Origin of the sequence: Leifsonia stereocauli, assembly GCF_038432415.1 — a bacterium.
Taxonomy (GTDB): domain Bacteria; phylum Actinomycetota; class Actinomycetes; order Actinomycetales; family Microbacteriaceae; genus Orlajensenia; species Orlajensenia stereocauli.
The window spans coordinates 393,036-449,704 of the sequence record NZ_JBCAUN010000002.1 but is presented as its reverse complement, the minus strand read 5'-3'; the positions used below and the strand labels follow the sequence as shown (position 1 = coordinate 449,704).

The window sequence follows — 56,669 nt, the reverse complement described above, 5'->3', positions numbered from 1 at the left end:
AGGGTTCGATTCCCGGCGTCATCGCCGGCGTGCTGCTCATCGGCACGATCAACTACGCCCTGCGCCTCGGCCGCGTGTCCGACGTCGTCCTCATCATCGTCACCGGCACGCTGCTCATCCTCAGTGTCGTGACGCCGAGCATCTTCGCCTCCGTGCGCCGTTGGCAGCACGATCGGCAGGTTCGAAACAGTCTTCCCCAGGTCACAACCTCGGGATCAACCAGCGCCGAGCACCCGGCGCACTGAGAAAGGAAAGAACGATGGAGTTGTTTCACACTCACGGCACCAGGAGCATGCGCACCCGCCGCATTCTCGGTGTCGCGGCACTGACAGCCAGCATCGCCCTCGTGGCGACGGGATGCGCCGGCGGCGGATCCGACAGCGGCAGCACGAGCGGCTCGGGCGGTGGCGGCGACCAGACGATCACGTTCATCCCGAAGCAGCTCAACAACCCCTACACCGACGTCGTTCTCGGCGGCGGGGAGGAAGGGGCCACGGCAGCCGGATTCTCATCGAGCCAGGTCGTCGGACCCCTCGATGCCAGCGCCTCGAGCCAGGTCTCGTTCATCAATGCCGAGACCCAAGCCGGCACCAACGTCATCGTGATCGCTGCAAACGACCCCGACGCCGTCTGCTCCTCCCTCAAGGAGGCTCGCGACGGCGGCGCCAAGATCGTCGCGTTCGACTCAGACACCAACCCCGACTGCCGCGACGTCTTCATCAGCCAGGTCGTCGCCAAGGACGTCGCGTTGATCCAGACGAAGCTCATCTCGGAGCAGATCGGTGGATCGGGAGAGATCGCCATCCTCTCGGCCACCGCGAACGCCACCAACCAGAACGAGTGGATCAAGTTCATGGAGGAGGATCTGAAGGCCAACTACCCGGACATCGAGCTCGTCGCGACCGTCTACGGCGACGACGACGACACGAAGTCCTTCCAGGAGGCCCAGGGCCTGCTGCAGGCGCACCCGAACCTGAAGGGCATCATCTCGCCCACGACGGTCGGCATCGCCGCCACGGCCCGCTACCTCTCCACCTCGGACTACAAGGGCAAGGTCGCGCTGACCGGCCTGGGTCTCCCGAACGAGATGCGTCCGTTCGTCAAGGACGACACCGTCACGGCCTTCGCCCTCTGGGACCCGGCACAGCTCGGCTACGTCGCGGCCTTCGCCGGCAAGGCGCTCGCTGACGGCACGATCACCGGAGAGGTCGGCGACAAGTTCGACGCCGGCGACCTCGGTGAGAAGGAGGTGATCGACGGCGGCATCGTCATCGTCGGCCCGCCCACCACCTTCACGAAGGACAACATCGACGACTACGACTTCTAGTCGTCACGCGGGGCCGGCCAGCCGGTCGGCCCCGCACTTCCCTCGCTTCGCGCGACCCGACTCGTTCCGGACCCACTCGGGAGACCAGCACCATGACCACGACATCCGTCGCCGATCTTCTGCCGCGCATCACGCGCCGGAAGACCCGCATCGGCCTCATCGCCGGCGGACTCGGCGCCTATTGGCCCCAGTTCCCCACGCTGCTTCCGCAACTGCAGGAGTCGTCGCGCTATGTGAGCGAGCGCTTCCAGGCCCTCGATGCCGACGTGACGGACGTCGGATTCATCTCGGATGCGCAGGAGGCTGCAGCAGCTGCCGAAAGGCTCCGCGCCGCTGATCCCGACCTCATCGTGATCTTCCTCACGACCTACCTGACCTCGTCGATGGTGCTCCCCATCGCGCAGCGCTCCGGCGCGCCGATCCTGATCATCGACCTCCAACCCACCGAGGCCATGGACCACGCGACCTTCGGCACCGGAGAGTGGCTCGCGTACTGCGGGCAGTGCTCGGTGCCCGAGGTCGGCAATCTCTTCCGCCGCGCCGGCATCGACTTCCGGTCCGTCAGCGGTCATCTCCGCGATGAGAACGCCTGGCGACGCATCAACAACTGGATCCAGGCCGCACATGTGCGCGCCCGCCTCCGCCATGCCCGGCACGGCCTCATGGGCCACCTCTACCCGGGGATGCTCGACGTCTCCACCGACCTCACGAGCGTCTCGACCCAGCTCGGCGGACACGTGGAGGTACTCGAGTTCGACGACCTGCGCGTGCGCGTCGACGAGGTGACGGATGCGCAGGCCCGCGAGCGCATCGACCTCGCCCGGCAGGTCTTCGAGATCGACGAGGCGTCGGTCGACGAGGAGGACTTCCTGTGGGGCGCCCGCGTCTCAGTCGGACTCGACAGACTCGTCGAGGACTTCGACCTCGACAGCATGGCCTACTACCACCGCGGGCTCGGCGGCGAACTGCACGAGCGTCTCGGCGCCGGCATGATCCTCGGCTCGTCGCTCCTCACGGCGCGGGGTGTTCCGATCGCCGGGGAGTACGAGCTGCGCAATTCCATCGCCATGCTCATCGGCGACACCCTCGGGGCCGGCGGATCATTCACCGAGATCCAGGCTCTCAACTTCTTCGACGGCGTCGTCGAGATGGGCCACGACGGCCCGGCTCACCTCGCGATCGGTGCACGTCAGCCCATTCTGCGCGGGCTCGGCATCTACCACGGCAAGCGCGGCTACGGCGTGAGCGTCGAGTTCGACGTCAAGTCCGGCGCCGTCACCACGATCGGTCTCGGCCAGAATCGGGATGGCAGCTACGTGCTGGTGACCAGCGAGGGAACAGTCGTTCCCGGTCCGCTCCTCGCCATCGGGAACACGACCTCCCGCGTCGACTTCGGCTGCGACCCGGGCGAATGGGTCGACTCGTGGAGTGCATCCGGAGTCGACCACCACTGGGCACTCGCCACCGGACACCGGGCTGCCGAGGTCAAGGCGGCCGCCAGCCTCATCGGCCTCGAACACCGCCACGTCGACGTGGCCGCCGAGACGGGAATCCGACTGTGAGCGGCGTGCCCTCCGCTGACGACAGGTCGGGAGACCAGGCCGCCATGCAGCGTGTCTGCTTCCAACTCAAGGTGAAGCCGGGGCGTCTCGCCGAATACCGCGAGAGGCACGCAGCGGTGTGGCCCGACATGCTCCGCGCCCTCAAGGACACCGGCTGGAACAACTACTCGCTCTTCGTTCGCGGCGACGGCCTGCTGATCGGCTACTTCGAGACTCCATCGCTCGAAGCGGCTCAGGCAGGCATGGCTGCGACCGACGTCAACGCCCGCTGGCAGGCCGAGATGGGCGACTTCTTCGAAGACCTCGACGTCGCTCCCGACGAGGGCTTCCTGCGTCTCACCGAGATCTTCAACCTCGAGACCCAACTCTCAGCGGCATCCGATGCCGACAGCTCGCTCGAAAGGAACCACTCGTGAGCCTCTCCCCAGACACCCTCGCCCTGCTCGAGCAGCAGGCGATCGAACTGCCGTCGTGGGCGTTCGGCAACTCCGGCACCCGCTTCAAGGTGTTCACGACGCCGGGCACCCCGCGCACGCCCGAGGAGAAGATCGCGGACGCCGCGACGGTCAACCGCTTCACGGCGCTGGCACCGAAGGTGGCGCTGCACATCCCGTGGGACAAGGTCGACGACTACGCCGCCCTGCGCGCCTTCGCCGAGGACCAGGGCGTGTCGCTCGGAACGGTGAACTCCAACACCTTCCAGGACAACGATTACAAGTTCGGCTCGCTCACGCACGTCGACCCGGCCATCCGGCAGAAGGCCATCGACCACCACTTCGACTGCATCGACATCATGCACGCCACGGGCTCGCAGGACTTGAAGATCTGGCTCGCCGACGGCACGAACTACCCCGGCCAGGGCGACCTTCGCGGCCGTCAGGACCGCCTGAACGACTCGCTGCGCCAGATCTACGCCCGCCTCGGCGACGACCACCGCCTCGTGCTCGAGTACAAGTTCTTCGAGCCGGCTTTCTACCACACGGATGTTCCCGACTGGGGAACCAGCTACGCCCAGGTCGCCACCCTCGGCGACAAGGCGATGGTCTGCCTCGACACCGGTCACCATGCACCGGGCACCAACATCGAGTTCATCGTCATGCAGCTTCTGCGCCTCGGCAAGCTCGGATCCTTCGACTTCAACTCGCGCTTCTACGCCGACGACGACCTGATCGTGGGCGCTGCCGATCCGTTCCAGCTGTTCCGCATCCTCTACGAGGTCGTGCGCGGCGGCGGCTACGGACCCGACTCCCCCGTGGCGTTCATGCTCGATCAGTGCCACAACGTCGAGGACAAGATCCCCGGCCAGATCCGCTCGGTGCTGAACGTGCAGGAGATGACGGCGCGTGCGCTCCTCGTCGACAGCGCCGCCCTCACCGCAGCGCAGGAGGCGCACGACGTGCTCGGCGCCAACGGCATCCTGATGGACGCCTTCTACACGGATGTGCGTCCCGACCTCGCTGCCTGGCGTGAGAGCCGCGGTCTCGCGGGCGACCCGATGGCCGCCTACGCGGCATCCGGCTACCAGCAGAGAATCGCGGAGGACCGCGCCGGCGGCACCCAGCTCAGCTGGGGCGCCTGACCCGCGGCCCGGCTCGCCCACCCACACGCCCCACCCGCGCGAATTGCCCACTTCCGCCAGTGGGAGCGCCGCTCCACTAGCCGAAGTGGGCAGATCGCAGCACCAGAACCCCGATCGAGAGATGCGAAGACCATGACGAACGAGACCGCCGCTGCGTTGATCGCGCGCTCCAACCGCCTCGGGTCCGACCCGAAGAACACCAACTACGCCGGGGGCAACACCTCGGCCAAGGGAACCGACGTCGACCCCGTCACGGGCGAGCCCGTCGAGCTGCTCTGGGTCAAGGGCTCTGGCGGCGACCTCGGCACCCTCACCGAGTCGGGCCTGGCCGTGCTGCGCCTGGACCGCATGCGCGCCCTCGTCGACGTCTACCCCGGCCTCGACCGGGAGGACGAGATGGTGGCGGCGTTCGACTACGCCCTGCACGGCAAGGGCGGAGCAGCCCCGTCGATCGACACCGCCATGCACGGACTCGTGGATGCCGCCCACGTCGACCACCTGCACCCCGACTCCGGCATCGCCATCGCCACGGCGGCCGACGGTGAGGAGCTCACCCGGAAGATCTTCGGCGACACCGTGGTGTGGGTGCCGTGGCGTCGCCCCGGCTTCCAGCTCGGGCTCGACATCGCGGCCATCAAGGACGCCAACCCGCAGGCGATCGGATGCATCCTCGGAGGCCACGGCATCACGGCCTGGGGAGACACCTCCGAGGAGTCCGAGGCGAACTCGCTGCAGATCATCGCTGCGGCCGAGGCTTACATCGCCGAGCACGGCCGGCCCGATCCGTTCGGAACCGTCTTGTCCGGTTACGAGGCCCTGGAGCCCTCCGAGCGGTCGGCGAAGGCCGCAGCGCTGGCCGCGACCATCCGCGGACTGGTGTCGACCGACCGCCCGCAGGTCGGCCACTTCTCCGACGCTCCCGAGGTGCTCGACTTCCTGGCGGCATCCGAACACCCGCGTCTCGCGGCCCTCGGAACGAGCTGCCCCGACCACTTCCTGCGCACCAAGGTGAAGCCGCTCGTGCTCGACCTTCCGGCCGACGCGTCGATCGAGGACTCGATCGCCCGCCTGCACGAGCTGCACGATGCCTACCGCGCCGACTACGAGGCGTACTACTCCGCCTACGCGACACCCGGGTCGCCCGCCATGCGCGGCGCCGACCCGGCCATCGTGCTGATCCCGGGCGTCGGCATGTTCAGCTACGGTGCGAACAAGCAGACCGCCCGCGTGGCCGGCGAGTTCTACCGCAACGCCATCAACGTCATGCGCGGCGCCGAGGCACTCTCGACCTACTCGCCCATCTCCGACGAGGAGAAGTTCCGCATCGAGTACTGGGCCCTCGAGGAGGCCAAGCTGCAGCGGATGCCGAAGCCGAAGCCGCTGGCGACCCGCATCGCGCTCGTCACCGGGGCGGCATCCGGAATCGGCAAGGCCATCGCCACCCGCCTCGCCGCAGAAGGAGCCTGCGTCGTCATCGCCGACCTCGACCTCGAGAAGGCGCAGGCCGCTGCAGCCGAGATCGGGTCGACGGATGTCGCTGTCGGCGTGCAGGCCAACGTCGTCGACGAGGCTCAGGTCCAGGCATCCATCGATGCGGCGCTGCTCGCCTTCGGCGGTCTCGACATCGTCGTGAACAACGCCGGACTCTCGCTGTCGAAGTCTCTCCTCGAGACCACCGTCGCCGACTGGGACCTGCAGCACAACGTGATGGCCAAGGGCTCGTTCCTGGTCTCACGTGCGGCTGCCCGTGCCCTCATCGACCAGAAGATGGGCGGCGACATCATCTACATCTCGAGCAAGAACTCGGTGTTCGCCGGCCCGAACAACATCGCCTACTCGGCGACGAAGGCCGACCAGGCGCACCAGGTGCGCCTGCTCGCGGCCGAGCTCGGCGAGCACGGCGTGAAGGTGAACGGCATCAACCCCGACGGCGTCGTACGCGGCTCCGGCATCTTCGCGGGCGGCTGGGGAGCCAAGCGCGCCGCGGTCTACGGCGTACCCGAGGAGGAGCTCGGCGCCTACTACGCCCAGCGCACCCTGCTCAAGCGCGAGGTGCTGCCCGAGAACGTGGCGAACGCCGTGTTCGTGCTGTGTTCGAGCGACCTGTCGCACACCACCGGCCTGCACATCCCGGTCGACGCCGGCGTCGCCGCCGCCTTCCTGCGCTGATGTCGGGCGGCACCACCGGCAGCGTCGCCGCCATCGACCTCGGCGCCACGAGCGGCCGCGTCATCCTCGGAGACGTCGGGCCGAACGAGCTCCGGATGCAGCAGCTGGCGCGCTTCCCGAACGTGCCCATCTCGACCCCGGGTGGACTGCACTGGAACATCGGCGAGCTGTACCGCAGCGCAGTCGAGGGACTCACCACGGCATTCCGGCAGGAGCCACGCCTGGCGAGCATCGGCGTCGACTCCTGGGCCGTGGACTACGCCCTGCTCCACGAGGGCCGCATGCTGAGCGAGCCGTTCCACTACCGCGACTCCCGCACGGCGGCAGGCGTGAAGGCGACCCACGCCATCGTGCCGTTCCCCGAGCTCTACCGTCGCAACGGCCTGCAGTTCCTGCCGTTCAACACGGTCTACCAGCTCATGGCCGAAACCGATTCCGACCACGGCATCGGATGCCTCACCCGCGCCGACAGCATGCTGCTCGTGCCCGACCTGCTCACCTTCTGGCTCACCGGCGAGCGCATCGCCGAGCGCACCAACGCCTCGACGACAGGCCTGCTCGACGTCGTGACCGGCGAGTGGGACATCGACCTGCTCGGCCGGCTGCACCTGCCGCCGGCGCTGCTGCCCGCCCTCGTCGACCCGGGCACTCGCGTCGGGCCCCTGCTGCCCGGGGTGGCGAAGCAGCTCGGCGGCACCGCCGATGTCGTGGCCGTCGGATCCCACGACACGGCTTCGGCCGTCGTCGCCGTCCCGATGGACGCGGCCACCAGCGCATACATCTCGTGCGGCACCTGGGGGCTCGTGGGCGTCGAACTCGAGGAACCCGTGCTGACGGATGCCGCCCGCGAGGCGAACTTCACGAACGAGGGCGGCGTCGACGGCCGCATCCGTTTCCTGCACAACGTGATGGGCCTCTGGCTGCTGAGCGAGTCCGTGCGCAGCTGGGAGGCCGCCGGCGAGACCATCGACCTGCCCGCGTTGCTCGCAGCCGCGGCATCCGTCACCACGCCGGTCCCGGTCTTCGATGCCGACGACCCCCGCTTCCTGACGCCGGGCGACATGCCGGAGCGCATCGCGGAGTACTGCCGCGAGCGAGGCCTGGTCGCGCCGGGCTCGCCGGCGGAGTTCGTGCGCAGCATCATCGAGAGCCTCGCGGACGCATTCTCCGACGCCGTTCGCACGGCGTCGGAGCTCTCGGGACGCACCGTCGAGATCGTGCACATCGTCGGCGGCGGATCGCAGAACGAGCTGCTCTGCCAGCTCACGGCGAACCGTGTGGGGCTGCCCGTGCTCGCCGGGCCGGTGGAGGCGACGGCGATCGGCAACATCCTCGTGCAGGCGCGCCTGCAGGGCTTCGTGGATGGCTCGCTCGAGTCATTGCGCTCCGTGGTCGCCGCCGCCTTCCCGCCGCGACGGTACGATCCGCGCTGAAGACGCTCACCCGCGCCAGAACGCGCTGAGGCGCTCGGCGAGGGCGCGGCCCTGCTCGCTGCCGGCGCGAGCGGCCGGCATCCGCGTCCTCGGATCCATCAGGTTGCCGCCGAACGCGGCGAGGGAGTCCACGTCGGGAAGGACCGTCTCGACCCTGCTGCCGCCCTCCCGGAGCTCGTCGACCTGCACGGAAAGCTGCATTCCCCATTCCGGCGGATACAGCGACCTTCCGCTCAGGGGCGACAGCACCAGCACCCGTCCGGATCCGAGAGCCAGATCGGCGTTCTCGCTGGACCGCCGATAGCCGCCGTCGATGTAGCCCCTTCCGCCGATGCCGTAGGCGGAACCGCCGCCCGATGTGCTCGCGGCCACGGCGTCGACGAGGTCCACCCCGCTGTGCCGGTCGAAGACGACGGGCTCCCCGGTCTGGGCGTCGACGGCCGTGATGAACACGTCTCGCAACGGCCAGTGCCGACCCGGCAGTCGCGAGGCGACGATGGATCGCCACCGCTCCTGCCCGGAACCATCCGAGGCGGCATCCGCCTCGAGTGCCATCGCACCCATCGTTCGGCGCATGTCGGCCGCGTCTTCAGCGTCGGCGATGGTTCTCTGGAATCGCGCCAGATGATCGCTCACCGAACCGGCCGAGGTGCGTGCACCACCGGGTGCTGCCCCGGCGGGTGCTGCCCCACCGGCTCGCTGCTGCGGCACGGCGGAGAGGATGTCGGCCAGCAGCTCGGCGGGGGCAGCGCCGGTGATCTGGGCTGCAGCTGTCGCCCCGGCCGAGGTGCCGATGATCAGGTCGGCGTCGGTCACGTCGAGGCCGGCCTCGAGGAGACCCGCGATGACGCCGATCAGCCAGGCATTGCCGGCCGATCCACCGCCGCCGAGGACCAACGCGCGTGCGTGCTGCGGGTGTCGGGAGTCGGGATCAGACAGGGAGGAATCGAGGGGGGAAGGAGGTGTCGTGCTCATGGGAGTCGCCTTTCGCGATGTGCCTGACGGGGCTCCCGGTGGCGACTACCTCAGTCGCTCGATCGTTCGTTCAGGGGAGCACCCGATGCGGATACTGCGTTCATGGGTCTCACCTCCTGTCGATGGATCACGATCGCCGAGACGCTAACACGAGGACGAAGCTGCGTGCAACAGACCCGAGCCTCAGGCGAAGAGCCTCTGTCGCCGACGGAGGCATGAGAGCAGACTGGTTCGCGTCGATACCCCGAGACGCACCTTCCACCCCACCTGTGCGTCGCGACGCAGAGGAGCCTGCCATGGCGCGCAGCACCGTCGAGATCCGGAACGAGACCACGATCACGCTCGAGCTCGCCGATCAGAAGGGCCAGTGGGCAGCGCCGCCACCCCGATCCATCCGCGCCGGCAGCAACGCGACGATCACCTTGGAAGCCGGTCTGTTCGGCAGTTCGGGTCGCGTCGTCTACACGATCGGTTCTGCGTCTGCCCGCCACCTCGACGTGACGTGGAAGTCGGGCTTCCTCGACCGTGATCGCAGCGATGACGTGACAGTGGATGCCCCGCAGGGGTTCGACGCTTCGATCATCCGCAAGAACGAGCGTTCCGTGGTGCGGGTGCTCGAGTCCGTGCGTCACGCCGTGCCCGGGTTCAGCCCGTCACGGAACGGCTTCCAGTTCACGAACTCCTGGTCCCACGAACTGCCGGTGATGGCCGTCGGAACGATCGTCAACGACCTGATCGATGCCATGCCGGCCGCGCTCGGCTCCGTTCTTCAGATCGCACGCCGTGACCCCGACTGGATGCCGCTGACGCGCGCCGACGCCGGGCTCTGCGGCGGCATGGTCTTCACGGTGCTCGACTACTTCTCGGCGAAGCAGGCCGTGCCCGGCATCCGCACGTCGCCGACGGCATCCGACGACCCCCTCTTCCTCTTCATCAGGGAACGGATGCTGGACTCCCTCGACCTGAAGGGCGGCGGGCATCGCTGGCTGGCCTACTCGGCTCCGCAGTACCCCGACGGTGACGAGGGACTCGCGGGCGCCATCACCCGCGGCCGGCGCCGGGTGACCTTCGACGACACCGTGCCTGCGGTGCGGGCCGACATCGACGCGGGCCGCCTGTCGCCGATCGGCCTCATCCGCAGCATCGACCTCGACATCGGGAAGAACCACCAGGTGATGGCATACGCCTACGAGCAGAAGGGCGCGAAGACGGCGCTGTGGCTCTACGACCCCAACGAGCCGCGCAACGACGACCTGGTGCTGCGCCTCGACGCCGACCAGGCGGAGGGTCCGCTGCGCGTTCTCCGGGAGTCGCGGGGACGACCGGCCGATACCGGACCGATCTACTGCGTCATGGCGTTGCACGGGTACAGGGCGAAGCCCCCGCCGGCACTGATCTGAGCTTCCCTTCGGGAGCGCGGCAGGCGCCCGCCGCTCATCCACCGCCCCGTCACATCCAGTTAATGCCGCGGCGGGCATCGGTTCACCGCCGGCTCATAGCCTCCTCGTGATCCGGGAGCGTCCACAGTGTGCGCCGACTGGCGCTTTCCGCTCCTGGGTGCATCGAGAGAGGAACCCCTGTGCTGCACACCACCCTGCGTCGTCGAGCGGTCGGAGCCATCGCCATCGCCGCCGGCGCCGCCATCGCGCTGAGCGCCTGCTCGGCCCCGGCCGCCGACGCCGACTCCTCGTCGGACGCCAAGACCGCCACGAGCCTCGCCGACTTCGGCACGCTCGCCGACCTCGAGAAGGCCGCCAAGGCCGAGGGCGCCCTGAACGTCATCGCACTTCCCCGTGACTGGGCCAACTATGGCGAGGTGCTCGACGCCTTCACGAAGAAGTACCCCGAGATCTCCATCACCGAGCAGTCCCCCGACGTCTCCAGCGCGGAGGAGATCGAAGCGGCCAAGACCAACGCCGGCCTCGACACCGCGCCAGACGTGTTCGACCTCGGTCTCACCGTGGCACTCGCGAACACCGACGTCTTCGCGCCGTACAAGGTCGCGACCTGGGACGACATCCCCGACGCGTTGAAGGAGTCGAACGGCCTCTTCGTCGGCGACTACGGCGGGTACATGTCCATCGGCTACGACTCCTCCAAGTACGCAGCCCCCGAGGCGCTCGACGACCTGCTCGGCGCAGACTACAAGGGTGCCGTCGCCATCAACGGAGACCCGACCCAGGCCGGTGCCGCATTCGCGGCCGTCGGCCTGAGCACGGTGCAGAGCGGCGGAACGCTCGACGACTTCCAGCCCGGAATCGACTTCTTCAGCGAGCTGCAGAAGGCCGGCAACCTGCTGAAGGTCGACGTGACGACCGCCACCGTCGCCTCGGGAGAGACCCCGGTCGTCTTCGACTGGGACTACCTGAACGCCGCACACACGGCGGACAACGCCGACTGGAAGGTCGTCATCCTTCCCGGCACCGGCTACGCCGGGTACTACAACCAGGCGATCAACAAGGAGGCTCCGCACCCCGCGGCCGCCCGCCTGTGGCAGGAATTCCTGTACAGCGATGACGCGCAGAACCTCTGGCTCAAGGGTGGCGCCCGCCCCGTTCGTGCCGAGGCGATGTCGGCCGCCGGCACCATCGACGAGAAGCTGTTCTCGGCCCTGCCCGCCGCTCCCGACGAGACCGTCGTCCCGACCGAGGAGCAGAGCACGGCTGCCGGCGAGCTCCTCGGCACGGAGTGGGCCGCCGCGGTCCAGTAGGCGTCTGCTCTCCATGGCGATCAACGCCCCCATCGCGCCGAGCGTCGGGTCGAACCTCCAGGGTTCCTCCCGGCGCTCGGCCGTGCGCGTCTCCCTGCCCGCCTTCCTCGGCCTGGTGCCGTTCGCGGCCTATGTGCTGCTGTTCCTCGCGCTCCCCACGCTGCTCGCCGTGCTCAGCGGGTTCTTCACCGAGGACGGCTCCTTCACACTCGACAACCTCGTGGCTCTCACCGACCCCGTGATCGTGCGCACCTTCGTGAACTCCATCGGCCTCTCGGCTCTCACGGCCGTGATCGGAGCCGTCGTCGGCGCACTGGCCTGCTACGCCATGCTCGGCCTTGCGGAGGACAGCCGCATCCGCGGGGTCGTCGACGGTGCCAGCGGCGTGCTCGCCCAGTTCGGCGGGGTCATGCTCGCCTTCGCGTTCATCGCCACCATCGGCGTGCAGGGGCTCATCACCGTGTGGCTGAGCGACACCTTCGGCATCGACATCTTCGCGAACGGCGCGTGGATCTACGACCTCCCCGGGCTCGTGCTCCCCTACATCTACTTCCAGGTGCCACTCATGGTCATCACCTTCATGCCCGCGATGGCAGCCCTCAAGCCGCAGTGGGCGGAGGCGAACCTCACGCTCGGCGGATCGAACCGTGGCTTCTGGATGCACATCGGCTTCCCCGTGCTCGCGCCGTCGTTCGCCGCGAGCGTCCTCCTGCTCTTCGCGAACGCCTTCTCGTCCTACGCGACGGCAGCCGCCCTCGCCAGCCAGGGCTCGCAGATCGTGCCGCTCCAGATCCGCGCGGCGCTCGTCAGCGAGACCGTCCTCGGGCGCGAGAATCTCGCGGGCACCCTCGCACTCGGAATGGTGGTCATCATGGCCATCGTGATGTGGGGCTACTCGCTCATCCAGCGTCGCGCGGCACGGTGGCAGCGATGAGCGCCGCCCTCGGCCCGGGACGTGCGACCCGTTCGGTGATCGGAATCGTCATCGGCGGTCTGTTCGCCATCCCCATCATCGCCATGATCGAGTTCACCCTGCGCGATGGCGACGGGCATTCGTTCGCTCACTGGCTCGGGCTGCTCGACCCGGCGAACGCTCCGCGCTACGCGCCGATCTGGCTCGGCCTCGGCAACTCCCTCGTGCTCGCCGTCGTCTCGATCGGAATCGTGCTGCTCCTGCTCGCACCCACCATGATCCTGATCACCCTGCGTTTCCCGAACCTGCGGCGAGCCTTCGAGTTCGTCGTGCTCCTGCCCATCTCCATCCCGGCCATCGTGCTGGTGGTGGGGCTCGCGCCGATCTACCTGGTGATCGGGCGCACCTTCGGAACCGGCATCTGGTCGCTCGCGTTCGCGTACGGCATCACCGTGCTCCCCTATGCCTACCGAGCCATCCAGGGGAGCATCGATGCGACGGATGTGCGCACGCTGGCCGAAGCGGCCCGGTCGCTCGGTGCCGGGTGGGGTTCTGTACTGACCCGGGTACTGGCGCCGAACCTGCGCCCGGGGCTGCTTGCCGCCTCGCTCATCTCGGTCGCGGTCGTGCTCGGTGAGTTCACGATCGCCTCGCTGCTCGGCCGCCAGAACCTGCAGACGGCGCTCGTGGTCGTGAGCAAGCAGGACACCTACGCCGCCATCATCGTGTCGCTGCTGGCCCTGCTCTTCGCCTTCGTGCTGCTCGTGGTCATCCGGCTCGCCGGACGCCGGACGAGCGCTGGGAGGAAGACAGCCAGCGCCTCGCAGACCGCGCGCCCGGCTCGCGTCGGGCGCCCTGCTCGCACCGCACCCGACTCGTCCCGGAAGGGGACCCTCGCATGAGCATCACCAGAGCATCCGCCAGCCCGGCGGCGATCGCCACCGCCGACAACCTGGTCCTCGCCGGACGCGGCGAGGGGGCGTCCGTCGCCTTCGAGTCGATCGTGAAGGACTACGGGTCGACCCGGGTGCTGCACGGCGTCGACCTCGCCATCGCACCCGGCGAGTTCGTCTCCCTGCTCGGCCCGTCGGGCTGCGGCAAGACGACGGCCCTCCGCGTGCTTGCCGGGCTCGAGCAGTCCAACGGCGGTCGCGTGCTCATCGACGGCGCCGACGTCTCCCGCGTGCCCACCAATCATCGCGACATCGGCATGGTGTTCCAGTCCTACTCGCTGTTCCCACACCTCACCGTGCTCGGCAACGTCATGTTCGGGCTCCGGATGCGCCGGGTCGCCCGTGCCGATGCCCGCCGCCGTGGTGGTGACTCGCTCGCCCTCGTCGGGCTCGAGCACCTCGCTGATCGCTACCCGCATCAACTGTCCGGCGGGCAGCAGCAGCGCGTCGCCCTCGCGCGTGCTCTGGTCACCGAGCCGCGCGTACTGCTGCTCGACGAGCCGCTCTCGGCCCTGGATGCGAAGGTTCGAGTGCAACTGCGCGACGAGATCCGCCGCATCCAGCTGCGACTCGGCATCACCACGGTGTTCGTCACCCACGACCAGGAGGAGGCGCTGGCGATCTCCGATCGCATCGCGGTGATGGACGCGGGCGGCATCGAGCAGGTCGGCACCCCGGAGGAGCTCTACCTGCGACCGGCATCGGCCATCGTCGCCGCGTTCGTCGGCCTCAGCAGCACCGTTCCCGGCATCGTGAAGGGCGATCGGGTGCACGCGCTCGGCGCAGACCTGCCACTCATCGCCGCGCACGCCGACGGACCGGTCGAGGTGTTCATCCGTCCCGAGAGCGTGAGCCTGTCGGACTCGACTGGGCTGCCGGCCGTCGTACAGGAGAGCACCTTCCTCGGCAGCCTGCGACGTACGCTCCTGCTGACAGACGGCGGCGTGGCGCTGCGGATGCAGCACGCGGCCGATGAGCGGCTGGATTTCGGTCAGCGGGTGCACGTGCGGCTCGCCCAGACGCCGGTCGCGGTTCGAGCCGCCGGGCAGGCAGAACGCTAGGCGTGGACGAGCGGCTCGTCAGCGGCGGTCGCGCGAGCGGTACTCGGCGGCCGGGCCGTAAATGATGATTCCCGCGAGTGGAACCAGCAGGAACCACAGCCACGACCAGGCGAAGCTGCCCCAGTAGCCGGCGAGGAAGAACAGCAGCACGGCGACGAACGGCACCAGTGCCATGATCGTGGCGCCGATCGGGCCGCCGAGTGGACGCACTCGTGGCGTTCGAGGCTCTGGGTCGACGGATGCCGGAGCTCCGTGTGCCGCGTCGTACCGGGGTGCGGCGGCCACGGGCAGGTCGGCGAACAGCGGGTCGAGCTCGCCTCGAGTCAATGCGGCACGTGCCGACCTGGCGCGGGCGTCGAACTCCTCGGGAGTCAGGCGTCCCTCGCCGCGGGCGATCGACAATCGCTGCACTGCCTCCTCACGCTCGCGGTCGCTCAGCCGGGCTGACGACCACTGCGGGTCTGCGTAATCCACCATGACCCCATGGTGGCGCAGTTCCGCCGCGACGGGAATGGGCGTGAGGGACGCTTCACTCGTTCGCTTCGGCCGCTGGGGTGCGACCCGGTCTCACCGGGCGATGCGCTTGCATGTGGTCAGACCACAGCGGTACTGTGGTCAGACCACAGAGAGGCGGTGCCGGAATGAGCTCGACCGATGCAGCGACCATCCCCGCCCCCGTCGACGACCTCCGCGCCTGGCAGTCCGTGCTGGCGCACGTCGAGGCGCAGCTGCTCGACGGCACCCTCTCCCCCGGCGATCACCTGCCGCCCGAGCGCACTCTCGCCTCCGATCTCGGTGTCGGTCGCTCGAGCGTGCGCGAGGCGGTGCGCGTGCTCGAGGCCATGGGCCTCATCCGCACCCAGACCGGATCGGGCCCGAACGCCGGCGCCATCATCGTCGCCACCCCGCAGGGCGCCATGAGCGCACTGCTCCGGCTGCAGGTCGCAGCCCAGGGATTCCGGGTGCGCGACGTCGTGAAGACCCGCCTCGTGCTCGAGGCCGCGGTCGTGGCCGACGTCGCCGACTCCGCGAGCCCCGACCTCGAGCAGTCGGAGCGCCTGCTCGACGCGATGGACTCCCCCGAGCTCACCCCGCAGGAGTTCCTGGCGCTCGACGCCGCGTTCCACGTGTCGCTGGCAGCGGCATCCGGCAACGAGGTCGTGACGGCGATGATGGCCGGCCTGCGCTCGTCGATCGAGGGCTACGTTCAGGCCGGCCTCGCCGTCATCGACGACTGGGAGGCGACGGCTGAGCGACTGCGCGAGGAGCACCGGGGCATCCTGGGTGCCATCGCGGCCGGCGACGCCCTCACTGCCCGCGCCCGCGTGCACTCGCACATCACCGGCTACTACACGCAGACGGCCCTCGTCGCCGAGGCCCCGCCGACACCCGAGACGACAGCTGTCGTCGCCGCCCCCACCGGAACCGGGCACATCGCCCTCTCCCGGCGCACAGCAGAACAGTGAGGAACCCCATGGTCCAGCGCCAGATCCCGAAGCCGGCCGAGCTCGCCGAGCTCATGAGATTCAAGACGCCGACGTTCAACCCGACCGATCGCAGGCTCGAGAAGGCGCTCACCATCGCAGACCTGCGCGCCATCGCGAAGCGCCGCACGCCCAAGGCGCCGTTCGACTACACGGAGGGCTCGGCCGAGGGCGAAATCTCGCTGAAGCGAGCGCGGCAGGCGTTCCAGGACATCGAGTTCCACCCGTCGATCCTGCGCAACGTTCCCGTCGTCGACACCACCCGCCAGGTGCTGGGCGGGCCGAGCGCCCTGCCGTTCGGCATCGCGCCGACAGGCTTCACCCGCATGATGCAGACGGAGGGCGAGGTCGCCGGAGCCGGTGCCGCCGGAGCCGCCGGCATCCCGTTCACCCTCTCGACCCTCGGCACGACGTCGATCGAGGACGTGCGCAAGGCCAATCCGGTCGGCCGCAACTGGTTCCAGCTCTACGTGATGCGCGAGCGCGAGATCTCCTACGAGCTCGCCCGCCGCGCTGCCGCCGCCGGCTTCGACACCCTGTTCTTCACCGTCGACACCCCCGTGGCCGGCGCCCGTCACCGCGACAAGCGCAACGGCTTCTCGATCCCGCCGCAGCTCACCCCGGGCACGGTGATCAACGCTCTGCCGCGGCCGGCATGGTGGATCAACTTCCTCACCACGCCCAAGCTCGAGTTCGCCTCGCTGTCGTCAACCGGCGGCACCGTCGGCGAACTGCTCGACTCGGCCATGGACCCCACGATCTCCTTCGACGACCTCGACATCATCCGCGGCATCTGGCCCGGGAAGATCGTGGTGAAGGGCGTGCAGACCGTCGCGGATGCGAAGCTGCTCGCCGACCGCGGAGTCGACGGCATCGTGCTCTCGAACCACGGCGGACGCCAGCTCGACCGCGCACCGATCCCCTTCCACCTGCTGCCGGATGTCGCCCGCGAGGTCGGCTCCGACCTCGAGGTCCACCTCGACACGGGCATCATGTCGGGCGCCGACATCGTCGCCTCGATCGCGCTCGGCGCGCGCTTCACGCTCATCGGACGCGCCTACCTCTACGGACTCATGGCCGGCGGCCGACGCGGCGTCGACAAGACCATCGAGATCCTGCGCACCGAGATCGTGCGCACCATGAAGCTGCTCGAGGTGGCTTCGCTCGACGAGCTCGGCCCCCAGCACGTCACGCAGCTCGCGCGCCTCACGCCGATCGCGCGCGGGGTGACGGATGCCGCTGCCGCTGCGGCCTCCGCGAAGCCCACTGTCGTGCGCACCCCGCGGGCGGCTGCGCCTCGCAAGGCGCCGGTCAAGAAGTAGGGGGCGGTCCCCGCCGCCTCTCCCGTTCGCTGAGGCCCGCGCGCAGCGCGCGGTCGAAGCGCATCGACGGTCGCGCCACCTTGGTTGCGCTTCGGGCGGTCGCTTCGCTCGGCCCTCAACGGGCGGGTCATGAGGACCGAGCGAGCGTGTCCGATCAGCTGGCCGCGTTCGCCGCCGCCAGCAGCTGCCCGATCTGGTCGCGGTCGATGCCCATGCCGGGGAAGCCTGCGAGGCGTCCGATGGGGAACGACTCCATCATCTTGAACATGCCGGGGTCGTCCATCAGGGCGGAGGTGAACCCCTCACCCTGTGATGCCATGGCCTGCATGATGAACTGCGAGGCGACCGGGTGCGCCATCAGCTCTCCGATCGACGAGTTCATGTCGAGGGTCACGCGAACGGCATCGCCCGAGACCTCGACGGACGACGTGCCACGGATGTCGCGGCTCGACGCCCCGACCTCCACCGTGTACGAGCCGCCCTCGACGACCCACTGGTCGACGCGGGTGTCGAAGTAGGCGAGATCCTCGCGGCGCACGGCCACCTCGACGGCCCGGCTCTCACCGGCGGCGAGGGCGACCTTGGTGAATCCCTTGAGCTCGCGCGGGGCACGCACGACGGCCGAGCCGGGCAGCGAGGTGTAGACCTGAACGACCTCGGCGCCGTCACGTCCTCCGGTGTTGGTGAGCGTCAGGCGCACGACCAGGCCGGCGGCATCCGTCGTCACGGAGACGTCGGAGTAGTCGAAGGTCGTGTACGAGAGGCCGTGGCCGTAGGGGAACGACACCTCGATCTCGCGGGCGTCGAACCAGCGGTAGCCCACGAAGAGGCCCTCGCCGTAGCGCACGTGGCCGTGCTCACCCGGGAAGTCGAGATAGGCCGCCGTGTCCTGCAGGCGCACCGGAATGGTCTCCTGCAGGCGTCCCGACGGGTTCACCGCTCCGTAGAGGACGTCGGCGACCGCACCGCCGCCTGCCTGGCCGAGCAGCCAGCCCTCGACGATGGCGGGAACCCTGTCGGCGAATCCCGAGAGGCGCACGACTCCACCGTTCGAGAGCACCACGACGGTGTTGGGGTTGGCCTCGATCACGGCGTCGAGCAGGGCGAGCTGCTCGGCGGGCAGCTCGATGTGTTCGCGGTCGAAGCCCTCGGACTCCTGCTCGGCAGGCACTCCGACGAAGACGACGGCGACGGATGCAGCGGCAGCGGCAGCGACGGCGTCGGCCACGAGCGCCGCGTCCTCGCCGCCATCGGCCGTGTAGCCGGCGGCGAAGGTGACGGTCCCGGCTCCGGATGCCGCGAGCTCGCGGATCTCGTCGAGCGCGTTGTCGAGCTTCGTGGGGTTGATGAGCGAGGAGCCGGCGCCCTGGTAGCGGGGCGTGCGGGCGAGTTCGCCGATCACGGCGACAGCGGCATCCGTCGCCAGAGGCAGCAGGTCGCCGTCGTTCTTCAGCAGCACGATCGATGCGCCGGCGGCCTCGCGGGCGAGGGCGTGGTGGGCGTCGACGTCGTAGGTTACGTCGTCGCGGGCACCGGCGACGGCCTTGAACGCCAGGTCGATGGCCCGGCGGGCGGCGGTGTCGACCACGGACTCGGCGAGAGCCCCCGAGCGCACGGCCTCGACGAGCTGGGCGTCGGTGCGTCCGCTGCTCGACGGCATCTCGAGGTCGAGGCCGGCCTCGACGCCGGCGATGCGATCATTGACGGCGCCCCAGTCCGAGACGACGAGGCCGGTGAAGCCCCACTCGTCACGCAGAACCGTGTTCAGCAGCCAGGGGTCCTCAGAGGTGTAGACGCCGTTGAGTCGGTTGTAGGAGCACATGACGGTCCAGGGCTGCTCGTCCTCGACGACGCGCTGGAAGCCGCGCAGGTAGATCTCCCGCAGCGGACGCTCGTCGATGTCGGCAGAGACGCGCATGCGATCGGCCTCCTGGTTGTTGGCGGCGAAGTGCTTGAGCGATGCGCCGACGCCCTGGCTCTGCAGGCCGCGCACGAGGGCGGAGCCGAGCACGCCCGAGGCGATCGGGTCTTCTGAGAGGTACTCGAAGTTGCGGCCGCCGAGCGGGGAGCGCTTGATGTTGATGCCGGGGCCGAGCAGGACGCCCACGTTCTCGGCGACGGACTCCTCACCGAGGGCGATGCCCACGCGCTCGAGCAGGCTCACGTCCCAGCTGGAGCCGAGCGCCACGGCCGGCGGGAAGCAGGTGGCCGGAACGCTGTCGGTGATGCCCAGGTGGTCGCCGTTCGCACGCTGCTTGCGCACGCCGTGCGGGCCATCCGTCAGCATGATCGACGGCACGCCGGGTGCCGACTTCGTGGTCCAGAAGTCGGCGCCGCTGGTGAGCGACGCCTTCTCCTCCAGGGTGAGGGCCGCGAGGGTCTCGTCGACGGATGCCGTGGACTGCGTCGTGGTCGTGTCGGTCATTCTGCTCCTTCTGGTGCGACAGCGGCGTCGGCAGGTGGGGCTGACGTCACTGTCGTCTCGTATGGCTCGAGGTCGGCTCTACGGTGTGCCGGCGCTAAAACCATACATCGCTCGGTTTTCAATCTCAAGCACTCCGCCCTACGATCGAGGCATGACAGCACGGGGGCAGTACGCGAAGGGCGTGGCGAAACGCGAGGAGATCCTGACGAGCGCCCTCGCGGTGATCGCGCGCAACGGCTACCGCCGCACCTCTGTGCGCGAGCTCGCCGACGAGGTCGGCCTCAGTCAGGCGGGGCTCCTGCACTACTTCTCCTCCAAGGAGGAGCTGTTCCAGGAGATCCTGCGCAAGCGTGACGAGGTCGATCGGGACGCCTTCGACCTCGAGGCGACGGCCCCGATCGATGGACTGATCAATGTCGTCAGGCACAACACCGAGGTGCCGGGACTGGTGCAGCTCTACGCTCAGATCTCCACAGAGGCTGGCGACCCCGAGCATCCGGCGCACGACTTCTTCGTCGAGCGCTACAGGATCTTCCGGGAGAGCTACAGCGCGGCCATCCGCGCCGAACAGGACGCCGGCCGCATCGCCCCCGACGTCGACCCCGACCTCCTGGCCTCCATCGTGCTGGCCGTCACCGACGGCCTCCAGACGCAGTGGATGCTCGACCCCTCGATCGACATGGCAGCTGCGATCCAGCACCTGTGGCAGCTCGTGGCGCCGGCAGCGCCGACGGAATAGCCGCTACCGCACGCCCTTCATGAGCCTCAGGACCGGCTTCGCGAACGCGAGCAGGATCGCGCCCAGCACGATGGCGATGCCCCCCAGCACGCCGAAGTACGGCACCTCGTTGTCGATGTCGTAGAGGGAGGCGAGCTGGCCGGAGATGGCGGAGCCGAGCGCGACCGACAGGAAGAACAGCGCCACCATCTGCGTGGTGAAGGCGCGTGGGGCGAGCTTGGTCGCCACGGAGAGCCCGACGGGTGAGATGAACAGCTCGGCGACTGTGAACACCAGGAGGATCACCACGATCGCCAGCAGCGGCGTCGAGTTCGCTCCTCCCCCGGCGAACGGGAGGAAGAGGAGGAACGCCGCACCCATGATCATGGTTCCCAGGGCGAACTTGACCGGCGTCGACGGCTGGCGGGTGCCGAGCTTCGTCCAGATGGCGGCGAACACTCCCGACAGGATGATGATGAAGATCGGGTTGATCGACTGCACCCACGACACCGGCATCTCCCAGCCGAACAGGCTGCGGTTCAGCTTCTCGTCGGAGTAGATGGTGAGAACGGTGAACTGCTGCTGGTACAGCGACCAGAACGCCACGCTCGCGATGAACAGCGGGATGAAGGCGAAGACCCGCGAACGCTCGGTGGCGTCGATCTTGCTGCTCGCGAGGATCACGACGAAGTAGGCGACGGCGGCCACCACCGTCAGGGAGATCACGATGATGGCGAGGTTCGTCGTCGTGATCAGGCCGGTGAACACGCACACCAGGATGATCGCGATGGCGGCCACGGCGACGCCGATCACGAGCGGTCGCCTGCCGGCCGGAAGGGGGTTCGCGATGCGGTGCGAGGCCGCGGGGAGATTCTTGCGTCCGAAGGCGTACTGCGTCAGGCCGATGGCCATGCCCACCGCCGCCAGGCCGAAGCCCCAGTGGAAGCCGAGGGTCGACTGCAGCAGTCCGGTGAGGATGGGGCCGAGGAACGCGCCCAGGTTGATGCCGAGGTAGAAGATCGAGAAGCCGGCGTCACGGCGCGGGTCATCAGCCTTGTAGAGGGTTCCGACGACGCTCGTTGCGTTGGCCTTCAACCCTCCGGAGCCGACGGCGACGAGGATGAGTCCCACGATCACGCCGGAGAATCCGGGCAGCAGGGCCAGCCCGATGTGGCCGAGCATGATGACGACGGCACTGATGAACAGCACCCGTTCCGAGCCCATCAACCTGTCGGCGACCCATGCTCCGAGGATGGTCGAGAGGTACACGGCACCGCCGTAGGCGCCGACGATGCCGGCCGCGGTCGCCTGCGGCAGGCCGAGGCCGCCCTCCGCCGCGGAGTAGTACAGGTAGATGAGCAGGATGCCCTGCATGCCGTAGAAGCTGAAGCGCTCCCACATCTCGACACCGAAGACCGTGGCGAGGGGTCGTGGCTGACCGAAGAACCCGTGATCGAGCTTCGGGTCCAGCGGCTCCTCGTCGACGACCGGAGATTCGGGAGAGCTGCTCATCGCTCCAGTCTGGCACTGCAGCCGGATGCGGCACAGTCCACGCTCAGAAGCGATTGCCGGCCCGCCCGCAGAAGGGACGGAGTGAAGCGAACGCCGTGAAGGAGGAACCCTGCGCTCAGCTCGCCGGCCGCCCGAACTCGGCAAGCGTGAGGCGCAGCTGTTCGACGGCCCAGTCGAGGTCGTCCTGCGACACGACGAGAGGCGGTGCGAGACGGATGGTCGACCCGTGCGTGTCCTTCGCGAGCACGCCGCGCTCCATGAGCGCCTCGCAGACCTCGCGGCCCGAGGCCAGCGCCGGGTCGATGTCGATTCCGGCCCAGAGCCCGGCTCCGCGCACGGCCACGACTCCCGAGCCGATCAGTCGGGTCAGGGCGGAATGCAGGTGGTCGCCCAGCGCCCGCGCCCGCTCCTGCATCTCGCCGGTGGCCAGCATCCGTACCACTGCGATGCCGACGGATGCGGCCAGCGGGTTGCCGCCGAAGGTCGAGCCGTGCTGCCCCGGGGTGAGAACCCCGAGAACGTCGGCGTTGCCGAGGACGGCCGAGACCGGAACGATGCCGCCGCCGAGCGCCTTGCCCAGCAGATAGAGGTCGGGTACGACGCCCACGAGGTCGCAGGCGAAGGTGGCGCCGGTGCGGCCGAGTCCCGACTGGATCTCGTCGGCGATGAACAGCACGTCGAGCCGGGTGGTGAGCTCGCGCACGGCCGGCAGGAAGTCGGCGGGCGGCACCACGATGCCCGCCTCGCCCTGGATCGGCTCGAGCAGCACGGCCACGGTGTTCTCGTCGATGGCCGCCTCGATGGCGGCGACATCGCCGTAGGGAACGATGCGGAAGCCCGGGGTGTACGGGCCGAAGTCGTCGCGTGCGTCGGCGTCGTCGCTGAAGGAGATGATCGTGGTCGTGCGTCCGTGGAAGTTGCCGGCCATCACGATGATGTTCGCCTGCTCGGGGGCGACGCCCTTGACCCTGTACCCCCACGCGCGGGCGACCTTGATGCCCGATTCGACGGCCTCGGCCCCGGTGTTCATGGGCAGCACCATGTCCTTGCCGGCGAGGGCCGCGAGCTCGGTGACGAAGGGGCCGAGCTGGTCGTTGTGGAAGGCACGGCTGGTCAGGGTGATGCGGCCGAGCTGGGCGCGGGCCGCATCGAGCAGTACAGGGTTGGAGTGCCCGAAGTTCACGGCCGAGTAGGCGGCGAGGCAGTCGAGGTAGCGCTTGCCGTCGACATCCGTGACCCAGGCTCCATCGCCGGACGACACCACGACGGGGAGCGGGTGGTAGTTGTGGGCGGCGTGAGCCTCTTCCTCGGCGATGAGGGCGTTCGTTCGAGTGGCTTGGGCGCTCGTGGGAGTCGCCTCGGCGCTTGTTGAAGTCGGCACGGGGTTCTCCTCCGAAGTCTCCGCCCAAGGATGCCCACCGAACCCCGAGACTTCGGAGGAGAACCCCGTGCCTGCGGAATCGGACGAAGGGCCCTCGACTGCGTCATCGGTTGAGCGGAGGTTGTCGGTGGTGGTCATCGTCGCAGCTCCAGGGTGCAGCACTTGACGCCGCCTCCGCCCAGGAGGAGCTCGGAGAGGTCGACGCCGATGGGGTTGTAGCCGTGCTCGCGCAGCTGGCGCCCGAAGTCGGCAGCGCGGGAGGCGATCACGACGTTGTAGCCGTCGCTGAAGGAGTTGAGGCCGAGCACGGCGGCATCAGTCTCCGTCACGATGACCGCATCCGGATACCGTTCCTCGAGAAGGTCGAGGCTGCGGGCGTCGAAGGCGCTCGGGAGGTAGGCGATGTGCTCCTGGCCCGGCGTCGAATCGAGCACGGCGAGCGCGGTGTCGAGGTGGTAGAAGCTCGGATTGACGAGCCGCAGGGTGAGAACCTCGCGACCGTAGATGGCGGCGAGCTCGCCGTGGCTGAGCGAGTCGCTGCGGAATCCGGTGCCCGCGAGGATCGTGTCGCCGACGAGCAGGAAGTCACCCTCGCCCTCGTTGATCTGCTCGGGCACGCGCACGTCGAGACCGTTCGCGCGGAACCAGTCCATGTAGGCCGGGCCTTCGGGCTGCCGCTCGGGGTGCGTGAAGCTGGCGCCGTAAGCGATGCCGTCGATGACCATGCCGCCATTGGCCGCGTAGACCATGTCGGGCAACCCGGGGATCGGATCGATGAGGTGCACGTCGAAGCCGAGGTCGAGGTAGGTCTGGTGCAGCACGGACCACTGGTCGACCGCGAGGTTCGTGTCCGTGGGCAGGGCCGGATCCATCCACGGGTTGATGCGGTACACCACCGTGAAGAACTCGGGGCTGCACATCAGCACCGAACGCGTGGTGGGTGTGCGGGTGGGGCGGATGCCGCCCGGCTGGGTGATCGTGTCGTCGACGATGTCCGTCATGGCCGTCTCCTCGTGGCTCGAAGTACAATCGCAGGAGTGGCGGACCAGGTCGCTCTGATGAGCCGGCATCCACCGAGATGGACACCAGACGCCACCTCCAGTGTCACACGCAGCTATCTCGAAGTTCTCGTCTTTGAGCGCAGCATGCATGCGTACGCACGCGACATCACGCAAGGATCGCGCTTAGACTTCTCGGATGGACAACATCGACCGCCGAATCCTCGACGAGCTGCGCCAGAACGCCCGAGCAGGCTACGGCGACATCGGGTCGGTGGTCGGACTCTCGGCATCCGCCGTCAAGCGTCGCGTCGACCGCCTCGTGGCCGACGGCGTCATCCGCGGCTTCACCATCCACGTCGACCCTGCCGTCGACGGCACGACCACCGAGGCGTGGGTCGAGGTCTTCTGCCGGGGCACGGTGTCACCCGACGAGCTGCAGCGCATCCTCTCGGCGGTGCCCGAGGTGGTCTACGCCGGCACCGTGACCGGCAGCGCCGACGCCATCGTGCAGATGCGCTCGCGCGACATCGCGAGCCTCGAGGCCGCGCTCGAGAAGGTGCGCCTGGCCGCCAACGTCGACCACACCCGCAGCGCCATCGTGCTCACCCGGCTGGTGCAGCGCGCCCACGAGGACTGATCCGCGTGATCTCCGTCGCGATCGACGCCGCGTCGTCGCAGCCGCCGTACGAGCAGATCCGCACGCAGGTCATCGCCGCCGTCCGCTCCGGAGACCTCGTCGCCGGAGAACGGATGCCGACGGTCCGAGCCCTGGCCGAGCAGCTGGGGCTGGCGGTCAACACCGTCGCGAAGGCGTACAGGGCGCTGGAGTCCGACGCCGTCATCGAGACGCGCGGGCGCGCGGGAACGCTGGTGTCGGCATCCGGCGACGTGACTCATCGGCACGCGCAGACGGCGGCCGCAGCGTACGCTGCGAGGGTCCGCGAGCTGGGTGTCGACGCCGACGAGGCGTTGGCGCTGGTCGAGGCGGCGTTGCGCGCGACCCCTCCCGCTCGCTGAGGCCCGCGCGAAGCGCGCGCGGTCGAAGCGCTTCAGCACCGTGCGTACAGGCCAGCAACGCGCTTCGAACGCGGACTTCGTCCGGTCCTCAGCGAGCGGCTAGTCCGGCAGCGGCTCCTTGGGCAGCTTCCGCACCCTCGCCCGGCGCTTGCGCCGCTCGGGGATCATCGAGCGCATCTCCTCGAGCTTGCCGAAGCAGAGCAGCCTGTCGCCGGCCTCGAGCTCGACGTGGCCGCGGGGGTTCGGCACGACGGAGGTGCCGCGGTGCAGCGTCAGCACGGTGATGTCGCGCTCGGTCAGCCCCGACTCGGCAATGGTCGTGCCCACGAGGTCGGCCCCGGCGTGCACGAGCAGCTCGGCCACACCGTAACCGCGCGAGACCGTGAGGCGCTGACGCACGTCGATCTCGGGGAAGGCGACCTGGTTCGCCATGTAGTCGATGATGGCGCCGGCCACGTCGAGATTGGTGGCGGTCTCGATGCCCTGCAGGCCGGGCGAGGAGTTGACCTCCATGACCAGCGGGCCGTCATTGCCCTCGAGCATGTCGACACCGGCGACCTTGAGGCCCATGATCTGGGCGGAGCGCACGGCGACCTGCTCGTACTCCGGCGAGAGCTCGATGGCCTCGACGCTGCCGCCGCGGTGCACGTTCGAGCGGAACTCGTCGCCGTTCGCCGTGCGGCGCATCGCGGCGACGACCCGATCGCCGACCACGAGCGCACGCACGTCCTTGCCACGGCTCTCGGCCACGAAGCGCTGGATGAGCACGTTCTGATTGGTCGAGTGCAGAGTCTCGATGATGGCCTCGGCGACCTTCACCTGCGGTGCCAGGATCACGCCGATGCCCTGGGTTCCCTCGAGCAGCTTGATGACGACGGGCGCACCGCCGACCTGCTCGATGGCGGGCCGCACGTCGGCGCGGTTGCGCACGAAGGCCGTCGCCGGCATGCCGATGTTGTGCCTCGAGAGGATCTGGCTCGCGCGCAGCTTGTCTCGAGCGTTCGTGATCCCGTTGGCGGTGTTGGGCGTGTAGACGTCCATCTGCTCGAACTGGCGCACCACGGCCGTGCCGAAGTAGGTGATCGAGCTGCCGATGCGCGGCAGGATGGCGTCGTAGTCGGAGAGCCGACGACCGCGATACTGCAGGTCGGGCTCTGCCCCCGAGAGGTCGATCGCGAAGCGCAGGGTATTGAGGACCTTCACCTGATGACCGCGCTGCAGCGCTGCTGCGCGAAGTCTCTGGGTGGAATACGCCTGCGGGGCGCGCGAGAGGATCGCGAGTTTCAACGGGTGCCCCTGACAAGATGGACGGGTGAGCGAACCTGTCCATTCAAGCACCATCGCCGGCTGGCGCGAGTGGGTTGCACTGCCGGCGATCGACGTTCCATGGATCAAGGCCAAACTCGACACCGGCGCCCGCACCAGTTCGCTCCACGCCTTCGACATGGAGGAGTTCGAGCGCGATGGGGAGTCGTTCGTGCGCTTCGGTGTGCAGCCCTGGCAGGGCAGCGACGAAGACGCCGTCACGGTCGAGTGCCCCGTGCTCGACCGTCGCTCGGTGCGCAGCTCTTCGGGGCACAGCGAGGAGCGCATCGTGGTACTGCTCGACATCGTGCTGCTCGGCAAGGCGCTGACGGCCGAGGTCACTCTCACCAATCGGGATTCGATGGGCTTCCGGATGCTGATCGGCCGCGAGGCGCTCGAGCAGGGTTTCGCCGTCGATGCAGCGCAGTCCTTCATCGGAGGTCGCGCGCCGCGCACGGTGCGGCGGCAGAACCGCGGGCGGAACTAGTCCCGCCCGCTCAGTCGCTCGCTGAGGCCCGGACGCACCCCGCCCGCTCGCTGAGGCCTGCTACGAGGTCTGTCCTCGCTCGCTGAGGCCCGGACGAAGTCCGCGGCCGAAGCGCGTCAAGAAGCGCTTCGGGCGGTCACCCGCTCGGCCCTCAGCGAGCGAGGCCGACAGCGAGCGGAAGAGGCGGGAACGAAGCCCTAGATCACGCCGTCCGACAGCGTGCTCGGGTTGCCGAAGCGATGCGCCGTGATCGAGATGGCCTGCTCGTGCAGGAACGGAAGCAGCTCGACCCGCCCAGACTGCGTCACCTCGTGCGCGTACACCGCCACGTCGGGCGTGCCGTCGAGCGCTCCGGCGACAGCCGTCGCGAGCGAGTCACGCGAGCCGGCGGCGACGAGGCGCAGGCGCTTCGGCCCCTGCTCGTCGCGCAGCGTCGAGGTCGACGATGCGAGCCCGGCCAGCCAGGCTGCATCCGTCTCCACTGTCACGGGCACATCGCGGATGTCGAGGAATCCCTGCACTGATGCCGGCAGCGCTGTCGGCATCGACACCGTGAACTCGGACTTCGACAGAGTCGCCGCGATGATGACCCGCAGCGCATCGACGAGCGACGCGTCGTCGGCCACGCGCACGGCGACGGGCACCGGCAGGTAGCGGAACACGTTGCGCTCGAGCACGAGCTGCGACACGTCGCGCACCACCCCGTACTCCTCGCGCCAGGCGATGGCGTCGGAGAGGGCTGCCCGCCGCAGCTGGTCGAACTCCTCGTAGCCGAGCGAGGCCTGCGACGCCTCGATGATGTCGGTCACTCGGTCGTCGAGGCCACGCAGGTGCAGCGTCTTCGACCTGTTGCCGGCATCCGTCTTCCAGGTGCCGAGCCCGAACAGGTAGTTGGGTCCGCCGGCCTTGGTTCCGGCGCCGACCGACGAGCGCTTCCAACCTCCGAAGGGCTGGCGCTGCACGATTGCGCCGGTGGTTCCCCGATTGATGTAGAGGTTCCCGGCCTCGACGGTGTCGATCCAGTGGGCGAGCTCGTCGCTGTCGAGGGAGTGGAGGCCTGCGGTGAGGCCGTAGTCCACCGCGTTCTGAAAGCGGATGGCCTCTTCGAGGTTGCGTGCGTGCATGACGCCGAGCACGGGACCGAAGAACTCGGTGAGGTGGAAGTACGAGCCCGGGGCGACGCCCGTGCGGATGCCGGGAGACCAGAGCCGCCCGGTGTCATCGAGCTGCTTCGGCTCGACCAGCCACTCCTCGCCGATGCCCAGCTCGGTGAGGGCGTTGAGCAGCTTGCCGCTCGCGGGCTCGATGATCGGACCCATCTGCGTGGTCGGGTCCTCCGGGTAGCCGACGCGCATGGAGGTCGCGGCGTCGACGAGCTGGTTGCGGAACCGCTCCGACTTGGCCACCGAGCCGACGAGGATGACGAGCGAGGCGGCCGAGCACTTCTGACCGGCGTGCCCAAAGGCGCTCTTGATCACGTCGGATGCCGCCAGGTCGAGATCGGCCGACGGCGTCACGATCACGGCGTTCTTGCCGCTGGTCTCGGCGAGCAGCGGCAGGTCGGGGCGGAACGACCGGAACAGCTTCGCCGTCTCGTAGGCTCCGGTGAGGATGACCCTGTCGACTGACGGATGCGCCACCAGCTGCTGTCCGAAGTCCTGCTCGGCGAGGTCGACGAGCGCGAGCACGTCGCGCGGAACGCCGGCCTCCCACAGTGCCTCCACCATGACGGCGCCGGTGCGCTGCGCCTGCCTCGCGGGCTTGATGATGACTCCGGAACCTGCCGCGAGGGCAGCGAGCACTCCCCCGGCCGGGATGGCCACCGGGAAGTTCCACGGAGGCGTCACCACGGTGAGCTGCGCCGGCACGAACAGGGCGCCCTGCACCCTGTCGAGCTCGATGGCGCGCTCGGCGTAGTAGTGGGCGAAGTCGATGGCCTCGCTGATCTCGGGGTCGGCCTCGGCGATGGTCTTGCCGGTCTCGGATGCCGCCACCTCGATGAGGCGGTCCCGGTTGGCGGCGAGGGCCAGGCCCGCGCGGTGCAGGATGGCCGCGCGCTCGGCCCCGGTGCGCTGACCCCAGGCCCGGCCCGCGGCGGAGACCGAGGCGATGAGGGCGTCGAGGGTGGCGGCATCCGTCACCTGCGAAGCCGCGATGGTGTCTGAGCCGAGAGTCGACGCGGCCACACGGCCGAGGATGCGACGGCCCCACGCCCGGTTCGCGGGCAGGGCGGGGTCGGTGTCTGGCTCGTTGTGGAAGCGACCGGATGCGGCGGAGTGCGCGGCTGCCGGGCCGTCGCCCCGAGATCCGCGCGTGATGCCGAGGAGCGCGCCCGTCAGGGTCGGATCGGTGTGCTCGGCGGCGAGCGTCGTCACAGGTGCACCGGGCAGCGGAGCCAGCTCCGTCGCCTGCGAGCGGTCCTGCGTGCGGTTCGGGCCGGGAACCGTGTCGTCGAGATCGGCCAGCGATGCGAGGAAGCGGTCGGTCTCGCGCTTCAGCAGGGCATCGGAGGTGGTGAGCTCGAAGACCGCCGACATGAAGTTCTCCGTGCTGGCGTTCTCCTCGAGGCGACGGATGAGATACGCGATCGCCACGTCGAACTCGGCCGGGTTCACCACGGGCGTGTAGAGCAGCAGCTGCCCGACGTCGCGGCGCACGGCCTCGGCCTGGTTCGTCGCCATGCCCAGCAGCATCTCGAAGTCGACGGCGGAACTCACGCCGCGCTGCTTCGCCAGCAGGTGTGCGTAGGCGACATCGAAGAGGTTGTGGCCGGCGACGCCGATCTTCACGGCGTCGGTGTTCTCGGGGGTGAAGGCCCAGTTGAGCACGCGCTTGTAGTTGGTGTCGCTCTGCTGCTTGGAGTCGTAGGTGGCGAGGGGCCAGTCGTGGATGGCCGCGTCGACGTTCTCCATGGCGAGGTTGGCGCCCTTGACGATGCGCACCTTGATGGGTGCTCCGCCCCCGGCACGGCGACCCTGCGCCCAGCTCGTCAGCCCCTGCAGGGCGCCGAGGGCGTCGGGCAGGTAGGCCTGCAGCACGATGCCGGCCTCCAGGTGCAGCAGCTGCGGCTGGTCGAGGATGCGTTCGAAGACCGCGATGGTGAGGTCGAGGTCGCGGTACTCCTCCATGTCGAGGTTGATGAACTTCGTCGTCTTCGCGGACGCCGCCAGCTCATACAGCGGCGTGAGGCGCTCGACCACGCGCTCGACGGCCTCGTCGAACGACCACATGGAGAGCTGGCTCACCACGCTCGACACCTTGATCGAGACGTAGTCGACGTCGTCGCGGGCGAGGAGCTCGCGGGTTCCCGCCAGTCGACGGTCGGCTTCCCTGTCGCCGAGCACGGCCTCGCCGAGCAGGTTGAGGTTCAGCCTGTTGCCGGTGGAGCGCAGGTGCTCGATGGCCGGGCCGAGCTTGTCCGGAGTCGCGTCGACGACGAGGTGGCCCACCATCTGGCGCAGCACCCGGCGGGCGGCCGGGATGACCACCCAGGGAACGACGGGGCCGAGGGCGCCGCCGAGTCCGATGGCACCCCGCATGTACGACGGCAGGAAGGCCGGTGCCTTCGGGGCCACCTTCGCGAGGTTGTGCCCGGCGACCATGAGGTCTTCCGGGCGCATGACGCCGTCGACGAAGCCGACCGTGAAGTCGAGCCCGTTGGGGTCTTTGAGCACACCCGCGAGACGCTCGCCCGATGGGTCGGCTGGGATCTCCGCACTCTGCGCGAGCCAGCGGCGCACCAGCGCGATGGTCTCGTTCGCGAGGTCGGCCTGGGACTCGACGGGCGTGCTCGACATGGTCATGACATTAGTTCTTTCTCGCGGGAGCACCCACCGGGAGAGGCTCTCTCAGCACAGTGTCAGGCATCCGTTTCGTCGGGTAAAGCGAAGCTTTCCCACCAGTATCCGTTAGTTTGGCTGATGAATTGGGAGGTGACGGATGCTGGACGTCAGACGCCTGCGCCTGCTGCGGGAGGTGAAGCTGCGCGGAACCCTCGCCGCCGTGGCCGAAGCGCTGGCCTACTCGCCGTCGTCGGTGTCGCAGCAGTTGTCTCTCCTCGAGGCCGAAGCGGGGGTGCCGCTGCTCGAGAAGTCCGGCCGCCGGGTCATCCTCACCCCACAGGCCGAGCTCCTCGTGGCGCGCGCCGAGGAGGTTCTCGACATCCTCGAACGAGCAGAGGACGAGGTGGCGTCGTCGCTCACCGAGGTGCGCGGAACCGTGCGGCTGGCCGTGTTCCAGTCGGCGGCGCACGCTCTGCTGCCCGCCGCGCTCACGATCCTGCGCGAGGAGTACCCTGAGCTGCGCATTGAGGTGACCGAGCGCGAGCCCGAGGCCGGGTTGTTCGAGGTCTCGGCGCGCGACTTCGACCTCGTGATCGCCGAGCAGTACCCCGGCCACACCCGCGCGCACCGGCGCGACCTCGATCGCGTCGTGCTGGGCGGTGATGCGATCAGGCTGGGGGTCGCCGCCGCACCTTCCCCCGACGGCGTCGAGATGACGCGAATGGTTCCGACCGACGATGACGAGGGACCATTCGCGTCACTTCGACGGCTCTCCGAAGGGCGACCGTGGGTGATGGAGCCCGTCGGCACGGCATCGCGGGAGTGGGCCATGCAGCTCTGCCGCGCGGCCGGCTTCGAGCCCGACGTGCGCTTCGAGACAGCGGACCTGATGGCGCACATCAGGCTGATCCACTCGGGCAATGCCGTGGGCCTGCTGCCCGACCTCGTGTGGGCCGGCGAGGCGCCGACTGTGCACATGGTGGACCTGCCGGGCGACCCCCACCGCACGATCTTCACCGCCGCGCGGCGCTCGAGCGCCGACCGCCAGGCCGTCGCGGTCTGCCGCGAGGCGCTGGCGCAGGCCGTGGAACTGGTCGCGGGGCCGTCGCGGTCCCCCGCTCGCTGAGGACCGAGCGAAGCGACCGTCCGAAGCGCATTCACGACGACCCGCACCCACCGACGCGCTTCGACCGCGGACTCCGTCCGGGCCTCAGCGAGCGGGAGGCAGCGGCGCAGCACCGCCCACCGGACCCGAACGCCGGTGGGCGGTGCCGTGCGCGAGCCGCAGTCCTAGCGACGTCCGCAGTTCAGCGCCGCGTAGCCCGGCGTGTACGTCGAGTACGAGCCCACGCCATTCACGTAGGTGTACCCGGCGACGGTCGCGGTTCCCTTGGGCACCGACTTCGCACCGGTCGGGAACAGCTTGTACACGGCCTTGCCGAAGCCCACACCGGTGAACTTCGCGTCGGCCCACTTCGTGGTCAGACGGATGTCGGCCTTCGCCTTGCCGATGTTCAGTGCGTAGACCGCCACCGACACCTTGCCGTTGATGCACAGCGAGGCTGCGGCGACGGCGAGCGGTACCTTGCCGGCGACCTTGGCCGGAACCGACAGCGAACCGTCGGTCGACCTGTTGCCTGCGGCATCCGTCGCCCGATACCCGAAGGTCGTGGCGGCATCGCCCACGGCCACGGGAGCCGTGTAGGCCTGCCAGGCTCCGCTGCCGAGGCGGTACTCGATGCCCGAGACGCCCGACCCGGCGCCGTCGGCTGCGGTGACGGATGCCTTCCGCGACGTCGCGTCGAACGCGACGGTCGCGACCGGAGCCACCCCGTCGACCTTGCCGCTCCACCCGGCCACGGCCGAGACGTTGCCCGAGCCATCAGTCGCCCGCGCCTGCACTGAATGGGTGCCGTCGGCGAGGGCGATCGGTCCGGTGACGGCGGTCCAGCCGGCCCCGTCGACGTTCGCCTCGAGGGTGAGCGGCGTGAAGTCGTCGCTTCCCGTCACAGTGAGCGACACTCCACTGCGGTACCAGCCGTTCGACCCGTCAGGTGTTGCCGGCGCAGCGGCGATCGCCACGGTCGGAGCCTGTGTGTCAGCGGGTGGGTAGGACAGCAGGCCGGGTGAGGCGAAGCTGCCGACGGCAGGGAGCCCGGCGTCGTTGATGATGTGGTTGATGCCGCCCGATCCGTTGAGGAACACGCTCACCATGTTGGTGAACTGCACCCCGGCCGACTTCGGCGCCTGGATTCCACTCTCGACGCGGATGTCGACGTTCTGGTTGAAGAACGAGTAGATGCCGAGTCCGGATGCCGAGTGCGATGTCACTCCCGGTGCCACCTGGTACGAGGCGTAGCCGAGGCGGTCGCCGTCTGACCAGGCGGCCTGGCTCGGCGGGTCGTACGGGAGCTCACTCTGGTAGAAGAGCGTGGTTCCGCCGTTGCCGTTCCACACGGTCTGGGCCTTCTGGTAGTGCTCCACGAACAGGCCGAGGGCAGTGACGTCGTCGCCGTTCACGACGACTCCGTGGTCACCGGTGTTCGAGTCCCAGGCCACGCCATCGCCGTGATCCGCGCGCCAGGCCCAGATGTGGTCGAGCAGCACGTCGTCGCTGTTCACCTCGATGCTCGTCGTCGCCCGACCCACGTGGGCGCCGCCGACGCGCACGAACACGTCGCTGAGCGTGGTGGGGTCTGCGGCATCGCTGGCTGAGGCATCCGTCGGGCCGACCTTGACGAGCACCGGGGAGTTGACCTCCCCGGCGTCGACCGTGAGGCCGGCGACCTTCACACCGGTGACGTCGGCGATGTCGATCGCCGCGTTGCCGTTCGTGGGCACGAGGGTGGCGAGGCCCAGGCCGAGCACGACGGTGTCTGCACGGGTCACCGAGATCGCCTCGCTGAGGTTGTACACACCGGGGGTCACGAGGAGGTTCTTGCCCGCAGCGAGCGCAGCGTTGATCTGCGCTGCCGTGTCGCCGGTCTTGGCGATGAAGAAGTCGGCGATCGAGATCGCGTCGCCGGATGCCGCATCCGTCGACCAGTCGACTCCCGAGCTGTTCGTCTTGGCCTTCGGCACGAACACCTTGTACTCGTCGCCGTCGAGGTAGAGGAACGGCGACTCGCGGGTGACGGGCGTCTCGGCGACCGTCGTGTACAGCGGAGTCGCCGCATCGCCCGATCCGGCCGGGGTCCCGGCGTGAGCGCCCTCGACACCGACGGAGGTGACGTTCCAGACGCCGCCCTCCCAGGTGCCGACGCTGCTGTCGCGGGTGAACCACTGCTGCTGGGACCCGTTGACCACGGTTCCCGACACCGCGGAGTTGGCCATGTAGCCACCGCTCGCGTACTCGCCGACCCGGCCGAACAACGTGAGGGATCCCTCGATGTTCATTCGGCGCAGCGGAGCGGCCTGCGAGACCGCCCACCTCATCTGGTGCGGATCGGTCACCCCGCTCGGGAAGGGCCTGTCGGCATCGATGCCGAGCGGGCGCTGGATGGGGTTGATGCTCATGTTCGAGAGCGACCGCCAGAAGCGGGTGAGGGATCCGGGCGACTGGCAGTCCCAGGGGTTCGGCTCGCAGGCCCGCACGGGCTCGACGTGGAGGGCGCCGTTGATGTGCACGTCCTCCGGAGACGCACCCAGCCCCGAGATCGACGTGTAGTAGCCCACCTCGGCGTTGACGATGCCCGTGGCCGTGGCCGGGTCGTTCTCCCCCGCGGCACTGCCGTAGGTGCCCGGCTTGAAGAATGCCGCATGCCGGTTGGTACTGAACTCGGCCTCGTTCGCGAACGACGCCAGGGTCGCGTTGATCTCGTCGACGGGCGTGCTCGGGTCGAAGATCGTGACGTTCGGCCCGAAGTCGGGGTTGGTGGGATCGGCATGGGCAGGCGTCGCGACGACGGCACCGCTGGCGACGAGCGCGAACACGCTCACGCCGAGACCGAGGGCACGCAGCGGGCGTCGCTGCGATGGCGCTCCCTGCGGGGCAGGGGATGGGACTCTCACGGGGACGTTCTCCTTTGAACTGGGCCCATGCGCCGAACGACTCTGGCGACTGCGCTGTGCCGGATCTCGTGGAACGTCATCCCCACCCGAATGGGGGATGACGAGGTCAATGTAGCAGAAACACTTACTGACCGGTAAGTAATTCTTCGCTGACCGGCGTGGGGTGGAGGAGGTGGTCGCGACCACCCCACCGACCGGTCGCATAGGGTCGACCCATGAGCACCGCTGACGCCGCCCACGACATCGTCATCATCGGGGGCGGCCACAACGGCCTCGTCGCCGCCGCGTACCTCGCGCAGGCCGGGCGCAGCGTGCTCGTTCTCGAACGCGACGACCACGTGGGCGGCGCCGCCATCTCGGCGCAGGCCTTCGCCGGCGTCGATGCGCGCCTCTCGCGCTACTCCTATCTGGTGAGCCTCCTGCCTGCGCGCATCATCGAGGAGCTCGGCCTCGAGATCGGCCTGGTGCGCCGACGCTTCTCGTCGTACACGCCCGACCCGCGGCATCCGGAACGGGGACTTCTCGTCGACAACGCTGATGCCGCCGCCACCCGGGCGTCGTTCGAGGCCATCGACGCCGAGGCCGATGCCGACGCGTGGGACGCGTTCTACGCCGACACCGCCGCGGTGGCTCGGGCTCTCTTCCCGACTGTGCTCGAGCCGCTGCCGACCCGTTCCGAGGCGCGACGCCTCGTCGACGAGGAAGTGTGGGACCAGATCTTCGAGCTGCCCCTCGACGAGGCGATCAGCGCCAGATTCGGCGACGACCTGGTGCGCGGCGTCGTCGCGACGGACGGCCTCATCGGCACCTTCACTGCGCTCGACGACGCATCGCTCGACGCCAACCGCTGCTTCCTGTACCACGTGATCGGCAACGGGACCGGCGACTGGGACGTGCCGATCGGCGGCATGGGCGCCGTCAGCGGCGAGCTCGAGCGGGCTGCCCGGGCGGCCGGGGCGCGCATCGTGACCGGCGCCGAGGTGACGGCGGTCAGGCCTGATGGCCGCGTCAGGTACTCGCTCGAGGGCGCCGACCACGAGGTGCGCGGCGACAGCCTGCTCGCGAACGTGGCACCGGTGGTACTGCAGCGCCTGCTCGGAGAGTCGACGGCCGAGCTGCCAGCTCCCGAGGGCGCACAGGTGAAGGTCAACCTGCTGCTCAGCCGGCTGCCGCGGCTGCGCGACGCGAGCGTCAGCCCCGAGGCCGCATTCGGCGGCACGTTCCACATCAACGAGCTCTACACACAGCTCGGCGACGCCTTCACGGCCGCCGCCGGCGGCGCCATCCCGCATCCGTTGCCGTGCGAGATCTACTGCCACTCGCTGAGCGACCCGTCGATCCTGTCACCTGAGCTCGCGGCATCCGGAGCCCACACCCTCACGGTCTTCGGGCTGCACGTTCCGCATCGCCTGATCACAGAGGAGAACAACGACGACCTGCGGGCACGGCTGCAGGATGCCGTGCTGGCATCACTGAACTCGGTGCTCGCCGAGCCCATCGAGAACGTGATCATGACGGATGCCGAAGGTCGGCCGTGCATCGAGACCAAGACCACGCTCGACATCGAGCGGGCGGTGAACATGCCCGGCGGCAACATCTTCCACGGGCCGCTGTCGTGGCCGTTCCTCGAGGACGACGACCCGCGAGGCACCGCCGCCGAGCGGTGGGGCGTGGCCACGGCTCACCCGCGCATCCTGCTGTGCGGATCGGGGGCGCGCCGCGGCGGCGCCGTCAGCGGCATCGGCGGGCACAACGCGGCGATGGCGATGCTGGAGGACCTTCACGCTCGCTGAGGAGTCGGGCCTCAGTGACCGAGGAGCACCACCACCCACCCGATGCCCACGACGAGCGAGAGGGCGGCGAGCACCCACACGGGCGCCGTCTGGCGCGCCTCGCCACGGCGCAGGTGCACGAAGAACGCGGCGACCATGGTGACGAACAACGCGAAGGCCGCGACGGGCGTGAGCCAGGGCAGGATGCCGGTGGCCATGGGCAGCACGAGGCCGACGGCGCCGAGCACCTCGAGAATGCCGATGGTCTTCACCTGGCCGTCGCTGAAGTCCTCGACGTAGCCCATGCTGGGCTGGAGGGCGGCGCGGGAACGCACTGTCTTCATGGCGCCGGCGGCGACGAACAGGAGGGCGAGCAGACCGGTGACGATCCAGAGGACGATGATCATGGTGAAACGACTTTCTATGGGAGTAGGGCGGCGATTGCCGCCGCGTTGGTTACAATCGGTAAGTAACGCACTGGCGATGACTTTTATACCCGACGCCGGCCCCGCACTTCTCCGTGCGTCACGCACACCGCTGTAAGAGATGGAGACCACCATGGCCGCATCCCCGGCCTCAGCCGTTCTCGAGGACAAGGGCCCATGCAGCGCCGGCCACGACGGCAGCGACATGATCCGCGACGTCCTCTCCCGAGTCGGCGACAAGTGGAGCCTGCTCATCGTCGGCAGCCTGCAGGACGGCCCGCAGCGGTTCACCGTGCTGCAGCGCAACATCGCCGGCATCTCGCACCGAATGCTGACCCACACCCTGCGCAACCTCGAGCGCGACGGCCTCGTCTCCCGCACGAGCTACCCCGAGATCCCGCCGCGCGTCGAGTACGAGGCCACAGAGCTCGGCCGCACCCTCTTCGAGCCCGTGCTCGGACTCGTCAGCTGGGCGGCAGACCACCACGACGACATCCTCGCGAGCCGGGAGGCCTACGATGACCGCGACTGAGGCTTCGGCATCCGTCACCCCATCCCCCAACGTGCGGGGCGTAGGCGGCACCGGTTTCGCCCACCGCTTGCGCGTCGTCGGCGGCTGGATCGTGGGAGTGCTGCTTCTGATCGTGGTGCTGTTCGCCGTGTACACGCAGATCGTCATGCAGGGCGAGCGCCCGTTCGCCATCGACGCGTGGAGCGACGAGGGCGTGAGCATCACGTCGACGGACCACTCCATCGTGATGACGCCGACGGGTGAGGCGAGCGGCGACGGCTTCGTGTTCATCCCCGGCGCCAAGGTCGACCCCTATGCCTACATGAACAAGCTCTCGGGCATCGCGGCCGCCGGCACGACTGTCGTGATCACGAAGCCCACGCTCAACCTGGCGTTCTTCGACACCCGCCCGCTCTCGAGCTTCACGGCCGACGCCCCCGACGTCTCGACCTGGTACGTCGGAGGACACTCCCTCGGCGGAGTGCGCGCGTGCATGCTCGCCGACGACCCCGACGTGACCGGTGTCATCCTGTTCGGCAGCTACTGCGCCAACGACCTCTCGCAGACGTCGCTGTCCGTGCTGAGCCTCGGTGGCCAGCACGACGGACTCTCCACCCCCGACAAGATCGCGGATGCGGCCCCGATGCTTCCGGCGGATGCCACCTTCGTGCAGATCGACGGCGCCAACCATGCCAGCTTCGGGGACTACGGAGTGCAGCCCGGAGACGGCGAGGCCACGGCAACCTCCGACGAGGTGCGGGCCGAGATCACGGCACAGGTCGACGCGTTCCTGGGGGACGCGCGCTGACAACGCTTGTCCCCGCTCCCCTGAGGGCCGAGCGGAGCGACCGCCCGAAGGCGTCGAACACCCCGCCTGTGCGCTTCGACCGCGGACTTCGTCCGGGCCTCAGCGAGCTTGTGCCCTAGAAGATGAAGAGCTGCCCCAGCACGACTGCGGCGATCACGAGCACTGCCACGATGGCTGCCACGATCGCGAGCGCGCGGCTCGACAGCTTGGCGATGCCGAGTCCGACGAGGAACGGCAGGGCGACGAGCAACAGTGTGACGATCCACCAGAACGCCTGGTAGCCACCCGTCGTCGCATCCGACAGGCGTCCGGCGAAGAGCTGCTGGGTGTTCGGGTGCGTCGCGAAGGCGAGAGTCGCCGAGATCGGCACGGCCACGAAGACCAGCACGATGAGGCCGGCGAGCCAGGCCCAGGCGGAGGAACGGTCGCTCTCGAGGAAGACGCCGCTGCCGGACTGGTGCGAATCGGTCGTGGCCGGGGTCTTGGACTTGCTGCTCATGCCGCCACTCTAGGGCACCGCCCCACGCCGCGTGGGGAGTGCGACCCGTCGCGGCGCGGCACCCGCGCATCCGCCGTCACCACTACCCGCCCGACGGCATCCGGCGTACGCTGAAAACGCAGGCGATGTTGCCACGGAGGTATCCATGTCAGTGCGACCAACAGGGCGTCTCGCCCACAGGCCCGATGGCCTCTACCTACTGATCGACAGGCTGTTCTCAGCGCCGATCGAAGACGTCTGGTACAGCCTCACGAACCCCACCTTCATGCAGAGGTGGATCGGCACCTACACGGGCAATCCGTCGACGGGCGCCGTGCGGTTCCTGATGTCGGCCGAGCCGGACGCCGAGTGGGAGTACACCACCATTCGCGAGTGCGATGCACCGCACCGCTTCCTCGCCGAGGTCGGAACCGGCGAGGACATGTGGCACGTCTTCTGCCACCTGCATGAGGCCGGCGGACTCACCACCCTGACCCTGGGCCAGAGGATGCACGCCTCCTCGGATGCCGCCACGATGGGTCCCGGCTGGGACTACTACCTCGACCGCCTCATCGCGGCGCGGGAGGATCGCCCCCTTCCGCAGTGGGAGCACTACTACCCGGCGCACTCGGAGTACTACCGCGACCTGGTGGTTCCGACGCACTGAGTCGATCGGGCGGCCCGGGACACCACCTCACTATGCTTGCGCCGTGACCAACGTGCAGCAGAGAGCCCGGCGTGAGAAGGCCGTCAAGACCTCCACCAGCCTGATCGCGAACAAGCCGTTCCAGTGGGCGTTCGTCGCCACGCTCGGAGTGCTTCTCGCCCTCGGGCTCGCAGCAGCGGCCTCGGCGGTGTCCAGCGTCATCTTCTCGGTGTTCGCCGCCGTCTTCATCACCCTCGGCCTCGACCCGCTCGTGCGCTGGTTCGAGAAGCGCGGTATGCCTCGCGGTGGCGCGATCGTCACCGTCATCGTCCTCTTCGTGGTCGTGATCGTCGGCCTGCTGTGGCTGGTGCTCCCGTTGGTGATCGGGCAGGCCGTGCAGTTCGTCCAGGATGCGCCCGAGCTGCTCGCCAACCTGCAGTCGCAGCAGTGGTTCCAGGACGCCTCCAACGGCACGGGCGGCGTGCTCAGCACGATCTACGTCTGGATCACCGGCCTCATCGCCGACCCGAAGTTCTGGACGACCGTCGGCGGCGGCGCGCTCGCCTTCGGCGTGGCAGTCGCCAGCGCCGTCTCGAGCGGCATCTTCATCTTCATCCTCACCATCTACTTCACGGCGACCCTCGACTTCTCCAAGAACGCGGTCTACTCGCTCGTCTCCGCCTCGCACCGGGAGCGCGTCGTGGACTACGCGGAGCGCATCATGGGCAACGTCGGCCGCTACCTCTCCGGCATGGTCGTACTCGCCTTCTTCAACGCCACCTTCAGCCTGATCCTGCTGAGCCTCGTCGGTGTGCCGTTCGCGCTGGTCATCTCTGTCGCGGCGTTCTTCATCACGCTGATCCCGCTGATCGGAACCGTGCTCACGACGGCGTTCATGACGGTGTTCTCGCTCTTCACCTCACCTGTCGCGGCCCTCATCGTGCTCGTCGCGATGCTCATCTACATGCAGATCGAGGCTTACATCCTCACGCCGCGGGTCATGAGCAAGGCCGTGCAGGTGCCCGGCTCCATCGTGCTGATCGCAGCCCTCGCGGGTGGCACCCTCGCCGGCCTGCCCGGCGCCCTCGTCGCCATCCCGGTGGCTGCAGGCATCCTGCTGATCATCAAGGAAGTCGTCGTGCCACGCAAGGCCCTGTCCTAGTACAGCCGCCGACGCCGCTGAAGTCGTCGGCGTCGCGCAGGCAGCTCAGGCGTCGGCCCACTCCGACGGCGCCTCGGCGCGCGTGGCGGGCAGCGCGACTCCGGCGCCCCACTCGAGCAGCCGCTCGGGCACGACCACGCTGTCGGGCACGTGGCCGAGCGCTTCGATGAGTTCCTCCACGGGCACGACGCCACCCGTGCGGCGCAGGAAGCGTCCGCGGATGTAGCCCTTCGCATAGACCTCGGGCCTGCCCGCGGCATCCGGTCGCACGAAACGCTGTTCGACGAAGACGGCCTTGTCGTCGAAGCCCAGCACGCGCGACTCGATCGTGAAGCGCTGCCAGAGCGTGAGCGACTTGCGGAAGCTGATGGTCTCGGACACCACGACCGGGTACCAGCCCCTGTCCTGCAGGATCTTCCACGCGCCGGTGCGCTTGAGCATGTCGAAGCGGGCGACGTCCATGATCGACAGGTACACGCCGTTGTTCATGTGCTTGAGGATGTCGAGGTCGGTCGGCAGCGTGATGAAGTTCGTACGCGCCACGTCGTAGTGCCCGAGGCGCTTGCCGAACCGCGACAGCCAGAAGTGCAGGAGCGTGCGGAAGAACATGTGCATGCTGCGACGCTAGCGCCGGCATCCGTCGCCGTCACACCGCCTGTGTGGTGACGACAGTGCGGGGAACGGATGCCGCGGGCGGCGTTGCACGCATCCCACAGCATCCGTCTCCGGGTCAGGCCCCTGGCAGCTCCCGCTGGTCGACGCCGTTGTACACGGCGAGCGGGCGGATCAGCGCGTTCGAGGCGAGCTGCTCCATCACATGGGCGGTCCAGCCGGTGATGCGGCTGGCCACGAAGAGCGGCGTGAAGGTCTCGGTCTCGAAGCCCATCACGTGGTACGTCGGGCCGGCCGGGTAGTCGAGGTTGGGCTTGATGTTCTTCTTCTCGCCCATGCCGGCCTCGAGCTTCTCGTACATCTCGAGCAGGTCGGGGCGGTCGTAGTGCTCGAGCATCTTCACCATCGAGGCTCGCATCGTGGGAACGCGGGAGTCGCCGTTCTTGTAGACGCGGTGGCCGAAGCCCATGATCTTGGCCTTGCGGGCGAGGGCGTCCTCGAGCCAGGCGTCGACGTTGTCTGGAGTGCCGATCTCGCCGAATGTGCGCATGACGGCCTCGTTGGCGCCTCCGTGCAACGGGCCCTTGAGCGCTCCGATGGCCGCGACCACCGAGGAGTAGAGGTCGGAGAGGGTGGACGCGACGACGCGCGCCGTGAACGTCGAGGCGTTGAAGGAGTGCTCGGCGTAGAGCACCATGCTCACCCGGAACGCTGTCACGACATCTTCGGGAGCCTCCTCGCCGAAGGTCATCCAGAGGAAGTTGCGCGAGTAGTCGAGGTCGTCGCGCGGCTCCACGAGCGGGAGTCCCTGGCGGCGACGCTGGTCGTAGGCGACGATGGCCGGCAGCTGCGCGAACAGCAGCTTGGACTTGCGCAGGTTCTGCTCGGGATCGTTGTCCTCGGCATCCGGATCATTCGCCCCGATGACGCTCACGGCGGTGCGGACGACGTCCATCGGATGCGACGTCACGGGCAGGTCGTCGATGGAGCGACGGACGTTCGCCGCGAGGGCACGTTCGCTGCGCTCGGTCTCGACGAAGGCATCGAGCTGCTCGGGCGTCGGCAGCTCGCCGTACCAGAGCAGCCAGGCGACCTCTTCGAAGGAGCGCTGAGCCGCGAGATCCTGCACCGGATAGCCGCGGTAGAGCAACGTGTTGGTGTCTGGGTTCACCCGCGAGATCGCGGTGTAGTCGACGGGTACGCCCGCCAGTCCCTTGTAGATCTCCGGCGCTTCGCTCATGGCGTCCCCTTCGTCGCTGGCATGGTCTCCCAGACTACTTCCCGCGGGCGAGTTGCCTGATATGTGGATGCTGCCACTGACCGGACCGCCCGTCACCCGCACGATTCAGGCCCGATCAGCCTCACGACGGTGTGTCGCACCTCGCAGGCGGCGTGTCGGGTGATCCAGCCTGAATTGCGCGCGGTACTGACGGCGACCGCAGCTCAGCGGGCGACGCGGAAGTTGAAGATGCTGCTGTCGAAGTGGTTGTAGCCCTCGTAGTCGATGAGCTCGTACAGCTCCGAGCGGTGCTGCATGTCGCCGAGCTTGCCGGTGAGGTTGCCGGCATCCGTCAGCTCATCGAGACCGGCCATGGCGGCACCCATGGCGAGGCGCAGCAACGAGACCGGCCAGATGACGATGTTCATGCCCACATCGGCCAGCTGCTGGGTGGTGAACAGCTCGCTCTTGCCGAACTCGGTCATGTTCGCGAGCAGCGGCACGTCGACGGCGGCGCGGATGGCCTCGAACTCCGAGAGGTTCGCCATCGCCTCGGGGAAGATGGCGTCTGCACCGGCGTCGACGAGGGCCTTCGCCCGATCGATCGCCGCCTGCAGGCCATCGACGGCACGGATGTCGGTGCGCGCCATGATGAGGAAGTTCGGGTCTCGACGGGCATCGACTGCGGCACGGATGCGCTGCAGGGCCGCGTGCTCGTCGACGACCTGCTTGCCGTCGAGGTGGCCGCATCTCTTGGGGTTTACCTGGTCCTCGATGTGGAGCCCGGCGACGCCGGCATCCTCCATCTCCTGCACGGTGCGGGCCACGTTCATGGGCTCACCGAATCCCGTGTCTGCGTCGACGATGGCCGGCAGCTCGGTCATTCGGGCGATCTGCTTGGATCGGCCGGCCACCTCGGTGAGCGTGGTGAGGCCGATGTCGGGCAGGCCGAGATCGGCCGAGAGAACCGCACCGGAGATGTAGACGCCCTCGAAGCCCTTCTGCTCGATGAGGCGCGCGCTCAGCGGATTGAAAGCGCCGGGCAGACGAAGGAGCCCGCCTGAGGCGAGTGCAGCACGGAAATCGGCGCGCTTGTCGGCCGGGGTCTTCTGGGCGTAGAGCATGGATTCAGCCTAATCGGGCCGCGCCCGAGACCGTCGAGTTGCCCACTTCCGCTGGTTGCGGGGTGGCTCGACTGGCGGAAGTGGGCGACTCGAGGTCTAGAAGAGACCCTGCGGGCTCTCCACCGACGCCAACACACCCGGAGCAGCCGTGACGGTGAGCCCCACGAGCTCCTCCGGCGTCAGCTCGGGCAGACGCTCGACCAGAGCCAGGAAGCGCTCGATCTCGGCCTCCTCCAGCACGAAGCCGGCGAGCGTGCGGAACTTCTGCACGTACTCGGCCCGACCGAACGGACGTGCGCCCAAAGGGTGCGCATCCGCCACCGCGATCTCATCGGTGATCGTGTTGCCATCGGCGAGCACGATCTCGACGCGACCGCCGAATGCCTTCTCGTTCATGTCGAGCGAGTGGTAGCGACGCGTCCACTCCTCGTCCTCGACAGTGGTGATCTTGTTCCAGAGCGCCACCGTGTCCGGGCGGTTGGCCCGCGCCGGCGAGTAGGAGTCGACGTGGTGCCACGAGCCGTCCTGCAGGGCAACGGCGAAGATGTACGGGATGGAGTGATCGAGCGTCTCGCGCGAGGCAGATGGGTCGTACTTCTGCGGGTCGTTCGCGCCAGAGCCGATCACGTAGTGCGTGTGGTGCGAGGTGTGGATGACGATGCGCTCGATGCTCTCGACGTCGTCGAGCAGCAGCGGGTACTCGTTGTGCAGCCTGCGCGCCAGGTCGATCCAGGCCTGCGCCTGGTATTCGGCCGAGTGCTCCTTGGTGTAGCTGTCGAGGATGGCGCGCTTGGCCTCGCCCTCCTCAGGGATCTCGACGGAGTAGCGGGCATCCGTTCCGCCGAGCAGCCAGGCGATCACGCCGTCCTCGCCCTCGTAGATGGGCGACGGGCTGGTCTCGCCGCGCATCGCACGGTCGACGGCCTCGACCGCCATCTTGCCGGCGAACGCCGGGGCGTGCGCCTTCCAGGTGGAGATGGCGCCCTTGCGCGACTGCCGCGTGGCCGTCGTGGTGTGCAGAGCCTGGCCGATGGCCTGGTAGATCGTCTCCTGGTCGAGTCCGAGCAGGGTGCCGATGCCCGCCGCGGCCGACGGACCGAGGTGGGCGACGTGGTCGATCTTGAACTGGTGCAGGCTGATGGCCTTGGCCAGGTCGATCTGCAGCTCGTAGCCCGTGGCGATGCCGCGTACGACGTCGGCACCGGTCAGTCCGCGTGCGGAAGCGAGGTGCTGGGCGACGGCGACGATGGGCGGGATGTTGTCGCCGGGGTGCGAGTACTCGGCTGCAAGGAAGGTGTCGTGGTAGTCGAGCTCGCGCACGGCGACCCCGTTGGCCCAGGCTGCCCACTCGGGCGAGGTGCGGCGGCCGGCGTCGACCCCGAACACCGTGGATCCCTGGCCTCCGACGGAGACCGGATGCGTCAGGGCCTGGCTCCGCGCACTGGTCACGGGTGCGCGGGTGAGCGAGGCCACGGCCACGGCTGCGTTGTCGATCACACGGTTGATCACCATCTCGGTGACGTCGTCTGTCACGGGGACGGAATCGACGGCGACTCCGGCCAACTGCCAGGCGAGTTGACCGTCGGTGGTCAGGTTCTCGTCGCTACGGTGCACGCGGAGTTCATGGGTCTTCACGCTCCCACGGTATCCGACAAGCCGTCAGGGGCATATCCGGGAGCGGTTTCAGTCGGGGGGTTGACGGATGCCGCATCTGAGGCATCCTCTCCCCGTCGTCGACGCACGATGGGGTCGACGGCCGCGTTAGAGGCGCGCGCCGGAAGGCTTCCAGCCCCGCTGCGCCCGGACGGCGGTCAGCCCCAGAGCGGCTCGGCCGGCTCCTGCGAGATGGCGGCCAGGACGGCATCCGTGTCGATGTCGGCGAGAGTCGCCGGATTCCAGTTCGGCGCGCGATCCTTATCGACCACCTGGGCACGGATGCCCTCGCGCAGATCGGGCTGTTCGATGAGCCAGGCCACGGCGCGATACTCGCTATCGAGTGCCTGCTCGAGGGTCGACGCAGCACGCGCGGACCGGATGCCCGCGAGGGTGGCGGTGAGCCCGGTCGGTGAGAGGGTGGCGAGTTCGTCGGCGGCGCGGGCGGCCTCGGGCTCGGGGCGGTCGCGCAGGCGGGCGATGATCTCGACGACTGTCGGCGCCGAGTAGCAGGCGTCGATCCAGCCGCGCTGGGCCTCGAGCTCGCTGCGCTCGGGCGTCTCGTCGAAGAGCAGCACGATCTCGGGCGGCGAGCCCGGGTCTGCCCTCTCCTGCAGGGCCTGCAGCAGGTGCGGGAGCGAGGCGCTCGGCACGAGGTAGTCGGCGAAGCCGGCGGCGATGGCATCGGCGGCGCCCATGGTGGCCGCGTTCAGGCCGAGGAAGGTGCCGAGCTCGCCCGGAGCCCGGCCGAGCAGCCAGGTGCCGCCGACGTCGGGGCTGAAGCCGATGCGGGTCTCGGGCATGGCGAGCTTCGACCGTTCGGTGACGATGCGGATGGACGCGTGACCGGCGAGCCCGATGCCGCCGCCCATGGTGATTCCGTCCATCAGCGCGACCACGGGCTTCGGGTAGCGGGCGATGAGCGCGTTGAGGTGGTACTCCTCCCGGAAGAAGGTGCGCGAGTCGGAGTTGCTGCCCGCCGTCGCGTTCTCCCAGAGGGCGCGGATGTCACCGCCGGCGCAGAACCCGCGGTCGCCGGCTCCGTCGAGCACCACGAGAGCGACCTCGGCGTCATCGCGCCAGGCCCCGAGGTGGCCGGCGATGGTGCCGACCATCTCGTAGCTCAGGGCGTTCAGGGCTCGCGGCCGGTTGAGGGTGATGCGGCCGACGCCGTCGGTGACGGAGGCGAGCACCTCGGGGGCGGCGGGGGCGGCATCCGGGGTCTGCGTTGCGTCGGTCACGGATGCCACGCTAGCCCGCGCGGTCGTTCCTCCGCCGCGCTCCCGGAGTTTCGGGCGCGCAGCCGAGGAACAGGCGCGCGCGGCGGCGCTACGATCTACGGGTGATCCCCACCTCGAACCTGCTCGCCTTCGTGCTGGCATCCGTGGTGCTCATCGTGATTCCGGGTCCGAGCGTGCTGTTCGTCATAGGCCGGTCACTCGCGCTCGGCAAGCTCGGCGGATTCCTCAGCGTCGTCGGCAACGCGCTCGGGATGCTGCCCCTCGTGGCTGCCGTCGCCCTCGGTGTCGGCGCACTCGTCGCCCAGTCCGTCGTCATCTTCACCGTCGTGAAGCTGGCCGGCGCCGCCTACCTGGTCTACCTCGGCGTCCAAGCCATCCGGCACCGCCATGACGCTGCAGCGGCCGCCACCGGCGAGGTTGCACCACGCTCACCGTGGCGCCTGCTGGGTGAGGGCTTCATCGTCGGCGTGACCAACCCCAAGACCATCGCGTTCTTCGTGGCGGTGCTGCCGCAGTTCGTCGACTACTCCCAGGGCTCCGTGCCTCTGCAGATGGCTGAGCTCGGCGCCGTCTTCGTTGTACTGGCACTCTGCTGCGACAGCGTCTGGGCGCTCGCGGCCGGCACCGCGCGCGACTGGTTCGCCAAGTCTCCGAAGCGCATCTCGACGCTCTCGGCGACGGGCGGCGTCATGATGATCGGCCTCGGCGGCGTGCTGGCGCTGAGCGGCAACAAGCACTAGCCGGCGCTCCGGGGTGCGCCCCGGGGTGCGCTTCGACGACGCCTCGGTCGCTGCCTTCGGCGAGCGGAAGGGCCTCAGTCGCTCGAGGCGGTTCCCATCAGGATTCCGCGGGCCACGCCGTGGAAATGCGCGTTGAAGCCGAGCACGGCGGGGGTCGCACCGTCGGGGATGTCGAGATGCGGAACGTCGAGCGCCGTCACGACGATGAAGTAGCGATGCGTCCCGGTTGCCGGAGGAGGCGCCGCGCCGCTGTAGGAGGTGAGCCGCTTCTCGTTCGGGAGTGTGACCGCTCCGGCCGGAAGTTCGGCGCTGCCGGGTGAGCCCGCTCCTGTCCCCAGTGAGGAGACGGATGCCGGGATGTCGTAGACCGCCCAGTGCCAGAAGCCGGAGCCCGTCGGCGCATCCGGATCGAAGATCGACACGGCGTAGCTCTGCGTCTCGGCCGGGGCGCCGCTCCACGACAGCTGCGGCGAGATGTCGGATCCGCCCATCCCCTCGTCCCACTGCGCCTTCGCGAGCGCGGCGCCCGGTGCGAGGTCGTCGCTCGTGAGGGTCAGCGGTGCGAAGTCGCGCAGTCTCGCGAGCTCGGCGTACGGGTCGTAGTTGAACATCGGTCTCCTTCGACGCGGCTGTTGGGGGTCCGGATGAGCCGATCGCCCACCGGATGCCGCCCTCGCAACGCAACCACCCCATCCGTCCACCCGCAAGGGCTTGCCCCTCGCATCAGCCGAACGCACACGCGACGTGCACCGAACGCTCAGGCCCGCTGATCGCGAGGCGGCAGAATGGACGGATGGCCACCGCCAAGATCCTGCTCTTCTACGCGTTCACGCCCTTGGCCGACCCCGACGCCGTGCGCCTCTGGCAGCGCGACCTGGCCGAACTGCTGGGCATCCGCGGCCGCATCATCCTCTCGAAGGACGGCATCAACGGCACGATCGGCGGCGAGATCAAGGCTGTCAAGCGATACCTGCGCAAGACCCGCGACTACCCCGCCTTCAAGCACCTCGACGTGAAGTGGAGCGAGGGCCGCGGGCTCGACGACGACGGCCTCAGCATCGACTTCCCCAAGCTCAGCGTCAAGGTGCGCGACGAGCTGGTCTCGTTCGGCGCCCCCGGCGAGCTGCGGGTCGATGAGCACGGCATCGTCGGCGGCGGCACGCACCTCGATCCCGATGCCCTCGACGCGCTCGTCGCCGAGCGTGGAGACGACGTCGTCTTCTTCGACGGACGCAACGCCTTCGAGGCCGCGATCGGTCACTTCGCGAACGCCGTGGTTCCGGATGTCGCCACCACCTCCGACTTCGTCGCCGAGCTCGACAGCGGCAAGTACGACGAGCTGAAGGGCCGACCTGTCGTCACCTACTGCACTGGCGGCATCCGGTGCGAAGTGCTCTCGAGCCTCATGGTGAGCCGCGGCTTCGGCGAGGTGTACCAGCTCGACGGCGGCATCGTGCGATACGGCGAGGCCCGAGGCGACGACGGTCTCTGGGAGGGCTCGCTCTACGTCTTCGACAAGCGCGGATCCGTCGATTTCAGCGACCATGCCGCCGTCATCGGTCACTGCGTGGTCGATGGAACGGCGACGAAACGGATGCAGAACTGCACCGACCTGTCGTGCCGCGAGCAGCTCGTGGTGTGCGAGGGCTGCGCTGCAGCTGCCCCGGTGTACTGCGAGGCGCACGCGGCGGCATCCGCTCCCCGCTGATCGAGGGTCGCCCGACGCCGCCCTCCCGCCGCTCGCCGCCTACTCGACCGGCGGCTTCGTGCGCCGCGAGTATGCCCTGGCCGAGCGGCTCGACAACGCCAGCAGGATGAGGATGTCGAGCGACAGCGTGATCAGCGTGGTGCGCAGGGTGATGCCCTCTCCGCCCGCGGCCACGTCGACGGCTGCCACGATGATGCCGAGCGTCGCGACGACGAGCACGAACAGGCGCGCCCAGTTGACCCCGCGGTAGACCAGCAGCACGACGCCGAGCTCGACGATGAGCACGAGGATGCCGACGCCGACGATGACCCAGAGCACGGCGTGGGCGAGGCTCTGCGCGGCTGCGGGGTCGACGGCCTCGATGTCGACGCGGGCGTTGCGTACGATGCTGTCCCACTCCGTCGCCAACTGCACCAGCCAGGCCGAGCCGCCGATCACGCGCAGCACGATGAGCACCGCACCCATCGTGATGGTCGACGGACGCTTGGCCGTGGGCGCCGCGGCCACGGGGCGCGCGAGGTCGAGCGAGCTCTCGAAGGCGGCGCGCTTCTCGCCTGGGAGCGCCGGGGAGGCCGGCGCGCTCTGCGACGGCATGCGGACCGCGGATGCCCCCGGGCCGGCATCCGTGTCCCCGATGTCGGTGCGCAGGTCGACGATCGGCATGTCGCCGTCGGTGGTGATGGAGTCGCCGCCGCCGTTCCGCGAGTGATAGCCGGTCGAGAAGTCGCGGATGACGTCGAGGCGCGTGCCGGGAACGGCTTCGGTGATGCTGGCGATGATGTGGTCGCGCTCGATGTCGGTGTCTGCGTCGATCTTGTGCGTGATCTGCAGGGTGAACAGCGAGAGCCCCACGGCACGATCGAAGGTGCCGGCGGCGAGCCACTCCACGCGGCGCCCACCGGGAAGCAGCCAGTCGTCCGGGCAGCGCCAGAACCTCACGTGGTGACGCTTGGCCGGGTTGCCCGCGACCTCCTGCTGGTAGGCGAAGTCCTGCTGGCGCCCGAACAGGAACAGCGGACTCACCGGGGCCTCGTCGTAGGAGCGCCGCGTGATGGTCGACGAGACGATGCGCAGGCTCGACCCGGCCGTCACGTCGTCGGCTCGGGTCCAGCCTGCGGCGATCAGAGCAGCGTGCACCTCCGCCTCACTGCCGAGCAGGGCGAGGTTCACCGGATCGCCGAGAAGCCCGTCGCTGGTGCGGGCACGGCCGATGAAGTAGTCGGGCACGTAGATCGTGGTGAGGATGCGATGCAGCCGCGGGAGCACGAGGTAGGCCAGCAGCACCCAGAACACGATGAAGTACAGCAGCGACGCCCACCGCCACTGGAAGCTCTCGCCGAACACGATCGTGGCCAGCCAGACGGCGGCGAGCGCCGCGAAGATGAAGAAGAACCCGTCGAGCATCGAGCTCACCGAGAATCGCCGACGACCTCCAGCGGCGCGTCGCGGCTCGACCACGTTCTCGGTGGACATCCCGTCATGCTATCGAGGCCGGACCGGCGACCCTAGGCTGATTCTCATGGCCTACGACGTCGATCGCATCCGTTCGCTCTTCCCCGCCCTCGACGACGGGGTGGCGCACTTCGAAGGTCCGGGCGGAACGCAGACTCCGGCATCCGTCGGCGAGGCCATCGCCAGGACCCTCACCGGTCCGCTGTCGAACCGCGGGGCCGTCGGCGACTCGGAGCGCACCGCCGATGCAGTGGTGCTGGCCTTCAGGCAGGCCATGGCCGACCTGCTCGGTGCGGACCCGCGCGGCATCGTCTACGGACGCAGCGCCACGGCCCTCTGCTACGACTTCTCGCGCACCCTCGCGCACGGCTGGGGGCCCGGCGACGAGGTCGTGGTCACCCGCCTCGACCACGATTCCAACGTGCGGCCCTGGGTGCAGGCTGCCGAGCGCGCCGGTGCCACCGTTCGCTGGGTCGACTTCGACGTGCCGACGAGCGAACTGTCGACGGATGCGATCGCCGCCGTGCTCAGCGACCGCACGCGACTGGTGGCCGTGACTGCAGCCTCCAACCTCATCGGCACGATGCCCGACATCGCGGCGATCGCCGAGCGGGTGCACGCCTCCGGCGCCCTGCTCTACGTCGATGCGGTGCACTACGCCGCCCATGAGCTCGTCGACCTCGACGCCTGGGGAGCCGACTTCCTCATGTGCTCGCCGTACAAGTTCCTCGGACCGCACTGCGGAGTGCTGGCGGCGTCGCCCGAGCTGCTCGGCTCTCTCCAGAACGACAAGCTGCTGCCGTCGACGGATGCCGTTCCCGAGCGATTCGAGTTCGGAACGCTGCCCTACGAGATCATGGCGGGCGTCACGGAGGCCGTCGACGTGCTCGCCTCGCTCGACACCGACGCTGCCGGCACGCGTCGCGAGCGCCTCGCGGCGTCGTTCGCGGCTCTGGAGCGACACGAGTCGGCGCTGCTCGAGCGGCTCGAGGCCGGTCTGGCGATGCTGCCTGTCACGGTGTGGTCGCGTGCGAAGCACCGCACGCCCACTGTGCTCATCACAGCGGACGACCCGACAGACGAGCGTGCGGCATCAGCCCTCTACCGCGCCCTCAACGAGGGCGAGATCCTGGCGCCCGCTGGCAACTTCTACGCCCTCGAGGCCAGTCGGCTCCTGGGCCTCGGCGACGCCGGCGGACTGCGCATCGGCCTCGCGCCGTACACGACCGCGAACGAGATCGATCGACTGCTCGAGGCGCTGCGCGAGCTGTTGGCCTGACCCGCCCCGTCGCGCTCGCCGAAGGCACCTCCGCCCGCTGAGGGCCGGACGAAGTCCGCGCTCCCCCGCCCGCTGAGGGCCGGACGAAGTCCGCGCTCCCCCGCCCGCTGAGGGCCGGACGAAGTCCGCGCCCGAAGCGCACCGACGATCACAGTGCGCTTCGGGCGGAACTCGAGCGAACGGGCGCCGACTAGTGCGCGAGCACCGGAGCGGCATCCGTCTGAGCCACAGGCGTATGGTTCGACGACAGCGCCGAGTGCGCGCGACGCTTGAACAGCAACGCCGAGAGGACGGCCCCGAAGGCGAAGAACCCGGCACCCCACCAGTAGGCCACGGCGTAGCTGTGCACGGCGGCCTCCGCCGCGACCGAAGCCGTCGTCGGCAGGTGGGCGGCCAGGTAGTCAGCCGCAGCCGTGGCTGCCAGCGTGTTGAGCAACGCTGTGCCGATCGATCCACCGACCTGCTGGCTCGTGTTCACCATGGCGGAGGCCACTCCGGCGAACTCGCGGTCGACGCCGAGGGTGGCCGTCTGCATCGATGCCGGCATGATCGATCCCATGGCGAACCCGAGGATCATCAGCGGCGGCAGCACGTCGGCTGCGTAGGTGCTGTCGAGGCCGAGATGCGTGAGGTAGACCATGCCGATGGCGCCGAGTGCCATGCCGAACGGAACCATGATCTTCGGCCCGAAGCGCGGCACGAAGATGTTGGTGGAGAGCTGGGCTGCAAGGACCAGCATCGCGATCATCGGCAGGAACGACAGCCCGGTCTGGATGGGCGAATAGCCCAGCGACGCCTGCAGGTAGTAGGTCACGAACAGGAAGATGCCGAACATGCCGGCGCCGGCGATGAGCACCGAGCTGTACGCGGCGCCGCGGTTGCGGTCGAGCACGATCGAGAGCGGCAGCAGCGGGTGCTTCGCGCGCATCTGCCAGAGCACGAAGACCACCAGCAGGATCGCGGATGCCGCCAGGTAGCCCCACGTGAGCGGCGAGTCCCAGCCGTCGGACTCGGCGTTCGAGAAGCCGTAGACCAGTGAGAACAGGGCCGCGGAGACCAGGATGGTTCCCGGAACGTCGAGCTTCGGGCGCGGGCCGACCCGCTTCGCGTTGACGACGAAGATCATGGCGCCGATCACCGCGATGATGGCGATGAAGACGTTGATGTAGAGGTTCCAGCGCCAGTTGAAGTTCTCGGTGAGCACGCCTCCGAGCAGCAGGCCGACGGCTCCACCGGCCCCGGCGATGGCGCCGAAGACACCGAAGGCGCGGGCGCGCTCCTTCGGGACGGTGAACGTGGTGGTGAGCACGGCGAGGGCGGTGGGCGCGAGCAGCGCACCGAAAGCACCCTGCAGGGCACGGGCTCCGACGAGCAGGCCGAAGGTGTCGGCTGCACCACCGAGGGCCGAGGCCACGGCGAAGCCGATCAGGCCGATGATGAAGGTGCGCTTGCGCCCCATCAGGTCGGAGAGACGGCCGCCGAGCAGCAGCAGGCTGCCGAAGGCGAGCGAGTAGGCCGTGATCACCCACTGGCGGTCGGCGTCGGAGAAGCCGAGGTCGGCCTGTGCAGCCGGCAGAGCGATGTTCACGACGGTGGAGTCGAGCACGACCATGAGCTGGGCGAGGGCGACGACCGAGAGCGTCCACCAGCGGCGGGACGAGTGGTCGGGGGCACCGGATGCGGCACCCGACGCGACGGTGGGAGCCGCCGCGGGAGCTGAGGTATTCGAAGACATGAAGGACACTATATGCGGTACTGTGGAGTTTCGGATCTAAACGGTTCCTGAATTTACCTCCGGGTAACATGGCAGACACCGCACTCGCAGAGAAAGGGGTCACGGCCGCAATGACGCAGCTCGACGAACCCATCGCCCCGGCGAAGCTCGGGCGCAAGCGCGACCACACCCGTGACCCCGAGATCCTGGATGCCGCCCTCGACGTTCTCGCCGAGACCGGTTACGACGGCATGACGATCGACATGGTGGCCGCGCGGGCGAAAGCGGGCAAGGCGACCGTCTACAGGCGCTGGTCGTCGAAGGCCGAGCTCGTCGTCGACGCCGTCGCCTGCATGAAGCGCAACGACCTCGATGTCGAACACCTGCCCGACACAGGAACCCTGCGCGGGGACCTGGTCGCCATGATCAAGCCGCGATCCATCGAGGATGCCGAGAAGAAGCTTCAGATCATGGGCGGCCTGGTGTCGATGATCTCCCGCGACCCCGGCCTGGCCGAGGCCGTGAACGCGGCGATCGTCGAGCCCAGGGTCGCGGTCAACCGGACCTTCCTGAAGCGCGCGATCGAGCGCGGGGAGATCGCCGCGGACTGCGACGTGGAGACCCTGGCGCTGCTCAGCCCCTCAATGGCCTCGTATCGCGTGCTCATCGAGCAGAAGCCCGTCGACCGCGAGTTCCTGCTCGCCCTCATCGACGGGGTCATCCTCCCGGCCGTCGGGCTGAAAGCTCCGTAGGCGCTCCCCTCCTCCTCGCCCCCCGGCCCCCGCTCGCTGAGGCCCGGACGAAGTCCGCGGTCGAAGCCCGCCCGGATGCGCTTCGGGCGGTCGCTCCGCTCGGCCCTCAGCGAGCGACGCAGCGGAGTGTTCAGACCAGCCGCCATACGCTGGAATCATGACCTCGAACACCGCCTCGAAAGCCGCTGAACTCCGCCGCCTGCACGAAGCCCCAGAACTCCTGACCGTCGTCAACGTCTGGGACGTCATCGGTGCCCGTGCCGTGGCCGCACTCCCCCAGACCCGTGCTCTCGCCACCGCCAGCCATTCGATCGCCGCCACCTTCGGCTACCCCGACGGCGAGGTCATCCCCCGCGACCTCATGCTCGACATGGTCGGTCGCATCACGGCATCCGTCGACGTGCCCGTCACGGCAGACCTCGAAGCCGGCTACGGCGACGCCGGCGACACCATCAGCCGCGCGATCGACCTCGGCGTCGTCGGCGCCAACCTCGAAGACGAACTGAAGCCGCTGACGGATGCCGCAGCCGCCGTGGCCGCTGCGGTGAAGGCCGGCGATGACGCCGGCGTGCCCTTCGCCCTCAACGCCCGCACCGACGCGTTCCTGCGCGGCGGCCACCGCTCTCTCGACGAGAACATCGCCGACGCGATCGAGCGCGGTCGCGCCTACCTCGACGAGGGCGCCACCTGCGTCTTCGTTCCCGGCGACTTCGGCGAGGACGTCGTGCGCCAGCTCGTGGCCGGCCTCGGCGAGCGCCGCCTCAGCGTGATCGGGCTGGGCGACCTGCCGGGCCCCGCACGGCTGGCGGAGCTCGGCGTCGCTCGCATCTCGTACGGCCCGTACCCCCAGCGCGCCGTGCTCGGCGGGCTGCAGGACCTCGCCAGCGCGCTCTACGACGGCGGGGTCCTGCCGACCGACCTGCGTCCGCTGAACTGAGGAGATCTCGGCTGCATCCGCGTGATTGCAGGCTTTTTGCGGCGTGGGCGGGGGAAATACCCGCCCACGCCGATACGCTGAAGCTGCAGTCGACGAAAGGCCCGCAATGCCCACGGGTGTGCCCATCGAGTTCTCCGGCGTGACCAAGCGCTTCGGCGCGGTCACGGCTGTCGCCGATCTCTCCTTCACCGTCGAACCCGGCCGCGTCACGGGATTCCTCGGCCCCAACGGAGCCGGCAAGACCACCAGCCTCCGGATGCTGCTCGGACTCGTGCGCCCGACGTCGGGCACGGCGACCTTCGGGGGCACCGCCTACCGCGATCTCTCGAATCCGCTCACCACCGTCGGTGCCGCCCTCGAGGCCGCGAGCTTCCACCCCGGACGCACAGCCCACAATCACCTGCGCGTCTACGCCGCCGCAGCCGGTCTCCCCACGAGCCGCGTCGACGAGGTGCTTCGCCGCGTCGGCCTCGCCGAGTACGCCAAGCGGCGCGTCGGCGGCTACTCGCTCGGCATGCGCCAGCGCCTCGGCCTCGCCTACACGCTCCTCGGTGACCCTGGCGTGCTCGTGCTCGACGAGCCCATCAACGGCCTCGATCCAGAGGGCATCAAGTGGATCCGCCTGTTCCTCCGCGAGCTCGCCGCCGAAGGACGCACCGTGCTCGTGAGCTCGCACCTGCTGAGCGAGGTGCAGCAGAGCGTCGATGAGGTCGTCATCATCGCGAAGGGGCGCCTCGTGCATCGCGGCACACTCGCCACGCTCGACACCGAGGTGGCGCCGCACGTCGTCGTCGACTCCCCCGATCGCACCAGACTGGCCGAGGTGCTCACGGCCGAGGGCTTCGAGTTCAGCACCGGACGCACCGGCCTGCTCGTGGCCGAGGGCGACCCCGGTCGCATCGGTCACGTCGCCTTCGTCAACGGTGTCGAGGTCTCGATGCTGCAGCGCCAGAAGGCCGGCCTCGAGGAGTCCTTCCTCTCCCTGGTCGACGGCGGAGAGGTCGTAGGCGGCTCGACCGAGACCACGCCGGTGACGGATGCCGCAGCCGATACGACCGCCGAGCCGGCAGCATCCGTCGACGCAGAAGCACCAGCCGAGCCGGCAGGCCAGGAGTCCCCCGCCGACGAGAGTCCAGGCCGCCATGCCGATCACGACGGGGAGGACCAGCGATGACGGCCCTGTTCCGCTCGATCGGCTCGGAGTTCCTCAAGATCCTCACCACCCGCATCTGGTGGATCCTCGCGATCGTGATGGTCGTCTACGTCGGCGCGACGGCCGGCGGACTCGCCGCACTGTTCGGCTGGCTCA

At 68.9% G+C, this 56,669-nt stretch carries 50 protein-coding genes (2 of these 50 cut by a window edge); 31 read left to right on the top strand and 19 right to left on the bottom strand.

The window, feature by feature from the left end:
* The 7 genes from AADV74_RS11005 to AADV74_RS10975 form a co-directional block, all read left to right on the top strand.
* On the top strand, window positions 1-245 hold the 3' portion of the coding sequence (locus AADV74_RS11005; protein WP_342113965.1) for an ABC transporter permease. Its footprint begins 850 nt before the window's first position; the window shows 245 of its 1,095 coding nt (coding positions 851-1,095); the start codon falls outside the window, past its left edge; it ends in the stop codon at window positions 243-245.
* A gap of 14 nt (window positions 246-259) precedes the next feature.
* Window positions 260-1,327 (top strand): rhamnose ABC transporter substrate-binding protein, encoded by a 1,068-nt coding sequence (rhaS, locus tag AADV74_RS11000; RefSeq protein ID WP_342113963.1) that lies wholly within the window; start codon window positions 260-262, stop codon window positions 1,325-1,327.
* 92 nt (window positions 1,328-1,419) lie between these two features.
* Window positions 1,420-2,889 carry an L-fucose/L-arabinose isomerase family protein gene (locus AADV74_RS10995; RefSeq protein ID WP_342113961.1) on the top strand — a complete coding sequence of 490 codons (1,470 nt, stop codon included), beginning with the start codon at window positions 1,420-1,422 and terminating at the stop codon, window positions 2,887-2,889.
* Between the two features lie 44 nt (window positions 2,890-2,933).
* On the top strand, window positions 2,934-3,305 hold the full coding sequence (locus AADV74_RS10990) for an L-rhamnose mutarotase (protein WP_342115156.1): 372 nt from the start codon (window positions 2,934-2,936) through the stop codon (window positions 3,303-3,305).
* Window positions 3,302-4,468 (top strand): L-rhamnose isomerase, encoded by a 1,167-nt coding sequence (gene rhaI, locus AADV74_RS10985; RefSeq protein WP_342113959.1) that lies wholly within the window; start codon window positions 3,302-3,304, stop codon window positions 4,466-4,468. The genes AADV74_RS10990 and rhaI overlap by 4 nt, the downstream gene beginning before the upstream one ends.
* A gap of 132 nt (window positions 4,469-4,600) precedes the next feature.
* Window positions 4,601-6,637: a bifunctional aldolase/short-chain dehydrogenase gene (locus AADV74_RS10980; protein ID WP_425287293.1), complete on the top strand. Its 2,037-nt coding sequence runs from the start codon at window positions 4,601-4,603 to the stop codon at window positions 6,635-6,637.
* Window positions 6,637-8,070, top strand: a complete 1,434-nt coding sequence (locus AADV74_RS10975) for a rhamnulokinase (protein ID WP_342113957.1) — start codon at window positions 6,637-6,639, stop codon at window positions 8,068-8,070. The genes AADV74_RS10980 and AADV74_RS10975 overlap by 1 nt, the downstream gene beginning before the upstream one ends.
* 6 nt (window positions 8,071-8,076) lie before the next feature.
* On the opposite strand, the gene AADV74_RS10970 is transcribed toward AADV74_RS10975, so the two are convergent.
* Window positions 8,077-9,045, bottom strand: a complete 969-nt coding sequence (locus AADV74_RS10970; RefSeq protein WP_342113955.1) for a patatin-like phospholipase family protein — start codon at window positions 9,043-9,045, stop codon at window positions 8,077-8,079.
* 296 nt (window positions 9,046-9,341) lie between these two features.
* Between AADV74_RS10970 and AADV74_RS10965 the strand changes: the two genes are divergently transcribed.
* From AADV74_RS10965 to AADV74_RS10945, 5 genes are all read left to right on the top strand, one after another.
* Window positions 9,342-10,445, top strand: coding sequence for a hypothetical protein (locus AADV74_RS10965; RefSeq protein ID WP_342113953.1), 1,104 nt, complete (start codon window positions 9,342-9,344; stop codon window positions 10,443-10,445).
* A gap of 182 nt (window positions 10,446-10,627) precedes the next feature.
* Window positions 10,628-11,755 (top strand): ABC transporter substrate-binding protein, encoded by a 1,128-nt coding sequence (locus AADV74_RS10960; protein WP_342115152.1) that lies wholly within the window; start codon window positions 10,628-10,630, stop codon window positions 11,753-11,755.
* A gap of 13 nt (window positions 11,756-11,768) precedes the next feature.
* Window positions 11,769-12,689, top strand: coding sequence for an ABC transporter permease (locus tag AADV74_RS10955; protein WP_342113951.1), 921 nt, complete (start codon window positions 11,769-11,771; stop codon window positions 12,687-12,689).
* Window positions 12,686-13,570, top strand: coding sequence for an ABC transporter permease (locus AADV74_RS10950; RefSeq protein ID WP_342113949.1), 885 nt, complete (start codon window positions 12,686-12,688; stop codon window positions 13,568-13,570). The genes AADV74_RS10955 and AADV74_RS10950 overlap by 4 nt, the downstream gene beginning before the upstream one ends.
* Entirely contained in the window at window positions 13,567-14,682 is a 1,116-nt protein-coding gene (locus AADV74_RS10945) for an ABC transporter ATP-binding protein (RefSeq protein WP_342113946.1), read from the top strand. Before AADV74_RS10950 ends, AADV74_RS10945 begins: the two co-directional genes overlap by 4 nt.
* Window positions 14,683-14,700: 18 nt before the next feature.
* On the opposite strand, the gene AADV74_RS10940 is transcribed toward AADV74_RS10945, so the two are convergent.
* Window positions 14,701-15,159 (bottom strand): DUF1707 SHOCT-like domain-containing protein, encoded by a 459-nt coding sequence (locus AADV74_RS10940; RefSeq protein WP_342113944.1) that lies wholly within the window; start codon window positions 15,157-15,159, stop codon window positions 14,701-14,703.
* A 164-nt stretch (window positions 15,160-15,323) separates the two neighbouring features.
* Here AADV74_RS10940 and AADV74_RS10935 point away from each other — a divergent pair, with 164 nt between their 5' ends.
* Both AADV74_RS10935 and AADV74_RS10930 read left to right on the top strand, forming a co-directional pair.
* Window positions 15,324-16,148 carry a FadR/GntR family transcriptional regulator gene (locus AADV74_RS10935; RefSeq protein WP_342113942.1) on the top strand — a complete coding sequence of 275 codons (825 nt, stop codon included), beginning with the start codon at window positions 15,324-15,326 and terminating at the stop codon, window positions 16,146-16,148.
* Window positions 16,149-16,156: 8 nt separating this feature from the next.
* The gene (locus AADV74_RS10930; protein WP_342113940.1) at window positions 16,157-17,488 is read left to right on the top strand and encodes an alpha-hydroxy acid oxidase; all 1,332 of its coding nucleotides are present in this window, start codon (window positions 16,157-16,159) and stop codon (window positions 17,486-17,488) included.
* A gap of 154 nt (window positions 17,489-17,642) precedes the next feature.
* Here the strand turns inward: AADV74_RS10930 and AADV74_RS10925 are convergent, their stop codons facing one another.
* Entirely contained in the window at window positions 17,643-19,913 is a 2,271-nt protein-coding gene (locus AADV74_RS10925) for a glycoside hydrolase family 3 C-terminal domain-containing protein (protein WP_342113939.1), read from the bottom strand.
* Window positions 19,914-20,064: 151 nt separating this feature from the next.
* Between AADV74_RS10925 and AADV74_RS10920 the strand changes: the two genes are divergently transcribed.
* Window positions 20,065-20,652, top strand: coding sequence for a TetR/AcrR family transcriptional regulator (locus AADV74_RS10920; protein WP_342113937.1), 588 nt, complete (start codon window positions 20,065-20,067; stop codon window positions 20,650-20,652).
* Between the two features lie 3 nt (window positions 20,653-20,655).
* Here AADV74_RS10920 and AADV74_RS10915 read toward each other — a convergent pair whose 3' ends face one another.
* The 3 genes from AADV74_RS10915 to ddaH all read right to left on the bottom strand — a co-directional run bounded on the left by AADV74_RS10915 (window position 20,656) and on the right by ddaH (window position 24,525).
* Window positions 20,656-22,143, bottom strand: coding sequence for a peptide MFS transporter (locus tag AADV74_RS10915; RefSeq protein WP_342113935.1), 1,488 nt, complete (start codon window positions 22,141-22,143; stop codon window positions 20,656-20,658).
* Between the two features lie 115 nt (window positions 22,144-22,258).
* The gene (gene rocD, locus AADV74_RS10910; protein ID WP_342115150.1) at window positions 22,259-23,458 is read right to left on the bottom strand and encodes an ornithine--oxo-acid transaminase; all 1,200 of its coding nucleotides are present in this window, start codon (window positions 23,456-23,458) and stop codon (window positions 22,259-22,261) included.
* 200 nt (window positions 23,459-23,658) lie between these two features.
* Window positions 23,659-24,525, bottom strand: a complete 867-nt coding sequence (ddaH, locus tag AADV74_RS10905; protein WP_342113933.1) for a dimethylargininase — start codon at window positions 24,523-24,525, stop codon at window positions 23,659-23,661.
* 196 nt (window positions 24,526-24,721) lie between these two features.
* On the opposite strand from ddaH, the gene AADV74_RS10900 reads away from it, so the two are divergent.
* Both AADV74_RS10900 and AADV74_RS10895 read left to right on the top strand, forming a co-directional pair.
* Window positions 24,722-25,162, top strand: coding sequence for an Lrp/AsnC family transcriptional regulator (locus AADV74_RS10900; RefSeq protein ID WP_055824204.1), 441 nt, complete (start codon window positions 24,722-24,724; stop codon window positions 25,160-25,162).
* Window positions 25,163-25,167: 5 nt separating this feature from the next.
* A complete protein-coding gene (locus AADV74_RS10895; RefSeq protein ID WP_425287292.1) occupies window positions 25,168-25,542 on the top strand; it encodes a GntR family transcriptional regulator in 375 nt (124 codons plus the stop codon).
* Between the two features lie 99 nt (window positions 25,543-25,641).
* Here AADV74_RS10895 and rimK read toward each other — a convergent pair whose 3' ends face one another.
* A complete protein-coding gene (gene rimK, locus AADV74_RS10890) occupies window positions 25,642-26,829 on the bottom strand; it encodes a 30S ribosomal protein S6--L-glutamate ligase (RefSeq protein WP_342113928.1) in 1,188 nt (395 codons plus the stop codon).
* A gap of 25 nt (window positions 26,830-26,854) precedes the next feature.
* On the opposite strand from rimK, the gene AADV74_RS10885 reads away from it, so the two are divergent.
* Window positions 26,855-27,334 carry an ATP-dependent zinc protease family protein gene (locus tag AADV74_RS10885; protein ID WP_342113926.1) on the top strand — a complete coding sequence of 160 codons (480 nt, stop codon included), beginning with the start codon at window positions 26,855-26,857 and terminating at the stop codon, window positions 27,332-27,334.
* A gap of 197 nt (window positions 27,335-27,531) precedes the next feature.
* On the opposite strand, the gene AADV74_RS10880 is transcribed toward AADV74_RS10885, so the two are convergent.
* Window positions 27,532-31,131: a proline dehydrogenase family protein gene (locus AADV74_RS10880; RefSeq protein ID WP_425287291.1), complete on the bottom strand. Its 3,600-nt coding sequence runs from the start codon at window positions 31,129-31,131 to the stop codon at window positions 27,532-27,534.
* Window positions 31,132-31,273: 142 nt separating this feature from the next.
* Here AADV74_RS10880 and AADV74_RS10875 point away from each other — a divergent pair, with 142 nt between their 5' ends.
* Window positions 31,274-32,242 carry a LysR family transcriptional regulator gene (locus AADV74_RS10875; RefSeq protein ID WP_342113921.1) on the top strand — a complete coding sequence of 323 codons (969 nt, stop codon included), beginning with the start codon at window positions 31,274-31,276 and terminating at the stop codon, window positions 32,240-32,242.
* Window positions 32,243-32,406: 164 nt separating this feature from the next.
* On the opposite strand, the gene AADV74_RS10870 is transcribed toward AADV74_RS10875, so the two are convergent.
* Window positions 32,407-35,127 carry an OmpL47-type beta-barrel domain-containing protein gene (locus AADV74_RS10870; protein ID WP_342113920.1) on the bottom strand — a complete coding sequence of 907 codons (2,721 nt, stop codon included), beginning with the start codon at window positions 35,125-35,127 and terminating at the stop codon, window positions 32,407-32,409.
* A 215-nt stretch (window positions 35,128-35,342) separates the two neighbouring features.
* Here AADV74_RS10870 and AADV74_RS10865 point away from each other — a divergent pair, with 215 nt between their 5' ends.
* Window positions 35,343-36,920, top strand: coding sequence for a phytoene desaturase family protein (locus AADV74_RS10865; RefSeq protein WP_342113918.1), 1,578 nt, complete (start codon window positions 35,343-35,345; stop codon window positions 36,918-36,920).
* A gap of 11 nt (window positions 36,921-36,931) precedes the next feature.
* On the opposite strand, the gene AADV74_RS10860 is transcribed toward AADV74_RS10865, so the two are convergent.
* Entirely contained in the window at window positions 36,932-37,306 is a 375-nt protein-coding gene (locus AADV74_RS10860) for a DoxX family protein (protein ID WP_342113916.1), read from the bottom strand.
* A 151-nt stretch (window positions 37,307-37,457) separates the two neighbouring features.
* Between AADV74_RS10860 and AADV74_RS10855 the strand changes: the two genes are divergently transcribed.
* Window positions 37,458-37,856 (top strand): winged helix-turn-helix transcriptional regulator, encoded by a 399-nt coding sequence (locus tag AADV74_RS10855; RefSeq protein WP_342113914.1) that lies wholly within the window; start codon window positions 37,458-37,460, stop codon window positions 37,854-37,856.
* Window positions 37,843-38,643: an alpha/beta hydrolase gene (locus AADV74_RS10850; RefSeq protein ID WP_342113912.1), complete on the top strand. Its 801-nt coding sequence runs from the start codon at window positions 37,843-37,845 to the stop codon at window positions 38,641-38,643. The genes AADV74_RS10855 and AADV74_RS10850 overlap by 14 nt, the downstream gene beginning before the upstream one ends.
* 115 nt (window positions 38,644-38,758) lie before the next feature.
* On the opposite strand, the gene AADV74_RS10845 is transcribed toward AADV74_RS10850, so the two are convergent.
* Entirely contained in the window at window positions 38,759-39,142 is a 384-nt protein-coding gene (locus AADV74_RS10845) for a hypothetical protein (RefSeq protein WP_342113910.1), read from the bottom strand.
* Between the two features lie 145 nt (window positions 39,143-39,287).
* Here AADV74_RS10845 and AADV74_RS10840 point away from each other — a divergent pair, with 145 nt between their 5' ends.
* Both AADV74_RS10840 and AADV74_RS10835 read left to right on the top strand, forming a co-directional pair.
* Entirely contained in the window at window positions 39,288-39,788 is a 501-nt protein-coding gene (locus AADV74_RS10840) for an SRPBCC domain-containing protein (RefSeq protein ID WP_342113908.1), read from the top strand.
* Window positions 39,789-39,831: 43 nt separating this feature from the next.
* Entirely contained in the window at window positions 39,832-40,929 is a 1,098-nt protein-coding gene (locus AADV74_RS10835; RefSeq protein ID WP_342113907.1) for an AI-2E family transporter, read from the top strand.
* Between the two features lie 45 nt (window positions 40,930-40,974).
* Here the strand turns inward: AADV74_RS10835 and AADV74_RS10830 are convergent, their stop codons facing one another.
* The 5 genes from AADV74_RS10830 to AADV74_RS10810 all read right to left on the bottom strand — a co-directional run bounded on the left by AADV74_RS10830 (window position 40,975) and on the right by AADV74_RS10810 (window position 46,778).
* Window positions 40,975-41,544 carry an acyl-CoA thioesterase gene (locus AADV74_RS10830; protein WP_342113905.1) on the bottom strand — a complete coding sequence of 190 codons (570 nt, stop codon included), beginning with the start codon at window positions 41,542-41,544 and terminating at the stop codon, window positions 40,975-40,977.
* Window positions 41,545-41,659: 115 nt separating this feature from the next.
* Window positions 41,660-42,781, bottom strand: coding sequence for a bifunctional 2-methylcitrate synthase/citrate synthase (locus AADV74_RS10825; protein ID WP_342113902.1), 1,122 nt, complete (start codon window positions 42,779-42,781; stop codon window positions 41,660-41,662).
* A 203-nt stretch (window positions 42,782-42,984) separates the two neighbouring features.
* The gene (prpB, locus tag AADV74_RS10820) at window positions 42,985-43,884 is read right to left on the bottom strand and encodes a methylisocitrate lyase (protein ID WP_342113900.1); all 900 of its coding nucleotides are present in this window, start codon (window positions 43,882-43,884) and stop codon (window positions 42,985-42,987) included.
* A 96-nt stretch (window positions 43,885-43,980) separates the two neighbouring features.
* Complete coding sequence (locus AADV74_RS10815) at window positions 43,981-45,519, bottom strand: MmgE/PrpD family protein (protein ID WP_342113898.1); 1,539 nt, start codon at window positions 45,517-45,519, stop codon at window positions 43,981-43,983.
* A gap of 176 nt (window positions 45,520-45,695) precedes the next feature.
* The gene (locus AADV74_RS10810) at window positions 45,696-46,778 is read right to left on the bottom strand and encodes an enoyl-CoA hydratase/isomerase family protein (protein ID WP_425287289.1); all 1,083 of its coding nucleotides are present in this window, start codon (window positions 46,776-46,778) and stop codon (window positions 45,696-45,698) included.
* Window positions 46,779-46,879: 101 nt separating this feature from the next.
* Between AADV74_RS10810 and AADV74_RS10805 the strand changes: the two genes are divergently transcribed.
* Complete coding sequence (locus tag AADV74_RS10805) at window positions 46,880-47,518, top strand: LysE family translocator (RefSeq protein ID WP_342113896.1); 639 nt, start codon at window positions 46,880-46,882, stop codon at window positions 47,516-47,518.
* A gap of 74 nt (window positions 47,519-47,592) precedes the next feature.
* On the opposite strand, the gene AADV74_RS10800 is transcribed toward AADV74_RS10805, so the two are convergent.
* On the bottom strand, window positions 47,593-48,129 hold the full coding sequence (locus tag AADV74_RS10800; protein ID WP_342113894.1) for a YbhB/YbcL family Raf kinase inhibitor-like protein: 537 nt from the start codon (window positions 48,127-48,129) through the stop codon (window positions 47,593-47,595).
* A gap of 182 nt (window positions 48,130-48,311) precedes the next feature.
* Here AADV74_RS10800 and trhO point away from each other — a divergent pair, with 182 nt between their 5' ends.
* Window positions 48,312-49,226 (top strand): oxygen-dependent tRNA uridine(34) hydroxylase TrhO, encoded by a 915-nt coding sequence (gene trhO / locus AADV74_RS10795; RefSeq protein ID WP_342113893.1) that lies wholly within the window; start codon window positions 48,312-48,314, stop codon window positions 49,224-49,226.
* 39 nt (window positions 49,227-49,265) lie between these two features.
* Here trhO and AADV74_RS10790 read toward each other — a convergent pair whose 3' ends face one another.
* On the bottom strand, window positions 49,266-50,699 hold the full coding sequence (locus AADV74_RS10790; protein WP_342113892.1) for an LssY C-terminal domain-containing protein: 1,434 nt from the start codon (window positions 50,697-50,699) through the stop codon (window positions 49,266-49,268).
* A gap of 46 nt (window positions 50,700-50,745) precedes the next feature.
* Between AADV74_RS10790 and AADV74_RS10785 the strand changes: the two genes are divergently transcribed.
* Window positions 50,746-51,957, top strand: coding sequence for a cysteine desulfurase-like protein (locus AADV74_RS10785; protein ID WP_342113891.1), 1,212 nt, complete (start codon window positions 50,746-50,748; stop codon window positions 51,955-51,957).
* A gap of 190 nt (window positions 51,958-52,147) precedes the next feature.
* Here the strand turns inward: AADV74_RS10785 and AADV74_RS10780 are convergent, their stop codons facing one another.
* Window positions 52,148-53,692, bottom strand: a complete 1,545-nt coding sequence (locus AADV74_RS10780; protein WP_342113890.1) for an MFS transporter — start codon at window positions 53,690-53,692, stop codon at window positions 52,148-52,150.
* Window positions 53,693-53,760: 68 nt separating this feature from the next.
* Between AADV74_RS10780 and AADV74_RS10775 the strand changes: the two genes are divergently transcribed.
* From AADV74_RS10775 to AADV74_RS10760, 4 genes are all read left to right on the top strand, one after another.
* A complete protein-coding gene (locus AADV74_RS10775; RefSeq protein WP_342113889.1) occupies window positions 53,761-54,423 on the top strand; it encodes a TetR/AcrR family transcriptional regulator in 663 nt (220 codons plus the stop codon).
* A 157-nt stretch (window positions 54,424-54,580) separates the two neighbouring features.
* Window positions 54,581-55,360 (top strand): isocitrate lyase/PEP mutase family protein, encoded by a 780-nt coding sequence (locus AADV74_RS10770; RefSeq protein ID WP_342113887.1) that lies wholly within the window; start codon window positions 54,581-54,583, stop codon window positions 55,358-55,360.
* A 106-nt stretch (window positions 55,361-55,466) separates the two neighbouring features.
* Window positions 55,467-56,534, top strand: coding sequence for an ABC transporter ATP-binding protein (locus AADV74_RS10765; RefSeq protein ID WP_342113885.1), 1,068 nt, complete (start codon window positions 55,467-55,469; stop codon window positions 56,532-56,534).
* Window positions 56,531-56,669, top strand: partial view of an ABC transporter permease gene (locus AADV74_RS10760; protein WP_342113883.1) — the start only. 692 nt of this gene lie beyond the right edge of the window; the window shows 139 of its 831 coding nt (coding positions 1-139); the start codon lies at window positions 56,531-56,533; its stop codon lies off the right edge, out of view. The genes AADV74_RS10765 and AADV74_RS10760 overlap by 4 nt, the downstream gene beginning before the upstream one ends.

What these genes read in the sequence shown, in the direction of transcription:
- rhaS (WP_342113963.1), top strand. Translation starts at nt 260, where the DNA reads ATGGAGTTGTTTCACACTCACGGCACCAGGAGCATGCGCACCCGCCGC.
- AADV74_RS10995 (WP_342113961.1), top strand. Translation starts at nt 1,420, where the DNA reads ATGACCACGACATCCGTCGCCGATCTTCTGCCGCGCATCACGCGCCGG.
- AADV74_RS10990 (WP_342115156.1), top strand. Translation starts at nt 2,934, where the DNA reads ATGCAGCGTGTCTGCTTCCAACTCAAGGTGAAGCCGGGGCGTCTCGCC.
- AADV74_RS10980 (WP_425287293.1), top strand. Translation starts at nt 4,601, where the DNA reads ATGACGAACGAGACCGCCGCTGCGTTGATCGCGCGCTCCAACCGCCTC.
- AADV74_RS10975 (WP_342113957.1), top strand. Translation starts at nt 6,637, where the DNA reads ATGTCGGGCGGCACCACCGGCAGCGTCGCCGCCATCGACCTCGGCGCC.
- AADV74_RS10970 (WP_342113955.1), bottom strand. Translation starts at nt 9,045, where the DNA reads ATGAGCACGACACCTCCTTCCCCCCTCGATTCCTCCCTGTCTGATCCC.
- AADV74_RS10965 (WP_342113953.1), top strand. Translation starts at nt 9,342, where the DNA reads ATGGCGCGCAGCACCGTCGAGATCCGGAACGAGACCACGATCACGCTC.
- AADV74_RS10955 (WP_342113951.1), top strand. Translation starts at nt 11,769, where the DNA reads ATGGCGATCAACGCCCCCATCGCGCCGAGCGTCGGGTCGAACCTCCAG.
- AADV74_RS10950 (WP_342113949.1), top strand. Translation starts at nt 12,686, where the DNA reads ATGAGCGCCGCCCTCGGCCCGGGACGTGCGACCCGTTCGGTGATCGGA.
- AADV74_RS10945 (WP_342113946.1), top strand. Translation starts at nt 13,567, where the DNA reads ATGAGCATCACCAGAGCATCCGCCAGCCCGGCGGCGATCGCCACCGCC.
- AADV74_RS10940 (WP_342113944.1), bottom strand. Translation starts at nt 15,159, where the DNA reads ATGGTGGATTACGCAGACCCGCAGTGGTCGTCAGCCCGGCTGAGCGAC.
- AADV74_RS10935 (WP_342113942.1), top strand. Translation starts at nt 15,324, where the DNA reads ATGAGCTCGACCGATGCAGCGACCATCCCCGCCCCCGTCGACGACCTC.
- AADV74_RS10930 (WP_342113940.1), top strand. Translation starts at nt 16,157, where the DNA reads ATGGTCCAGCGCCAGATCCCGAAGCCGGCCGAGCTCGCCGAGCTCATG.
- AADV74_RS10925 (WP_342113939.1), bottom strand. Translation starts at nt 19,913, where the DNA reads ATGACCGACACGACCACGACGCAGTCCACGGCATCCGTCGACGAGACC.
- AADV74_RS10920 (WP_342113937.1), top strand. Translation starts at nt 20,065, where the DNA reads ATGACAGCACGGGGGCAGTACGCGAAGGGCGTGGCGAAACGCGAGGAG.
- AADV74_RS10915 (WP_342113935.1), bottom strand. Translation starts at nt 22,143, where the DNA reads ATGAGCAGCTCTCCCGAATCTCCGGTCGTCGACGAGGAGCCGCTGGAC.
- ddaH (WP_342113933.1), bottom strand. Translation starts at nt 24,525, where the DNA reads ATGACGGACATCGTCGACGACACGATCACCCAGCCGGGCGGCATCCGC.
- AADV74_RS10900 (WP_055824204.1), top strand. Translation starts at nt 24,722, where the DNA reads ATGGACAACATCGACCGCCGAATCCTCGACGAGCTGCGCCAGAACGCC.
- AADV74_RS10880 (WP_425287291.1), bottom strand. Translation starts at nt 31,131, where the DNA reads ATGTCGAGCACGCCCGTCGAGTCCCAGGCCGACCTCGCGAACGAGACC.
- AADV74_RS10875 (WP_342113921.1), top strand. Translation starts at nt 31,274, where the DNA reads ATGCTGGACGTCAGACGCCTGCGCCTGCTGCGGGAGGTGAAGCTGCGC.
- AADV74_RS10865 (WP_342113918.1), top strand. Translation starts at nt 35,343, where the DNA reads ATGAGCACCGCTGACGCCGCCCACGACATCGTCATCATCGGGGGCGGC.
- AADV74_RS10860 (WP_342113916.1), bottom strand. Translation starts at nt 37,306, where the DNA reads ATGATCATCGTCCTCTGGATCGTCACCGGTCTGCTCGCCCTCCTGTTC.
- AADV74_RS10855 (WP_342113914.1), top strand. Translation starts at nt 37,458, where the DNA reads ATGGCCGCATCCCCGGCCTCAGCCGTTCTCGAGGACAAGGGCCCATGC.
- AADV74_RS10850 (WP_342113912.1), top strand. Translation starts at nt 37,843, where the DNA reads ATGACCGCGACTGAGGCTTCGGCATCCGTCACCCCATCCCCCAACGTG.
- AADV74_RS10845 (WP_342113910.1), bottom strand. Translation starts at nt 39,142, where the DNA reads ATGAGCAGCAAGTCCAAGACCCCGGCCACGACCGATTCGCACCAGTCC.
- AADV74_RS10840 (WP_342113908.1), top strand. Translation starts at nt 39,288, where the DNA reads ATGTCAGTGCGACCAACAGGGCGTCTCGCCCACAGGCCCGATGGCCTC.
- AADV74_RS10830 (WP_342113905.1), bottom strand. Translation starts at nt 41,544, where the DNA reads ATGCACATGTTCTTCCGCACGCTCCTGCACTTCTGGCTGTCGCGGTTC.
- AADV74_RS10825 (WP_342113902.1), bottom strand. Translation starts at nt 42,781, where the DNA reads ATGAGCGAAGCGCCGGAGATCTACAAGGGACTGGCGGGCGTACCCGTC.
- prpB (WP_342113900.1), bottom strand. Translation starts at nt 43,884, where the DNA reads ATGCTCTACGCCCAGAAGACCCCGGCCGACAAGCGCGCCGATTTCCGT.
- AADV74_RS10800 (WP_342113894.1), bottom strand. Translation starts at nt 48,129, where the DNA reads ATGTTCAACTACGACCCGTACGCCGAGCTCGCGAGACTGCGCGACTTC.
- trhO (WP_342113893.1), top strand. Translation starts at nt 48,312, where the DNA reads ATGGCCACCGCCAAGATCCTGCTCTTCTACGCGTTCACGCCCTTGGCC.
- AADV74_RS10790 (WP_342113892.1), bottom strand. Translation starts at nt 50,699, where the DNA reads ATGTCCACCGAGAACGTGGTCGAGCCGCGACGCGCCGCTGGAGGTCGT.
- AADV74_RS10785 (WP_342113891.1), top strand. Translation starts at nt 50,746, where the DNA reads ATGGCCTACGACGTCGATCGCATCCGTTCGCTCTTCCCCGCCCTCGAC.
- AADV74_RS10780 (WP_342113890.1), bottom strand. Translation starts at nt 53,692, where the DNA reads ATGTCTTCGAATACCTCAGCTCCCGCGGCGGCTCCCACCGTCGCGTCG.
- AADV74_RS10775 (WP_342113889.1), top strand. Translation starts at nt 53,761, where the DNA reads ATGGCAGACACCGCACTCGCAGAGAAAGGGGTCACGGCCGCAATGACG.
- AADV74_RS10770 (WP_342113887.1), top strand. Translation starts at nt 54,581, where the DNA reads ATGACCTCGAACACCGCCTCGAAAGCCGCTGAACTCCGCCGCCTGCAC.
- AADV74_RS10765 (WP_342113885.1), top strand. Translation starts at nt 55,467, where the DNA reads ATGCCCACGGGTGTGCCCATCGAGTTCTCCGGCGTGACCAAGCGCTTC.